The organism is Methylomonas lenta, from assembly GCF_001644015.1.
Lineage (GTDB): Bacteria > Pseudomonadota > Gammaproteobacteria > Methylococcales > Methylomonadaceae > Methylomonas > Methylomonas lenta.
This window is the reverse complement of the sequence record NZ_LUUI01000102.1, coordinates 1-57,671: the sequence shown is the minus strand read 5'-3', so window position 1 is coordinate 57,671 and position 57,671 is coordinate 1. Positions and strand designations below refer to the sequence as shown.

Below are 57,671 nucleotides of genomic sequence, written 5' to 3'. Positions count from 1 at the left end.
ACCTGTTGCACAAAATCCGACTGGCGAAATTGCCTTGAGCTGACATTGACTGCTACATGATCAAGCTTAATCCCTTGCAGATCCCAGGCTTTAATTTGCCGACAGGCCTCTTGCAAAACCCAGGCACCAATTGGCAGGATTAATTGCGTATCCTCTGCCAGCGGAATAAATTCAGCCGGCGAAACCATGCCTTTAGTTGGATGCTGCCAGCGAATCAAAGCCTCAGCACTGATGACTTTGTGCTGCTCATTCACCTGAGGTTGATAGTGCAACAGAAATTGACGCTCTTGCAGCGCAACACGCATTTCTTTTTCCAGCGTCAGGCGGCGGTCGGCGGATTCTTGCATGGAAGGTAGATAAAAACTGATGCTGTTACGACCACTTTCCTTAGCCCGATACATAGCCGTATCGGCTTGTTGGACAATCTCTTCCGGCTGATCTATTGTTTCCGGGTATAAAGTTACGCCAATACTAGTAGAAAAATGGTGTTCGCTGCCCTGTACGATGTAGGGTTGGCTAATGGCAAACAGAATTTTCTCCGCCAACATCACAGCGTGATTGGTAGCTAGTTGTAAACTCAAAAAACGACCCGGCACCATGACTACAAATTCATCGCCACCCAGGCGACAGGCGGTATCTTCATGTCGGATGATGGATTGTAGCCTTTGCCCTACTTGTATCAGTAACTCATCCCCAACTTGATGGCCACGGGAATCATTCAGGTTTTTGAAGTGATCCAAATCCAGAAAAAACAAAGCACCAAAGTTCATCTGGCGTTTGGCGGCGGCGATTTCCTGCTGCAGTCTATCCAGCATTAACCGTCGGTTGGGCAGATTAGTTAAGGGATCGTAAAATGCTAAATTATGAATCTCTTTTTCGGCGGCTTTTTGCGCACTAATATCGGAAAAAATCGCCACGTAGTGCGTCAGTTGGTTTTGTTCGTCCCGCACGCCAGTTATGGTTAAAATCTCTGGAAAGATTTCGCCGTTTTTACGTCGATTCCAGACTTCACCTTTCCACTGATTTTTTTGGCCTAAAGCTGTATACATTTGCTGATAAAAATCCTTTTCATGATAGCCGGACGCTAGCAGACTTGGATTTTTACCTATAACGTCTCTGGCAAGATATCCGGTCATGTCACTAAAGGCTTTATTTACCCGTAAGATGCTGCCATTGGCATCGGTGATGATGATGGCCTCATGTGACTCGAAAGTGGTGGCTGCAATTCGCAGTTCATTTTCCTGCTGCCGGCGGAGGGTAACTTCCTGATTCAAAGCTTGATTGCTACGCAGTAAGTTCTGTGTGCGATCAGATACCAAGGCCTCCACTCGCGCAGTGCGGCCTGTCAATAGCATCAAACCAACAGCAGTTAAGCTGCACAACAAAAAACCACCCAGTAACAACCATTCAATCACCACGGATTGCTGTTGATGGAAAAACTTAGAGGTGGGTAAATAGTGTAATTGCCACTGGCGACCGGCAAAATCAATAATCAGGGTTTTACTTAGCTTGGAAAAGCGTAAATTTTGCTGATTGTCGGTCAGATAATTGCTGTAAACCAGCTGATCATGGTCATAAATTTCCAACGACAATTGCAGTTCTTTATCGCCTAACCAATTAAAAATGCCCTCGATATCGGTATCGATACGAAAAACACAAGCGACAAAGCCGAGGAATTGTTCCTGTCTTGCCTCGACACTATCTAAAGGTTTGTTTTTAGCATAAACAGGCGTATAGATTACCGTACCCAAATGCGGCTTATCATCCTGAGCCAGATGAATAGAACCGGTTGCCGCTGAAATGCCGTTGGCGATAGCTCGAGAAATAATCGGAGCAACTTGCGGATTGCTACTAACATCAAACCCCAAAACAGCTTCATTACCAGCTTGCGGCACAATAAAGGTGACAGGGAAATACTCGGCTTGCATGGCAGCGGGCTGCAATGTGCCGTTTGCAGTCATTTGGCGGATATTGGCGTTATATTTTTTTTGCCAAGTTTCACGTTCATCAGCCCTCACGCGGGGCGTCCATTCATGTACGCTGCTATGACTTGTATCAATCGAGTTAGCAAAACTGACAAACTCATCCTGAGTGACAGAATTTGAGCTATCAAATAAACCTTTGATAGCGGCGTTTGTAGCCAAATGTTTTTCCAAGTGCTGTTTAATCGTACTATGCAGCAAGTTTACCTGCCGCCCAAATAAATCCTCTATGTTTTGATGCTCTTGACGTTGGCTATAGTAAAAAGCCGTCACGACCAATAACAAGACAAATAACAACGGATAAAATACAAATTGGCGGCGGGGTTGCCAGATATGGCTGGGTTGGCCGATCAAAAGTAGCAGCATAGGCGTAAAAATGGCTGCACCTATCGTGTCTCCAACCCACCAAATAAACCAACTACTCGGTATGGCAGACAGGCTTATGACGCCACTAAAATATAAAGTAGCTACACCCACGCTAGGCGAAATAAGACAACTCACCGCTATTAGCGCAAAAAAACGTAATATTTTTGCATCGTCAATCAAAGGGTTGTGCCTACCCACCCAGCGATTGATGAGCTGCATACCTATCCAGGCTTGTAAACAAGCTCCCATTCCTGCCAAAACCCCTACACCCAGGGAGTCTAAAATACTGGCAAAACTGGATACATCCATAAACGCATAAAACTGAACGGCAAGCGCCCCTAGAAAAATACCAGGTAATAACGAATGACCGTAAACCAGCATTATCGCCAGGGCGACACCGGCTGCTGGCCAAATTGGGCTGACGTGACTGGGCTGGGTAGCCAGCAAGGTTCCTAGCCAGCCAGCCAGTAAATAGCCAGCCCCGGCCAGCAGATTTTTGTAAATAAGTGATTTTATATTGGCCATGGCTACATCGGTTTCATGGCGCGCCAGTTGGCAGCTGCACTTGGGCTTCAGCATCGACGACAAAGGCTTTACCAAAACCGGCAATAAACTGGCCATGAGTGGGTGTTAGGGCAAACAAATGGAAATCCGGCAATTGCCGCAATAAGCTGACAATTTCGCCAAATTCTGCCGTCATTGCATGCAATACTTTGCTAAACACTAGATCGGTTTGACTGATTTCCTGCACTCGGCAGTCAAAGCTCAAACGTTGACGGGCGAATGGGTTTGAAGCCTGCGCCTCTGGTTCGATGAACATAATCGATGCTTGTGGATGGCTGCGAAGATTTTGGCTGTGTTTTGCCAGGTCGCTGACAAAAATATAAAACTTGAAGTCATGGTAATGGTATGGCGCATAGCTGATATCTGGATTGCCAACTTGATTGCGACTGGCTAATAACAAAGTTTTCTGCTGACTAAGTAATTGATTGCAGGCATTTTGCAGATTATGTAATTCGGTGGTAGTCATGAGGGCATTTGCGATAATTGCGGATAACGAAAACAGTCTGTAGTGTGGTCATTCACCATGCCCACCGCTTGCATATAAGCATAGCAAATCGTTTTTCCGACAAATTTAAAGCCGCGCTTTTGTAAATCGCGGCTCATCTGTTCGGATTCTGCAGAAAAAGCCGGTATTTGTGAATGCTTTTGCCAGGCGTTTTGTTTGGGTATTCCGCCGATAAATTGCCAGATATAGGCATCAAAACTAGCAAAGGTCTGCTGAGTGCTCAAAAATGCCTGCGCGTTCAGTATCGCCGCCTGAATTTTTAAGCGATTGCGCACGATGCCGGAATTTGATAACAACTGTTGGACTTTGGCTGCATCGTATGCTGCTATTTTTTCAGCATCGAAATCATCAAATGCCAAACGATAGGCGTCTCTTTTGTTTAAAATAGTTCGCCAACTTAAGCCAGCCTGGGCACCTTCCAGCAGCAAAAATTCGAAAAGTTTGCGGTCATCGTGTAACGGTATGCCCCATTCAGTATCGTGATATTGAGCTTCTATCTGACTTGCTAGCGCCCATTGGCATCGAATCATCAATCTTTTTTTAGCATGTTTTTTAGATCGGCAAATGGGTTGAAGGTGGCTTGCGCAGCTTTTGATTCGTTACTCCCCCCCTTACTGCCATAACGACTTTGCTCTTCGTAACGTTGATGCTCATTGTCGTGGCAATACAGACATAATAACTCCCAGTTACTGCCATCGGGCGGGTTGTGGTCGTGATTGTGATTGGTGTGATGCACGGTTAACTCACGCAAGTTTTTAAGATCGAATTCACGAGCACAGCGTCCGCAAATCCAGGGGAACAGCTTTAGTGCCTGTTCTCGGTAACCTTTTTCGCGATCTTCTTTGTTGCGCCGGGCTTCGGCGACGATTTGATGGGCTTTGTTATGTGACATAGCTTACTCCGCTTGCGTCAACCGCCGGTCACGCTCATATGGCGCAAAATAACCGGCTGTTCGTGGATATTAAATTCGTGTTTTTCGGGTTTGATTTGCATGGCGTCAATAATAGTCTGTTTTAGCATAGGCATATCGGCGGGATATTGTCGGACGACAGCTTTTAAATCAACTGAATGTTCATTACCCAGGCAGAGTAATAGTCGGCCTTCTGCGGTCAATCGCACCCGATTGCAACTGGCACAAAAATTGGCACTATGTGGGGAAATAAAACCAACACGGCATGTGCTGCCCGCTACCTGAAAATAATCTGAAGGGCCACCGGTTTTATCCGGCACCGCTTGCAAATCAAATCGATTTTGTAAATCTTGTTTGATCAAGTCACTGGAATAATAGGTTTCACTGCGATTGTGATGATCAACCAATCCCAAAGGCATTTCTTCGATAAAGCTGATGTCTATGTCGCGATCGACCGCAAATTGCACTAAATCACATACCTCAGCATGATTGCGATTTTTTAAAATCACCGCATTGATTTTGATACGCTGAAAACCCGCTTCGCGAGCAGCATTGATGCCTTTGAGAACGTTTTCCAGATCACCGGTGCGGGTTAAAACTTTGAATTTGACCGGGTCCAAAGTATCCAAACTGATATTGATACGTTTGATGCCACTCGCTTTAAGATCGGCCGCCATTTGCGCCAGTTTAGAGCCGTTGCTGGTCATTACCAGTTCCTGCAAGTCTGGAATTTTGCCAATTTGTTGTAGCAAACCCAAAGCACCCTTTCGCACTAAAGGCTCACCGCCGGTAATGCGAATCTTACCCACGCCTAATTCGACAAAGGCCTGACAAATAAAATGGATTTCTTCCAAGCTCAAAATTTGCTTGCGCGGCAAAAACACCATATCCTCGGCCATACAATAGACGCAACGGAAATCGCAGCGATCGGTAATGGAAACGCGTAAATAATTGACTATCCGACCAAATCGATCAACGAGTCTTGTTGGTTGAGCTATTTCTGTCATAACTTAAGATTAAAAACTTGGTAGTAAAATGGTAACACAGGCCCCGGAACAGGTCGTATTAGCTGCTAAATCAGAGGTGTCAGAAAAAAATCTGACGACTATTTGCAATTTTTTCATAACAGGACTATACATAATGCATCTTAAGTTTGTACGGAAGAATAGTCATGGAACCCATTGATTTCTTTTGTTTGAGTAGCTCTAGGCTTACAGTATTACTAGCGGTCATTTTAATGTTATCCACTGCCTTGGCGATAGCTGAGCCACCGACACCCAAAGAATTTATTGAATCCGATGAATTAGTATTGACTCTTTCCGATAAATGGCTGACACCCAACCCCAACTTAAAAAAATTTAGTCGCTCCAGCAATAATCACTCGATTGACGAAACATCTGAAGAAAAGCCGGCCAATATTGATTGCGGTGTAGACTCCAGTCCGACTGATAAGTTTATACCTAACGGATTTGCCGGCGAATGTAGTTTTAATTACCACTACTAGTTGCATAATTATTCCAGACATATCCATGAGTGCTAATTTTTAGAAATTAGTCATCGCTAAGCAATATATCTAAACTACAGCCCCCCTGCATTGATACGACAGTGATTGAATTACATATTCGTAGATCTTGAAGCTATGGATAGTCTGCTGTTGATTGTCAACGATACAACCCGCCTATCAATTTGCTTTAAAATGCGGCTAAGAACATTCGACTGATAAACATTGCCTTACAACGCTGCCCCCCTTATTTATGCCTAACCTCACCGAACGCCTTCACCAATACTGGCTGTTAGCCCGTTTCGATAAACCCATTGGTATTTTGATTTTACTATGGCCGACTTTGTGGGCCTTGTGGATAGCGGGTAATGGCAAACCGGATTTATTGGTATTGACAGTGTTCGTGCTGGGCGTGGTCTTGATGCGTGCCGCAGGTTGTGTGATCAACGATTATGCCGATAAGGATTTCGATCCGCAGGTGGAACGCTGCAAATTAAGGCCGATTGCTGCGGGTAAGGTCAAACCCAAAGAAGCCCTAGCGGTGTTTGCGGTGTTGTGTCTGACGGCTTTTGGTCTGGTATTACTGATGAACTGGTACACCATAGCCCTGTCATTTGTTGGCGCGTTTTTAGCCGCCAGCTATCCATTTATGAAGCGCTTTACTCATCTACCGCAGGCTTATCTGGGCATGGCGTTTGGTTTTGCTGTGCCCATGGCGTTTGCTGCACAAACCAATACTATCCCATCTGTAGCCTGGATTTTGTATCTGGCTGTGTTGTTGTGGGCATTGGTTTACGACACCATGTATGCCATGGTGGATATCGATGACGATTTAAAAATAGGCGTTAAATCCACAGCGATTTTATTCGGCAAACGGGTGCGGGAAATTACCGCCGGCTTGCAAGTCATCATTTTGCTATTGCTGATTAGCGTGGGCATGATGCAGCAATTGAGTTGGCCCTATTACCTGGGCTTGCTGGTTGCAGCCGGCTTTTCAGTTTATCAACAAAAGTTGATTTTTCACTTCAACAAGCCGGACTGTTTCAAAGCCTTTTTAAATAACAACTGGTTTGGTTTGGTGGTTTTTGTCGGTTTGCTGCTTGCGTATAACTTGTAAAATCTGAAGGCAATTTAGCTAATTTGCATTTTGCGTGAGCAATCGACAAGATGGGGTAGACTGTTTAGGCGTCAATCGCAACTGCCCATTTATATCAAGATGAATGTAGCGATTACTATGCAAACATAACCGAACGTCACCCAGGAGGGCGCTATGAATCTTGCCAAGAAAACCCTAACCATGCTGCTGGTGCTGGCTATCAGCTATCCCTTGGCGCAAGCCGGCGAAATGACTCGCCAACAGGTCGAGCAATTATTGGCCAAAGCTGATAAACAACACCCGGCTCCCTTGCGGCGCAAGGATTTAACCGATCTGGATTTGTCCGGTCTGGATTTTCGCAACGCCGATTTATGGGGGGCGGATTTGCGCCGTTCCAATCTTAGTCAAGCCAATCTGGCAAATTTAAATCTGGATTTGACGGTAATGACCAATATCAAACTGGTGGGTGCCGATTTATCCAATTCCAGTATTTTTGGGGTGAGTTTAATGCATGCCGATGCCAGTAATGCTAATTTTAGCGGTAGCCGGGTGATTGCTGTGATGGAAGGTGCTAATTTTAGCAATGCCAATATCAGTAACGCGGATTGGGCAGCGGATATGAAAAATCAATCCATGGGCTTGATGCGTGCCAATCTAAAAGGGGCTAATTTAACCGGCGCTAATCTCAGCAATACTAAACTTGGCCGGGCCATGCTCAAGCACGCCAAGTTAATCAATGCCAACCTGCAAAACGCTGATTTATATTCGGCAGATATGGATGGCGCAGATATGACTAACGCTGATTTGAGTGGCGCTAACTTTGCCGAAACCAAATTGCACGATGTTAAGTTTAAAAACGCCAACACCCAAGGTACTCGTTTCGACGGTGCTAAACATAAACCGGCGGGATTCGTCTCTCAATAAGCGGAAGCACCTATGCACATCCCCAAGCAATTGCTGCAACGTAAATCAGTCGATGCATTAACGGCGGTGGAAAATAACCTTAGACAGACATTGACTGCCAAGGACTTAACTCTGCTGGGCATAGGTGCGATTATCGGCGCGGGTATTTTTGTTTTGACCGGGATCGTGGCGGCCAAATATGCCGGGCCGGCTATTGTGGTGTCGTTTATTTTGGCAGGTATCGCTTGTGCGCTGGCTGCCTTGTGTTATAGCGAACTGGCGGCGATGATTCCTGTATCCGGCAGTGCTTATAGTTATGCCTACGCCACCATGGGTGAGCTGATGGCCTGGATTATCGGTTGGGATTTGGTGTTGGAATATGCCTTGGCCAGTAGCACGGTGGCGATAGGTTGGGCTGGTTATTTGACGAGTTTTTTAGCTGCCTTAGGTGTGCATTTGCCGCGTTATTTAACCACGGCCTATCTGGCCGATCCGGTTGCCGGCTTTATCAATTTGCCGGCCGTGCTGATCATTTTGTTGTTAACCGGTTTATTGGTACAGGGAATTCGCCAGTCAGCAATCTTCAATTTTGTCATGGTGATGATTAAGCTGGCGGTGATTGTGGTGTTTATTTTTGTCGGTGCCGGTCATGTGGAAGCGGAAAACTGGGCTAATTTCACCCCGTTTGGCTATGGCGGCGTGTTGACTGGGGCCGGGGTGATCTTCTTTGCATATATTGGTTTCGATGCCGTATCCACTGCCGCACAGGAAGCGGTCAATCCGCAAAAAGATGTACCATTCGGCATTATCGTTTCATTGGCGGTCTGTACGGTATTGTACATTTTGGTAGCGGGTGTTTTGACCGGTATGGTTTCGTATACAGAGTTGAACGTCGCTGCGCCAATTGCCTTGGCGGTGGATCATATTGGCATGCTTTGGTTGTCGCCTATTGTAAAAATCGGCGCGCTTGCCGGCTTGACGTCTGTGATGCTGGTATTGCTGATGGGACAAAGTCGCATCTTTTTTGCTATGGCCAAGGATGGATTGTTGCCCCCTGTATTTGCGGAAGTACACCCCAAGTTTCAAACTCCGCATCTGTCTACCTTAATGGTAGGGTTTGCCGTGGCTTTGTTGGCGGGATTCATGCCGATAGAAAAACTCGGCGAATTAGTCAGTATTGGCACTTTGTTTGCTTTTGTACTGGTTTGCGGCGGCGTACTCGTGTTACGGGTGACTCACCCGGAATTGGAACGGCATTTCAAATGTCCGGCGTCGCCCTATGTGCCGGTAAGCGGAATTTTGGTCTGCTTAGGATTGATGGCGGGATTGCCTCTGGATACTTGGCTGCGTTTGTTGGTTTGGTTGTTGATTGGTTTTGGGATTTATTTTGGTTATGGCATTAAACACAGTCGCTTGAAGTTGGCTGGATAAATAAAGAAACTGGCTGAATCATGCTTTGAAAATCTTCCCACCCCTGTTTTCAAACAGGGGCGCTGAAGAGTGTGATTCGATAAGCTCAGCATTTTGGGAAACAATTTCCTTATTCCACTGTACCCTGTAAGCGAGTAATCCAGGGTTGTTTGGCTTGTGGATCGATATGAAACGCTAAAGGCGCTGTTTTATGTAACAAACCTTCTTCTCCTGAGGCATTAGGGTTGAGCTGGCGCTTCTCGACAAAATCCACCATGCGCCTTAAATTGTAAATCAGCAAGGTACGGTTATATTCGCTGCCGCGATAGATAAGGTAGCCGACATTGTCTTCAGTCAGAGCTGTGTTTCTGTCGATCAGTGCCTGCAAAGTATTCTCACCATCCTGAGCCAAACTTTTCAACACTGAATACTTATGCCGACTCATCATGATTTTAAAGTGTTGGGCCAGCGTGCCGGCTATTTGCTGTTGTTGCAGATGTTCAATGTCTTCGTCATACAATAAAAAACTTTCTGCCACCAGGTAGTGTTGGTCGCGTTCACCATCATTGGCAAACAGCGATAATTTTGCCAGCGCGGTATCTTGCAGTGCTTGCAAAAAAGCCTGCGGCGAACGGATGTGTTTATCGATAGTCACCACCCAGGGCAGGGCTCGGCCACTGGTTTCATAACGGGCTTTAACACTGCCGATGACACCGGAACGCGATAACTCCAGCTCTCTGCCGGCAGGCTTCACTAAAAAAGCATCGACGGCGGTGATCTGGGTATGGAAACCGGCGACCTGATATTGGCTAATGACATTGGCATAGCGCGGGTAATAGGGGATGCCGGTGCCGTCGTACAAAATATTGATGCGGTTTTTTCTGGCATGCTCGGCCACCAGGTCGCGCAAACGATTGGCGAAGGGCTCAACATAGACATAATCATCACTATGATGATTGGCTGCTGTCAGCAGGCAGTATAAGTCGCTGAGTTTACGGAATTCATCCAGCGAGGCTGTGACAAAATTATCTCCGCATTGAGCTCTGGCAATTTCTTCTACTGCGGTTTTGCCGGAACCGGCGCCGCCCATGCACATAAATAACTTAGGTTGATCAACCGGCGTTTTGCTGCTGAAAATATTTGCCAACGCAAGTTGTAAGGCTCGATTGATCTTACCTAATCGCTGGTAGGCGATTTGTATAGTGCGTTGTAGTCGCACTTCACCGCGAGTGGCTGCCAACATTTTAGCTTTTAAAGTCGGGTTGTCGGCTAACACAAATACGTTAGCGTTTTCGCCGGCAAACTGTCTGATCAAATCCAATAACTCAGCATGACTGGGTGGTCGCAGACTGGTTAATATGTTGATATCCAGGCAAAACAGCGGTGCCACACCATCTTCCCTAATTGGGATAGCGTCAATTTCAGTTTTTCCGGGTAAACGCAAATCTTCGGTGCCCGGTAAATAACCTATGATTTGTTCAGAAACGCTCAACGGATTATCGGAAAAATGCTGACCAGTAATAAATTGATCAACCTGAATGGTTTGCAGCGGTACTAAGCCGCCGTTGACGGTGACGATACAGGCGATACCCTCGGGCGTGGTATGCGAGAGAAACGGAATACCCTGTAAGAAGCGTTTATTTTCCGGCCATTTACCGTAGCTGTTGGCTTGATTTGCCAGATTCTTGCTGCGGGTTGGGTCCAGTGCATGGCGGAAGGCTTTGCTGATGGCGCTATGATCGCTGTTGGGGTGGTGTAAGACCACCGTATCTTCATGTGTCAGGCGGCGGAAATCGATACCTTGTTCGTATACGGCTTTAAAAGCCGGCAAATTACCCAGCGTGGTAATAAAAAAGTCCAGCGTAATGCGATTGCCGTAAGAATAGGGCCGAATGCAACGTAAGCCATCATAAAACCCCGCCAACCGTTCCGCGATGTCGGCGTGTTGAATCACAAAACCGTTATTGTCGAAAATTGCGCTATCGTGATTACTGCCATTATTTAGAACCAGGCGTTCAATGACCACACGAAATTGTTTGCGCTTTTCCTTTTCCAGCATGGTGCCGGGCCTATGATTAACGATGATTTGCTCTTTCCAATCGGCGAAAATTTCCCGGTGAATCCGGCTAAACAATTCAGTTAAATAGGTCACGCGCTTGGTTTGATCGTGGGAGACGGTGGCTTCCAGCTCCTGCAATAACTTTGATAATAATCGGCTGCCTTGGGCAATGGCTAAGGCTGTGCGTAGACGTTTCAATTGCCGATAAGCAGGCATGCTGCGATGGGGATTTTTATTAATGTCCATCCTTCCCTCCTCTTGCTGGCGCGGCTCTAAGGTGGCCGGCTCCACATCGTTATAATAATTGTTAGGTTGGCCTTCTCCGTGGCAAAAAAAGTATCAGTATGTGCGGGAGATGATGATTCCCGGTTAATATCTTTAAGTGCAGCAGATTAACGCGCTTGAGACTTTTTTCAAAGCGAAAGCCTTGTCCAATGATACAAGCGCTTATCAGAGCTGATGCGCAGAGAATATGCCATTCTTTGCTTGCAGGTGCTTGATTGGGTCTGTATCGTTGCTGAATTGTTTATTTAACCGTTGCCTGTATATGTCTGAAACTTCTATTAACAAACTGATTCTGGTCGACGGTTCCTCGTTTTTATTTCGTGCCTTTCATGCTGTTCCGCCTTTAACGAATGCCCAAGGCGAGCCAACTAATGCCATTTATGGCGTCTCCAATATGCTGCGTAAGCTGATCAACGATTACAACACACCGTATGTCGCTGTGGTGTTCGATGCGCCCGGCAAGACATTTCGCCATGAATTATATGATCAATACAAAGCGCACAGGCCGCCAATGCCGGACGATTTGCGGGTGCAGATTCAACCTTTGCATGAACTGATCAAGGCTTTGGGTTTGCCGTTGATTATCGAGCATGGCGTCGAAGCCGACGATGTGTTGGGCAGTCTGGCGCAGAACGCAGCCCTGCAAGGCTTTGAGGTGGTCATTTCTACCGGCGATAAAGACATGGCGCAATTGGTGACTAAACAAATTACGCTGGAAAATACCATGACCAATACCCGCATGGATATAGCGGGTGTACAGGAAAAATTTGGGGTTAAACCCGCTCAGATCATCGATTATCTGGCCCTGATGGGGGATAGTGTGGATAACATTCCTGGCGTACCCAAGGTGGGGCCGAAAACGGCTGCCAAATGGTTGCAGCAGTACGACAGTCTGGATAACCTGGTTGCTCATGCAGACGAAATCAAAGGCAAAATTGGTGAAAATTTACGGGATGCCTTGGGCCAATTACCGTTGTCACAGGAGCTGACGACTATTCGTTGTGATGTGGCTTTGCATTACAGTCTGGACGATTTGAAGCGCCGTGATCCAGATATGGATGCGTTGAAACAACAGCTGGGTACACTGGGATTTAGTAGTTGGTTAAAGACGCTGAATGGGGAAAACGCCAGCCCATCCCCCCAGTCTACTACGCCTAAGGTATTTCAAAATCCCCAAAGAGAGCAAGAGTCTGCTTCGGCTTTGGCTAGGGATTATCAAACCATCCTCAATCAGACCGATTTTGAACATTGGCTGACCAAACTGAAACAGGCCGAACTGTTTGCCTTTGATACTGAAACCACTAGCCTTAATTACAGCGAGGCTGAAATCGTCGGTGTCTCGTTTGCGGTACAAGCCGGGCAGGCCGCATATTTGCCGCTGGCGCACGATTATCCAGATGCGCCGCCACAACTGGATAGACAGCAGGTGCTGGAAGCCTTAAAGCCGCTACTGGAAGACGCCGGAAAACCCAAGCTAGGCCAAAATCTAAAATATGACGCCCATGTTCTGAAAAATCATGGCATTAGCTTGCGCGGCATCCAGCACGATACCATGCTGGAATCCTATGTACTGAACAGCACAGCCACTAAACACAACATGGATGATCTGGCTAAACATTATCTGGGGGTGGAAACGATTCATTTTGAAGATGTGGCTGGTAAGGGTGCCAAGCAGATCGGCTTTCAGGAAGTACCTATTGAACAGGCCGCAGAATATGCCGCTGAGGATGCCGATATTACCCTGCGTCTGCATCAAACACTGGCACCGCAATTACAGCAAAATCCGCAACAATGGGCTTTATATAACGAGATTGAAATCCCATTGATCGATGTGTTGACGCGGATTGAAGAAAACGGCGTTCTGATCGATAGCGGTATGCTGGACATGCAAAGTCTGGAATTGGCCAATCGTATAACCGGCATAGAGTTGCAAGCGCATGATTTAGCCGGTTCGACTTTTAATTTGGGCTCGCCCAAACAGATCCAGGAAATTTTATACGATAGGTTGAAATTGCCGGTGTTGAAAAAAACCCCGAAAGGCCAGCCGTCTACCGATGAGTCGGTGCTACAAGAATTAGCGCTAGATTATGCCTTACCCAAACTGTTGTTAGAGTTTCGCGGCATGAGCAAATTGAAGTCAACCTATACCGACAAACTACCGCAGCAAATTAATCCTAAAACCGGCCGAGTGCATACTTCGTATCATCAAGCCGTGGCCGCAACCGGGCGTTTGTCGTCGTCTGATCCTAATTTGCAGAATATTCCAATTCGGAGTGAAGAAGGTCGCAAAATTCGTCAAGCCTTTATCGCCCCGCCTGGCTATAAAATCGTCGCGGCCGATTATTCACAAATTGAACTTCGCATCATGGCGCATTTGTCGGGCGATGCCGGTTTACTGGCAGCATTTTCGCAAGGTGTGGATGTGCATAGTGCCACGGCAGCCGAAGTGTTTGATGTGGCAATCGAGCAGGTTACCAACGATTTAAGGCGTTCCGCCAAGGCCATTAATTTCGGTTTGATTTACGGCATGTCAGCCTTTGGTTTAGCTCAGCAACTGGGCTTGTCCCGCAATCAGGCTCAAGCGTATATTGATCTATACTTTAGTCGTTATCCTGGTGTCAAACAGTATATGGATACGATTCGCGAACAGGCCAAACAGCAGGGTTTTGTAGAAACCTTATTTGGCCGACGTTTATATTTACCGGATATCAATGCGCGTAACGCTGCGGTAAGGCAATATGCTGAGCGTACCGCAATTAACGCCCCTATGCAGGGTACAGCTGCCGATATTATCAAGCTGGCGATGCTGGCTTGCGATCAATGGATAGCTAATAGCGGGGCGGATGTAAAAATGATTATGCAAGTGCACGATGAGTTGGTGTTCGAAGTGGCGGAGTCGCAGTTAGCTGACAACATAGAAACCATACGCGACCTTATGTCCACTACTGCCGAATTACACGTGCCGCTATTGGTGGAAGTGGGTAGCGGTGAAAATTGGGATCAGGCGCATTAAGCGAGGAATGACATTTTGACTAGCATAGACGAGGATCAATTACTGGCTTTTGTCGACAAAATGCCGGCTTTTCGTAGCAGCGTGCAACATTTGCTGCTGTTAGCGGCCGATATTAATGCAGATAGCCGTAAAATCGTACAGGTGGTCGAAACCGATCCACTAATGACGGTAAAAATCCTCAAAGTGATCAATTCGCCGTTTTATGGTCTGGCGCAAAAAATCAGTTCAGTTCAGCGTGCGGTTGTGCATCTGGGCATCAATACTATTAAAAATATGGCTTTGTCAGTTGCTGCCATTGGGATGTTGCCTACGCAAAACCAGGCTGGCTTTGATACGCATGCTTTTTTACTGCATTCTTTAACCACTGCGGCGATTTGTAAAATGCTGGCTGAACGCCTGAAAGTGCCTTTGCTGCAAAGTAGCGATTATTTTGTTGCCGGCTTATTACATGATTTTGGCAAAATTGTGTTTGCAGAATTTGTACCCACCACTTATAAACAGGTTTTGCATATTGCTAGCGAACAGGCACTGCCCCTAAGCCAAGTGGAAACCAACATAATGGGCATCGATCACAGTCAGGCCGGCAAATTACTGGCTCAACACTGGGGTTTGTCAGACGATTTAATCGAAGCCATCAACCATCACCATAGTGAATATTTGCATACGCCATTAAGTGATTGTTTATTCGCAGCTAATCAAATTAGCAAGAAACTGGCGTTCGGCTTTGCCGGCAACCCGATAGTAGAGGCATTTTCGCCGGGTACTTTAAAATGTTTTGGCATGGATATGGATGAGCTGATAATTGATTTAGGTGATCTAAATGTCATCAAAACCGAAGCTCTGGCGTTTATTGATTAGGAAGCGGCAGCAATGAAATTCAAATTTTGGGGCGTCAGAGGCTCTATTCCAACTCCCGGTCCAAAAACCGTCAAATACGGTGGAAATACCACCAGCATTGAAGTTAGAACAGCGAGTAACGAGCTGCTGATTCTGGACGCTGGTACCGGTATCTTCGCGCTGGCGCAAACGCTGCTTAGCCAATCGCCGTTAGAAGCCCATATTCTGATTACCCATACTCATTGGGATCACATTCAGGGTTTGCCGTTTTTTTTGCCTTTGTTGATGGCTAATAATCACATCCATATTTATGGTGGCCTGGATCCGGTCACTCAGCAAGGTATAGAGCGCGCGTTGGCGGTGCAATTGCAATATAGTTATTTTCCGATTAGCCCGGTCCAGCTCAAAGCAAAAGTACATTACCATACCCTTTTGCCAGGTGAGGCCGTAGAGATAGGCGGCGTTAAAGTGACGCCAATTGTACTAAATCATCCGGTATTGAATTTTGGTTATCGGCTGGAAGACACGGATGGCAGCGCACTGTTTTTTACCGGCGATTACGAAATGCCGCAAAATCCATATCAGCCGGATGACATGGATTACGCCTCCAATCAACAGTTTATCGATGACAAATTGCAGGAAGTTTTAGCGGTTATGCAGGGTGTCGATGCCTTGATTGTGGATTCTTCATATACGGATGCCGAGTATGAAAAAAAAGTAGGCTGGGGACACAGTACTTATACTGCGGCTCTAAGCTTAGCTATGCAGGCGAAAGCGAAAAGACTGTTTTTTACCCATCACGAACCAACCCGCAGCGATAGCGAGCTGGACGAGATTTACCTCGCGCTAATGAACCATGCGGCTGAAGTGGATTTTGAAGTCTATATGGCTCAGGAAGGTCTTGAAATTCAATTGGGTTCTTCGGATACTACAGGTTTGAATTCAAACCACTCATCCAGCATCTGATGCACGTCATCGATACCTGTTTTGTTGAGTGCTGAAAATAGCTGAATGGTTACCACGATAGTAACTTTGCTTAAATCTCTCTGCACTTTTAACAGGGTGTTTTTGGCGGCGCCGAATTTGAGCTTGTCTGCTTTGGTCAGCAAAATGTGCAAAGGCAGATTGGTATGTTCACACCACTCAACCATTTGCCAGTCGAACTCGGTCAGTGGGTGACGAATGTCCATCACCAGTACGATGCCGCATAAGGCCTGTCGATTTTTTAGATAACTTTCCATCATTTTCTGCCAGTCGCGTTTAAGTGCCAGCGGCACTTTGGCGTAGCCAAAACCGGGTAAATCCACTAGTTTGCGTTGGGCATCAATTTCAAAAAAGTTCAGCAGCTGTGTTCGACCCGGGGTTTTACTGACCCTAGCCAAGGCATTTTGTTGCACCAAAGTATTGATAGCACTAGACTTGCCGGCATTCGAACGCCCGGCAAACGCAATTTCCATGCCTTGGTCGGGCGGAGCGTCCTGCAAACGGGGGGCGCTGTTGATGAATTTGGCTTGATGGTACGCTGGATTCATCGCTATCTCGCTTTAAAGGTTATAAATGGGTTAGAATCCGAACCATTATACCGGTTGGCAGCAGATTACTGCCTGCTTTACGTTGATTAACCTTCCTGAACAGGGGCCAATAATGATAAAAAAACTGCTGACTGTTTCCATTTCCTTAGTACTTGCTACTAGCGCAGGGCATGTTTTCGCGCAAGGTAAAACCAGTGCCGGCAAAGAAAAAGCTGCAACCTGTGCGGGTTGTCATGGTGAAGATGGCAATAGCATGATGCCAAGTTTCCCTAAACTTGCAGGTCAGCATCAGGGGTATCTGGTCAAACAATTAAAGGCTTTTAAAGCGAATGAACGGATTTCACCCATGATGGCACCATTAGCCATCGGGCTGGATGAAAAAAGTATGGAGGAGATAGCCGACTATTATTCAGCACAAAAAATTTCTGCCAATCCAGCTCCGGTTTTGCCTGCAGCTGATGATGACGATGACGCCCCGGCTAAAACCGATGAAAAGAAAAAAGCCGAACTGGATAATTTAATTGAACAAGGCAGTGATTTATATCGTAATGGTAATCTCAGTCGCGAGGTTTCGGCTTGTGTAGCTTGCCACGGACCTTATGCCGAGGGTAACAAACCAGCCTCTTACCCGTCTTTGCATTCGCAACATGCAGATTATTTGATCAAAACCCTGACTGATTTTAAAAAGGGTGAACGTAGCAATGTTGCCGATAACATGATGCACATGATTGCTACCAAAATGACCAATGAAGATATTAAAGCCGTTTCTTACTATATATCGACTCTGAAATAATCAGCTAACGACTCATCAATCCGGCAGGTTGTGGCCTGCCGGAGACTCTAAAGTACTGCCCTGCAACAGGGTTTGCCTACCTCTATGCCGCAATCAACTATTCGCATTCTGTTTCGTTTTTTAGGATCCATGAACCTGGCGATTACCCTGCTGGTGGCTATTGCCATTGCAGCAGTGATTGGCACCGTAATTCAGCAAAATCAGCCGTATCCCGATTATGTTTTGAAGTTTGGCCCATTTTGGTTCGAGGTGTTTAAAAGCCTGGAATTATTCAATGTCTATACTTCTGTCTGGTTTCTGACTATTTTAGGCTTTTTAGTATTGTCGACCAGTGTGTGCGTCTACCGCAATCTGCCTAAAATCATGCGTGATGTGAGTGACTACCGGGAAAATAGTCAGCGGCATTCCTTGCAGAAACTTGCGCATCGGCAGAAATATCAGAGTAAGCAAACTTTGCAAGCGACTCTACCTATCCTGTTGTGGGTTCTTAAAGATCATCGATATAGTTTCAGGCAGCGACAGGATAATGCTGGATTGATCATTGCTGCTAAAAAAGGCAGCGGGGGACGATTGGGTTACATCTTTAGTCATGTTGCCATTATCGTGATTTGTATTGGCGGTTTGATCGATGGCAATTTGCCACTGAAAGTCGCTGAATGGCGAGGTAAGATTGCGGTAGAAACCCGGCGCATTCCTGCTAATCAAATTTCTGCAATCAGCACTTTATCAGCGGATAACGCTTCATTCCGGGCTAATGTCGATATTCCTGAAGGCGACCAAGCCGATTTTGCATTTATAGATTACAAAGACGGCTATCTGCTGCAAAAACTGCCTTTTACGATTAAAGTTGAGGATTTTCGTATCGAGCATTATGCCAGCGGGCAGCCAAAATCTTTTGAAAGCGATCTGGAAATTAACGATGCAGAATTGGCACAAGCTGTTAAGCAGACTATTTCTGTTAATCATCCTTTAAGCTATAAAGGTTTCACTATCTACCAAAATAGTTTTGGCGATGGCGGTTCAAAGTTAAATTTAAAAGCCTGGCCGCTACTGAGTGCGATGGACAGTTCTAAGCAGCTGCAAGCCAAGGTGAAACAATTCACGGAAGTCAGCGGCATGCAGCTGGAGATTTCTGATTTCAGACCATTTAATGTCAAGCCTGACCCTAGTGGTGAAAAGAAATTCATCAACCAAGGTCCCAGCTTTCAGTACAAATTGCGTCGCCCGGATGGTACTGCCAACGAATATCTGACGTACATGCAGCCAATTCAGCAAGAAGGTCGCTGGTTTTTTCTGAGTGGGATGCGCAGCATGGTCTCAGAAGAATTCAATTACTGGTTTATGCCGGCGGATAGCGAAAATCGTCTGGCACGGTTTATGGCGTTTTATCAAAGTCTGCGCGATCCTGAAATACTGGCAGCTATTGCGCTGCAGACAGCCAGTTCCACCGATGGGGCAAAACAATCAGCAGCTAAAGATAAGCAAGCCGTCGCCAAATTCATGCTAGTTCTGGCGCAACAATTTGTGGAAGGCGGTTACGACAAAATCACGGCCAACATCGAGCAGACGGTAGCAGAAAATCAGCGGCAGGAGGTTTTGCAGGTTTATGCTAATGTTTTACAGCGTTTGTTAAAAAATGTTTATCTAAGCGTGTTGCAGGATGAAGGCTTGGACCCGAAACAAGCGCTGACAGCGTTTGATGCTCAATTTTTCGTAGACGCTGTGGAAGCGGTCAATTTAGCGCATGAGTATGCTACGCCTGTGTTTTTGGAATTAGAAGGATTTCAGCATATTGAAGCCACTGGCTTGCAAATTACCCGCTCACCTGGCAAATGGCTGGTTTTTCCAGGCTGTCTATTGTTGGTGTTGGGTGTGTTTTGTATGTTTTATTTGCCGCAACGTCGCTTATGGCTATTGCTCGAGGCTGGCGATGCCGGCACGGCTATTTTATTGGTGGGCAGCGCCTTACGTAATCAGTATGATTTCGATAAGGAGTTTGAACTTATCAAACAGCAACTGGCCCAAAATTTCAGCACTGTTCAGTGAAATGACTATGGATAACACCCTACAACCCCTTTACCAGCAAACTTCCTATTTTCAGTTAAGAACCGGTTTCGATTGGCTGTGGTCTATGTTGGTTTTAGCTGGCGCTACGTATGTATTTGCCCAGTATCATGCGCTGATGGACGGTTATGAAGTGGCAATTTTGTTGGCTAGTGCAACTTTGTTGATTTGGTTGGGCTGGAGTTGGTCGACATTAAAAAGCTTCAGTCTGTCGGTAGCCGCATTCAGTCTATTAGCCATTTCCATTTATGGCAGCGATTTGGCTGCGGCTGAATCAAAGTTTTTGTTGAAATATCTATTCGCTAGCCAGTCGGCCATTATGTGGATGAGCGCACTCTATGTGATGGCAACGTTGACATATTTTGCGCATTTGCTTTCCGGAGGCGATTTTATCGGCAAAGTAGCGTCGAGTTTAACCTGGTGCGCAACGGCCATGGGGTTGGTCGGTCTAATGGTTAGGTGGCGTGAGTCCTATTTAATGGGTTCTGATATTGGCCATATTCCAGTCAGCAATCTGTACGAAGTGTTCATTCTGTTTTCCATCATTACCGCTTTATTGTATCTGCATTACGAACAGCACTATAAAACCCGCAGCTTGGGCGCGTTTGTGCTGCTGGTGATAAGTGCCGCAGTGGGTTTTTTATTGTGGTATACCTTTGATCGACATGCCGATGGCATTCAACCGCTGGTGCCGGCTTTAAACAGTTATTGGATGAAAATACATGTGCCGGCTAATTTTGTTGGTTACGGTGCTTTTTCGCTGGCAGCTATGATAGGTTTGGTCTTTGTTTTAAAAAGCCAAGCCCATGCTGCCAATCCTGATGGCTTGTTACAGTCCCGCTTACCCGATTTGGCTTTGCTGGATGATTTGATATACAAAGCTATTGCCTTGGGATTTGCTTTTTTTACGCTGGCGACTATTCTAGGCGCCTTGTGGGCAGCGGAAGCCTGGGGGGGCTACTGGTCTTGGGACCCTAAAGAAACTTGGGCATTAATTGTCTGGCTTAATTATGCCGCCTGGCTGCATATGCGTCTCACCAAAGGCTGGAGCGGCAAGCCCATGGCTTGGTGGGCGATTATCGGCTTTTTTGTCACCTTGTTTGCGTTTCTGGGCGTGAATATGTTTTTATCTGGTTTACATTCTTACGGAGAACTTTGATGTTGAAAAAAATCGCATTGTTAGCGTTGTTTTGTTTTGCAGGTTTGGTGCAAGCAGAAGGCGGCTATGAAACGCTATCGCCTGCTCAACCGGTACAAAATCCGGAAAAAATCGAAGTTATCGAGTTTTTTTGGTATGGCTGTCCGCATTGCTATAGTTTGGAACCCTCCATGGCAGCCTGGTTGAAAACCAAACCAGCCAATGTCGAATTCATCCGACAACCGGCCGTATTCAGTGATTTATGGGGTAAGCACGCCAAAGCATTTTTTACTGCAGAAGCCTTGGGCATCGTTGAGAAAGTTCATGCTGATTTATTCGACGCCATCCAAAATAAAAACCAAAAATTGACCTCAGAAGATGATCTAGCTAAATTTTTTGTTGCACATGGTGTTAAAGAAGAAGATTTTCGTGCCACCTACAATTCATTTATGGTCGACGCTAAAATGCGCCAAGCTGAAACCATGGCCGCGCGCTATGGCATCACCGGTGTGCCGGCGTTGATCGTGAATGGTAAATACAGAGTGACTGCCACCAGCGCCAAGTCGCAAGAAAACATGATTAACATCACCAACCAACTGATTCAGCAAGAGTCACAAGCCAAATAGTTTTGAATTTTATGCCGGTAATTATTTTTACCAATGTGTTGCCGGCAAATGATGGCCTATAGACTATAATTCGCCCTTCTTAAAAAATGACTTTTGTTTGGGGTCTCAATACTTTATGAGTTTTTTCAAAAAAAAAGATGATAATCTGGATATTTGGAAGGATAAATATTTCAAATTACTGGATACTCAGGAACAATTTGAAAAAGATCAGAAAGCAAACGAAGTCTTGCTTTGCAAAACCATTGTGCGTTTTGCGCTGGCGGTCAAAGGCTTTAATCAGGCGCTTGACCCCCATCTGGAACGTATCCGCGATTTATTAAAAACCGGACTTCAGCGTCAAGAGCTAAAAAAGGAACTGGATATTTTTTCCAAAGCCTTGATGGTGATGGAAGATGAAGCAAATAGTAATCACCTTGATGCGTCCTTGTTATTTGATTTTTTGGAAAAACAATACCCAAGTCATTTAGCTGAACTGGAAGCAGTGCATCAGCAGTATGTTAACCGTGAGATTAATAATCATCAGCGTTTATTTTTGACGTTGGCAGAGATTCTTGAAGAAAAGCATCAAGGTCAACATGATTTTTCCGCTGAGCTGGCGCTGTCCGATAGTAAACTTATCAGTCAGCAATTGATCCGGCTGTTAGAAAATGCCGACCTGCCTGATGTATTTAGCGAAGAAGGTAAACAGCTTAAAAGTCGCCTGCAAGGCGGACTATCGCTGGTGCCTGGGTTTGAAGATGCAGTTACTTTGTTGTTGTCAATTAAAAAACACATGCTGGTTGAGCAGCAGGAAATGGCAGATTTTTTGGCCTCATTGACTGATGATTTGGCTAATTTGGGCTTGAAAGCTTCAGGCGTGAACATGGCCAACGAAGATGCGCAGAATAAACGCACCAGTTTGGATAGTGACCTGACTGCACAAATGGCCGATTTACAAAGAAAATCGGCAACCGCTACGCAAGTAGAGCCCTTAAAGCAACTTATCGGCATCCGTCTACATAAAATTACCCAGCAAATTCAATCGTATAACTTAAAAGAACAATTAGAAAGAGAAAAAAATCAGCGTGAATTGCGGGAGTTGGTGCAACAAATCAGGGATATGGAATCGGAAACCTTAGAGTTGCAATCTCGGCTGGATCTGGCGCAGCAGCGGGCTACCCGAGATGCTTTAACCAATTTACCGAATCGTCTGGCTTTTGATGATCGATTGACCGATGAATTAGCCCGTGCCCGACGTTATGGCTCATTCCTGACGCTCGCGGTATGGGACATTGATTTTTTTAAATACATCAATGACACATACGGGCATAAGTCTGGTGACAAAGCCCTGGTGATAATCTCAAAACTGTTATCGGAACATTGCCGGGCAGCAGATTTTGTAGCTCGATTTGGTGGTGAAGAGTTTGTCATGGTGCTACCGGAAACTGACGGTAAGGCGGCGCTGAATGTAGTGGATAAATTACGCGAGGTGATTGAGAGTAGTGGTTTTGTTGCCAATGGCAAGCGAGTAACGATTACGATGTCCTGTGGTTTGACTCAATATCTTGACGGCGATACCAGTGAAACGCTGTTTGTGCGTGCAGATGGTGCCCTTTATCAGGCTAAGCAGGCCGGCCGCAACCAATGCACCTTGGTTTAATAAGTGGGCTGAGTTATGAATAAATTATTATCCGCACAGCCTGAGCAGGAAAAACTGCTTTACAAGCTGGTTATTCAGTTTTTGATTTTTTGTCAAGGCAGTAATGCATTATTGGAGCCGCATTTACTACAAGTCGGCAAGCGTTTGAAAGCAGGTTCTAGCATGGGTGAGCTAACCCCTGAACTGCAAGCAATGTCCAAAACCTTGCTACATATATCCAAGCAAGCGGCACAAAATCCTAGCCAAACAAACATAGCTCTGAATTATGACCACATGCTGCAATGCATAGATGGGTTATTGGAAAAAGCCGATGTGCCCAGAAGCTTCCAGCAAAAAAAAGTAGCTTTGCAGCAAAGAATCAAAACCAATACTGACGAGCAATCTTTTAATATGGTGATTGATACTGCGGTGACGCTGCTCTTGGATATCAGAGACCAAGCGCTTTCTGAGCAAAATAGCATTGATGAGTTTTTGCTGGATATGTCCAGTCAATTGGGTCAGATCGAACAGCATGCAGAGCACGTGGGTGAATCGACGCGATTGTCGATGGGGCATCGGCAACAGCTGAATGCAGAAATCAATCTGCAGGTCGATAATATCAAAGACAGCACGCATCAGGTCCAGGAGCTGGCTACCTTAAAATCCATGACGAGTGATCATCTGGATCGTTTGATGCAGCAACTGATCGAACATAAAACATCGGAAGATGAGCGGCAAAAGCAGGCCGAACAGCAAATTGCCTTAATGACAGAAAAGCTGCAAGCCCTGGAAACCGAAACCGAATCTTTGCGTACCAAGCTAAAAATTGAAAATGATCGCGCACTACGTGATGTTTTGACGGGTTTACCCAATCGTTTGGCCTACAAAGACAGAATGGAATTGGAAGCCAAGCGGTGGAATCGTTATCGTAAACCGCTTACATTGGTAATTTGGGATATTGATCACTTTAAACGCATCAACGACAAATACGGCCATAAAGCAGGCGATAAAACGCTGGCCTTGGTTGGGCAGTTATTGCAGAAAAATATCAGAGAGACGGATTTCGTCGCGCGCTACGGCGGAGAGGAGTTTGTGATGTTGATGCCAAATACCCAAGCATCACAGGCGTTAAAGATGGCAGACAACATCAGAAATTTGATCGAAAGCTCTGGTTTTAACTATAACGCTGTTGCTATTAACCTGACCTTGAGCTGCGGCATCTGTGAGTTTGCTGGAGATGATTTGCACGACGATGTATTTATTCGTGCCGATAGCGCACTTTATCAGGCCAAGCAGTCCGGTCGCAATCGTTGTGGAATTTATAATCCGGGCTGAATGTAAACGCATTCAGCCCGAGTAATTTTAGTGTAGTTCTAAAAAAGCAGGTTTTCCCGGCCAACGTGGTTGGTTAGGTGACAAACAGCGATCGAAAATAGTGATTGCCTCGTCGCAACTGATGGTTTCTTGCTGGCTATCCAGAATGAAATGAGCCAGATTCAGGATACAAGCCCAGTTTTTATGATTACTGACAAACTGATAAGCTTGAGCGAGCAATTCCACCAACTTATTATCTCGATGAAGTTTTGATGTGATAAAAAATTCGAGATATTGTTGCGCTTTTTCCAGGTCGCTATGACCACCGTAGTGACGCAAAGCACTCAAATTGATCAATTCCAAATTGAATACTTCTCCATCCCGAATGGATACGTATTTGGCTTCTGCCAATGGCCCGACTAACAGATTGACCACGTCGGCTTCATAAGCGCGTTGGCTGCTGTGTTGGCATTCATCCGATAGTAGGGATATGCTTTCAATTACAGCGATGGGCAAGTTTTGAATTAGATTGCCATCAATCACCTTCGCAAAAAAATCTTGCTCTTTAAGTGTCGGTCGTTTTACCTGAATTTCGAAAAATACTGGCGGAAGCTGTTTTTGCTGATTTCGAATATGAATAGCCGCAGCATGACCAGCTTCATGAAATGCAGTTCGCCAATGCAGTTCGTGCGGATGCACGTAAGCAGGAGCAGTTATTTGGTAGTTTCTTTCCATAATCGACCTCGGTCCAAAAAAGATGCGGCATTAAGCCGCATTGAGGAAGGATATTAAAACTCTAGCCCTTTTAGGAGAGGGAGCGCATACAAGAGTTGCACATAGTCTAATAAAGTAATTGGGTTTTGAAAATGTGACAAATTGCCGCGCAGCAAGCTGTTAGAGTAAACGTCTGGCAACGGCTAACGCCTAGACAGCTTATTAGGATGATATTCATGCGTTTGTTTGGGAAGTGGAATTATTCCAAAAAGGTAGGGATAAGATCATTAAGCATAAAAGCCAAAGCAAAAGTTGTTGATTAAATAAGGTATAAGTTAAGGCAAAGGGCAGGCCTTGAGATATTCCCGGGTGGGCAAGGATAAAATCGCCGCCATCTAAAAAGGCTTTGGTTTCACCCAGAACCATGGCAATGACGGCAAAACTAAGAAAATAAGCAATCAAACGATCTCGTCGACTGTGCAGGTTAAAGCCAATGAGTTGATCGAATCTAAATAGTTGACTGTTGAACTTAGCTTGGGAAATCCATTGGCAGATAACCAGGCCGAGAATGCCAATTGCCGGCAGAGTAAATTGTTCAAGGGGAAAACTCAGATATCGGCCATTCATGGCTAGGCCATAGGTTTTATAAAGTGCCAAACCGATAAAGAATAAATAGCCAAGTCTAAGTTGTCTGGCTAATCGAGCCTGTCCTGGTTGCTCGCTCAGGATGTCGCTATAGCGTTTGACTAGCAAGAACCCGAGCAATGCATTGGCTATGACTATAAAAGCCGTGTAGCTGCGCTGTAGGTTGCTATAGCTGGTATACCAAAGGAAGTCAGCCAAGTTGATCAGGCAAACACTAAAAATCTGCGTCAGAGCCATAAACACCAGTAGCCTGGTTATAGAGAAAAGCTGTAGTTTTTTGAAATAGACTCCCAAAATCAGCAGCCACAATCCGCTTGCCAGCGTAAAATGCAGCTTCCAGTCCTGATTTTCACTGACCAGCCCGGTCAAGGGGAACACAGGCTTTCTGTCTGCTGATAGTAGACCCCAATTGGCACCGACTACGCCTTCCAAATTACTCTTCCAGGGCTGATTAAAGGCTTCTACGATGTTGTAGTCAAAGCCATGCCGATTTGCGACCTGTATCATGCCGCGTATAAATTTAGCTTCGTTGACAATGCTTGGAACTGCCATGCCGCGTTGACGCCCAGCGCTCGGCCAGCCGGATTCACCAATCAGGATGGGTTTGCCGGGGGCAATCCCACGAGCTTCGTCTTCCACCTGCTTGACGATTTTTTCTAAGTGTTCTGGGGCATGTGCAACTGAAATGGGCTCATCTTCCCAGTACGGTAAAATGTGTATGGTGATGAAGTCCACTTCATTGATTAATTTGGGGTTTTTCATATACATCGACCAGACATCGGCATATGAAACCGGTTGTTTAACTGCGCGTTTAACCTCTCGGATGTAGCCAATTAGGCGATCAACATCCATATCGCCACGTAGTAATACCTCGTTACCAACAATCACGCGCTTCACTACATCCGGGTTGGCATTCGCGGATTTAATTAAAGCTGCCATTTCTTTTTTATTGTCCATGTAACCATAACCCAGCCAACCACCTTGTATCATGCTCAAACCGTATTTTCGGGCAAGCTCGGGAGTGGGTTCCATGCCGCCTAAACTGGCATAAGTGCGTATGCTATGGGTTTTATCCGCCAATAAACGTAAATCTTCGTCTATATGTTCCTTTAGAGGGAATACTTCCTCTAAAGGACTAAAGCCCTCGCGGAAGGGCGCAAAGGATAGGCTCATTAATTTACCAGAAGGGACGTCAATCCCAGCGTCTTTCGGCTGGTTAAGAATCCAAGCAAAACTACCGTGAACTAAAAGGATTAATAAGGAACAAAGCAATAATCGAGCTAATGGCATAAATTCGTTTTTAGATTGTTTGACAAATGTTTCTGGATTTAAGCATGGTTTGGTGATTATAACGATATTCCGTAGAGTCAGTCCTTAACCGGGTAAATCAGTTTTAATTAAGGTGGCATTCGAAATATTTTCTGTACTTTAGCGGTGGATTCTAGGTACAGTATCTGGATTTCCTGATATTGGGTCTGTGTTTTTCATATCCGATAGAGTCGTCGTCAATTTTTATGAGGCTTTCTATGCATAAAAAAGTTCTTCCCATACTTTGTGGGGTCATGCTTCTTCCTATGTCAACTTTGGCTACAGCTGTTGCCAAATTGCCTGCTTCCCAAGATGTCAAAATGGGTGCAGCAGAGGAAGTTTGCTCTGACTTTGTAGACCCTAAATGGCGCGATGCTCAAGTCATTGATGGTGTGGAGATTCAGGAATCAAGGATGTGTAACCCTGACAATCCTGCCGACATTGCTGCATTCGTCAAAGGCACTAACAATATATCCATGGATACGCTGATGAAAACTCAGCTGGCTGCGGATGCGATTACCGTTGGAAATGATATGGACGGTGACGGTGATCCCGACCATTACATTATCAAGTTAGAAATTGCCGAATTAAACGGTCACTCGCCGGATTCGCAATTACCCACCACTACCTTCGACATTGCGCCCGGCATACAGCCGACTTTCTGGGTCTATGCCCCAAAAACGCGTGATATGTCGACATTAAGCTTGTATGAACCTGTCGCTAATTCCTTGCTACGCGCCCCGTCGCCGGTGATTCGAGTGGAGCAAGACGATATCATTTGGTTGGTGCTGGAAAACAGTCACTATTTGCCGCACTCCATTCATTTGCATGGCCTTGATCATCCTTATATGGATCACGGCGGCGAAGGGAATGACGGCGTCGGCCAAACCGGCCAGATGGATGTCATGCCCGGTAGCAGTAAAACCTATGTAATCAAACCACGCCAACCTGGCACCATGTATTATCACTGCCATGTTCAACCGCACGTGCATATCCCTATGGGACTGCAAGGCATTATCGTGGTTGAGGAAAATCGCCCCAACAACTGGGTGCAGGTGTTTAATGTCGGCGCAGGTCAGGTCAGACACCCTTCGGAAGCAGTGAAAGAGAAATATGCTTACGAGTATGACATGCACTATCAGTCTGTCGACAAAGAACTGCATGAAATGGCGCGCTCGGCAAATGATCCTCGTATTATCAGCAGGCGCTTGAATGTTGAATATGACATTACCGATTCCCCTGCGGATTATTTCTTATTGAATGGCCGATCTTTTCCCTACACCTTGAGGGAGTCTTTGATCATTATGGAAGAAAACAAAAAAGCCAAGGTGCGTATCCTGAATGGTCACGAAGAAGCTTTTGGTATGCATATTCATGGTCATAAGCCCATGATTACCCATTACGATGGCGTGGATAACGGGCCTTCCTCCTATATCAAACGCGATGTTCATAGTATGGTGCCGGCACAGCGTATCGACCTGGAGTTAAACGGTACCGATGATGGTTTGAACAGTTTTGGTCAGGGCATCTGGATGTTTCACGATCACGTAGAAAAGTCGTTTACTACCAACGGTATCGGTGAAGGTGGCGACATCAGTTTGCTGGTCTACAAAGACTATCTGGATGAGAAAGGCATACCTAAAGTGCATGGCATGAGTTTGGCACCTTACTTCACCAAAGAATTCTGGCAAGGCAAATACCCGGCTTGGCAAGATTATGACGCCTGGAAAAGCTTAGGATTGCCGGAAATTAGTGCCGCTAAACAAGAAGCCTTTGTACCGGCACCCACAGCTGTTAATCCTGCTACAGGTGATGCAAGCCAAGTCGCCGCCGCTAAGCCTTCGTTTATCGGTCAGCTATTTTACGGTTTAAGCTTGGGACTACTCGGCTATTTAGCGTTTGTTAAGCGAAAAAATATTATGGCCTTGTTTGGCAAATAGTTAAACGTCGAATTGATCACGTAAAAAACCCGCGCTGACTGCAAGGTTAGCGCGGGTTTTTGTTTTTATACCGGGCAGGATATTAAAGATTGGTTAATCCTGAATCTCCAGTGGCAAATCAAATTTGCCGGAAGGTAAATCCAGTTTTTGTTCATCAGTTTCAGTGACAGTGATCAAACTAGCTAAGCCTGTAATATTTACTCCACACCTTTATGGTCACTAAGCTGCTTTAATTATTTTTCGAACATGCGCTTATTTTAGAAGTCATTCTATGCTGAGTAAGGAAATGCCAGGCAGTCAAATGGCGACTTTGAGTGATAGAATGACAGAATATTATCGTTGCCCTTAAGGCCTTGGCGGAGTTATGTCCGAGTTGACAAAAATTCTAAATTTAAGAGGAAATCATGCGTAAACGGAAACTGTTGCCGGCATTGGCTGGCGTTACAATCGTTAGCGCCATTATTTTGTATGTGGCCTTCTACTTTGTATTTCTCGATTTTTTCGTAGATTTATGGTGGTTTAGGTCGTTGGAATTTGAAGCCTATTTTTGGTTAAGACTGTTGTACCGGTTTGTGTTCTCCGGTGCTGTGACGCTTTTTTTCTTTGCCATTTTTCAATTTCATTTCTGGATAGCCTCGCGTTATTTGGGTTTGAACCCTCCCGATGAAGTCTTATTAGACGACAAAAAACGTCGCCGATTTCAGCGTTTTGCCGAAGTGTTTATGTCGGGCTCCACCAAAGTCTATACCCCCATCTCTATCATTTTGGCGATTGTTATTGCTGTGCCGTTTTATCAGCAATGGGAAGATGCGTTGTTATTTTTCTTTGGCAGCGATGCGGGTATTAGCGACCCGGTTTTTGATAGGGATATCAGTTTTTATCTGTTTTCCTATCCGATTTTCATGCTGATTCAGCAAGAACTGTTATTCACCGCGAGCTTGGTGTTTCTAGCCACTGGGTTACTGTATTGGTTAGAACACATCTTCATACCCAATCAAGATAAACAGTTTCCGTTCGGGGCAAAAATTCATTTGACGGTAATGTTTGCTTTTGTTGTGTTATTTGTGGAGTGGGGCTTTATATTGGACCGCTTCACGCTGTTGTATAACAACTCGAGAGAGCCTGTTTTTTTCGGGCCAGGTTTTGTTGATTTACGCTACCAATTGCCATTGATTTGGCTATCGATTTTGACGTTTTTCATGATTGCGGCCTCTGCCGTGTTTTATGTGTTTTCAGAAACTCATCGCAGCAAAACGCCAATCATCATTTCTGTATTGAGTTTTATGGCTGTTTTAGGCCTGCAAAACTGGAATTTCATACCAACTGTGATTGAAGATCTTGTTGTCAATCCCAATCCGACTCGTACCGAAGGGCCTTTCATGGGCTATAACATCGACGCGACATTGGCAGCCTATGATTTAAACAATATTAAAAACATAGACTTTCCGATTAATCTCGATCCCACTAAGGATATTGAAAATTGGTCCAATATCAAACATTTCGAAAATATCCCGGTATGGGATCGTGAGCTATTAATTGATAGTTACCAACAATTACAAGCTATCAGACCCTATTATCAATTCATGCTGGTGGATGAGGATAGGTATTTCATCCACAATCATATTCAGCAAGTAAATCTAGCGGCGCGTGAGATCAATATAAAAAAATTGCCGAAAGAAGCGCAAAACTGGGAGAACACCCATTTGCGGTATACCCATGGATACGGTGCGGTTGTCTCTCCGGCTGCTCAGGATGCAGATATTCCGATAGTTTGGTATTTACGGGATTTGAATATGAGTTCCGATGTGGGTTTTTCGGTTAAACATCCCGATATTTATTACGGACAGGAAAAATATAGCTATGCCATCGTGCCGAATAATTTAGTCGTAAAGGATATTTCCGGCTCGAACGGAAATGATTCGCCTGGTTACCAAGGCAATTCCGGCATACCGATACCGTCTTATTTTAGAAAGCTGCTATTTTCTTTTTACTTTAAAGATGAAAAAATATTTTTCTCACCCAATATTTCGACGGAAAGTAAAGTGCAGATCCGTCGTAATATAAACGAAAGAATCTCTATTCTGACACCGTTTTTACACCTGGATAAAGACCCCTATCTGGTGATAGAGAAAGACCGGTTATACTGGATTCAGGATGCTTACACTTTGTCAAAACTGTATCCGGTCTCGCAACCTGCTGCCGATGACTTTTTGGATGGTAAGAATGAGTTCAATTACATCCGGAACTCGGTCAAAATTGTAGTGGATGCCTACGATGGTAATGTTGACTATTACATCGCTGACCCTAAAGACCCCATCATCAATGCATATAGCCGGGCTTATCCGGGTTTGTTCAAGCATTTGAATGAAATGCCTGAAAGCTTGTTGAGTCATTTGCGTTACCCACGTGACTTGTACTACATGCAAATGAAAATTTACGCCAAATATCATCAAAACAGCCCGGCGTTGTTTTATGAGCAGGCGGAAACCTGGCAATATGCCAAAGTTGATGGAGCGCCGATTTTGCCGTATTTCATCACTATGGATTTTGGTCGCTGCAATAACCAGGAAGAGTTTGCGATGATTAATCCCATGACCCCCGTGAATAGGGACAATTTAAGTATGGTCGGGATAGCCAGCACGCTGGATGACAGTCAATGTAACAATGGCTATAAGCCAAATATCAGTATTTATAAATTCCCTAAAGCAGTGCAGGTCAATGGTCCATCGCAGGTAATGGCCTTGATCGATCAAAACCCTGAAATTGCCGGACAATTTACCTTATGGAATCAACTTGGATCTGAAGTAAAGAAAGGTCGCATGGTGATTTTACCAATGGGTAACTCGATTTTGTATGTACAGCCTATCTACATGTTGGCGACCAAAACTAAAATGCCGGAACTGGCTCGAGTAATTGTGTCAATTGGTAATCAGGTAGTGATGGATAAAACCTTATGGGCAGCATTTGAGCGATTGAAGGCTAAATTTGTCAAGACTGCCAGTGGCTCATCTTCGGGTACCAGTGGGGCTAAACCATAAGCAAGCTTTGGGGCGTATTTCTGTCCCAGGATTTACCTACTAACACGGAATTTATAGTTGACCTTAGGATTTGGTTTGGAATAACTTCTCGAATTGGAGTCCCCATGCGAAACATCGTCGTTCCGGCAGAGATTGCCGGAACCCAGAAGTCATGGATGACTGATGGCCTTCCGCATCCAACTGACTTGGATGCCGGCAACCGCTGCTGGCATGGCGTGCTTGGATAGCGGGATATTTATGAGCAAATCCTTAGTTTCAGCGCCTTCAATATTCATTTTCTGTGCCTTAGCCTGTGAGGCCAGGCCGTTAATAGCAGCGTGGCATCTAAAAAAGCTGCCTCAAGCGGGAATGGCTTATACGATTTATGCCAACGCTGAACGAGTACTGGTAATTAGCGGTGTAGGCAAGATTGCCATGGCTGGCGCAGTGGGTTATGTCTTGGCATTATTTCCCAAGCAGCCGTCACCACCAATACTGATTAATTTTGGTATTGCTGGGCACGATTACGAAGGATTAGGCACTTTATGTTTAGGGCATAAGATCATCGATAGCCAGTCTGAGCGGGTTTTTTATCCGCAATTACCGTTTACTATTCCCTGTATTACTCATGTTGTGGCAACGCATGCCAAGCCGCATGTCGATTATGCAGGGGCTTGTTTGTATGACATGGAGGCTGCCGGATTTTATGAAATGGCGGTTAAATTCAGTTCAAATGAGTTGATTCAGGTACTGAAAATAGTCTCCGATAATGCACAATCATCTATAGCAGATATTAATGAAGTAGTGGTTGGTGGCTGGATTGATCAACAGCTAGGCATCATTGATACTTTACTCGTGCAACTTACAAGGATGAGACAAACTATGCTTTTTCCGTTATCGAACACGCATCAGCAATTGCTTGAGGCGTTTCGCTTTAGCGTTACAGGCTCAATCAAGCTAAAAAATTTGTTACAACGTTGGCAGCTGTTGCGGGGTAATGAGGTATTGGCATGGAAGGAAGCTAAGCCAAGAAGTAGCAAGGAGTTGATCAGCTGGCTGGAAAAGGAAATAGATAGAATCGATTTCTATCTTTAGGCTTGGATATGAGAGGAACTAGAAGCAAGAAAGCGGGGAGCTGCTGCAGCACCCCGCAAGCATAGGAATTACATAAATGTTTGCAGTGTTACAAGTGCTTTTTTAGCGTCTGCTAAATGTGCTTTAGCATCTTGCAAATCAGCAGTTTTGGCTGATGCTTCAGCTTTTTTCAAATGCGCTCTAACTTTTGCAGTTTCTCTAGAAACTTTGTCGTTAGCATTTAATTCTTTAGTAAAATCACGTGCTTTTCTGATAAGAGCTACAACTTCATCACCTTCGGCGCCATTGTTGATGGCATTTTCAGCTGCATCTATGCGTTTGTTGATTTCAACAATCACGTCCGCAGGGTTGTGAGAAACTCTACCTGGATCAGATTCTGCAACTGCGGCAGTTGAGAAAGTACCCATGGCGATAGTTAAAGAGAAGGCAATAGCAGCGCTTTTTAAAATATTCATATATGAAACCTCACAGTTGTTTTTATAAGAAACATCTAGCAGTTAAACCTAATTAACGAGCTAGATGCTGGCTGGGATAATACCATAGTTGGCGTAGTTGGATAGTACCTTTATGATAAATATACTGGCTATTTTTATGGATTTAATTATTCCACACTGACTAAAATTTTGTCTAACCAGGCGATCGGTAAAAGACGTTTTAACCAGACAAATACATGGGTAGGAACGGTCACTGGATATCGCGATTTGGGACAGTTGGATTCTAATGCATGGATCACTTTTTCTGCCACAGCCTTTGCCGGTAATGTAAAGGGCGCAGCCGGCCCAGGTTTTTGCAGACGTGCTTCCATCGCCTGATATGTTTTTTGATGTACGCTTAGGCTAGGGTCAATGTTTTTTTGGTACAAGGCAAACGCGTTAGCGCGAAAACGACTCTCGATTGGACCGGGTTCGATCAAAATAACCTGAATTCCCGAGCCGCGTAATTCCAGGCGTAGAGTATCCGCCAAGCCTTCTAAAGCAAACTTGCTGGCATTATAAGCGCCCCTAAATTTCATCGCTACCAGTCCTAATACCGAGCTGTTGTAAATAATCCGGCCCTGGCCTTGTTGACGCATCAATGGGATCAACAGGTTAGTGAGTTCGTGGGTGCCAAAAAAGTTGGTTTCAAATTGATTCCTCAGTACTTCGCGGCTGATATCTTCGACAGCGCCAGGTTGACCAAAAGCACCATTATTGAAAACCGCATCGACTTTACCAGCAGTCAGTTCAATCAGCTGTATGACGGCTTGCTGAATGCTATTTGAATCTGCCAAGTCCAACTGCAAGCATTCAAAACCCTCGGCCAGCAACCGGCTAACGTCATGATCTTTTCGAGCTGAGCAAATTACCCGATGTCCACGCGCTCGCAAGCAGGTAGCAGTGGCATACCCTATGCCGGAGGAACAACCGGTTATAAAAATATTTTTTGGCGTGGTTTTCATTCTTTCAGTTCAGATTCATTGAAATAGTAGCTTGCTCCAGAGCTGCAATTAATCAGCAGCACTAACTGATCTTTTGTGCTTTTAGCGTTGAGTTCGTCCGCTTCTACTCGCTGACATTTGCCCGTAGCCAGAGCTTTTTGGGCGCCTATACGGCGAAGTTTTTCAATCTCCGGTAGGCGATCCTCAAACTGACTTACAAATTTTGGTAGTTTGTCAGGATCGTAAGGTGGGATTGCATAAGCAGAAAATTGAGTAGGGTTCTTTTTGATCATGGCTTGCGTCAATTCACTTTCTGCACGCGACAATTGTTTGCGCTGGGCGATGGCTTCCATGCGAGCCTGCTCTTCTGCTTGTTGCTGCGCTTGCTGCTGATTTTTTTCTTCAGCCGCATGAGCTTGGGCCGCCTCTTGTTCATTCAAATCCACTTTGCCACCCGTTTTGGTATTGATCTGCACTGCCTTATGCTGTTCAGTGCAAGGAGAGGATTGATAGTCAGTGTGTCCGTCAGCATCTGTGCATTTATAAACACCTGCCCAACTATTGGAAGATAAGCATATAGCGAGTAGCAATATTCGATTTTTCATGAAATTCCTGAACTTCTAAAGCGATAAGTTAACTATTACTCAGCTTGTTGTGAGTGTAAATAGGTTTTTGTTCAAAATCCGGCTTAAGTGTTGCAAGCTTTAAGTTTTATTGCCTGCAGCAGTTGATGTTAGAATTCAAGTTTTATTTGTGTAATAGAGAGTCATGCAGTAAATGGGTGTCAGCAGCTGGGAAAAGTTGCTGACTGCCTCGCATTACTCTAATTTACGATTGCAAGCAGCGCTCACAATACCATCATGACCACGGATTATAAAACGACTCTTAACCTACCCAAAACCGAGTTTGCGATGAAAGCCAATCTGGCGCAACGCGAACCCGAGATGCTGAAGAAGTGGAACGAAACTCAGCTGTACCAACAAATTCGCGAACATTGCGTAGGTCGGCCTAAGTTTGTGTTGCATGACGGCCCTCCCTACGCCAACGGTGCCATTCATATTGGTCATGCGGTAAATAAAGTATTAAAAGATATTATCGTCAAATCTAAAACCCTGGCGGGATTCGATGCTCCTTATGTGCCGGGCTGGGATTGCCACGGCTTACCCATTGAGTTGATGGTAGAAAAAAAAGTCGGCAAGGCCGGGGTTAAAGTCACGCCAGCCGAGTTTCGTAAAGAATGCCGCGCTTACGCCAAAAAGCAGGTGGGGATTCAGAAAGAAGAATTTATTCGACTGGGTGTTTTGGGTGATTGGGATAATCCGTATTTAACTATGGACTTTGCCTTTGAAGCCGACATCGTTAGAGCGCTCGGCAAAATCGCGGCTAAAGGTCATCTCAGCAAAGGTGCCAAGCCTGTGCATTGGTGCACCGATTGTGGCTCCGCGCTAGCGGAAGCGGAAGTGGAATACGAGGATAAACATTCACCGGCTATCGATGTGCGTTTTCAGGTCATTGATGAGCATGCCTTTATGGCCTGCAGCCACCATGCGCTCGAGCACGAAGGTCATGGCCCGTTATCGGTGGTGATCTGGACTACCACGCCCTGGACTTTACCTGCCAACCAAGCTGTGGCGCTGAATCCTGAGTTGGAATATGCCGTAGTCCAATGCGAAATCGACGGCCAAGCCGAGCGTCTGGTCTTGGCAGAAGCACTTTTGAAAGATGCGGTGCTGCGCTATGGCATTGGCGAACACCACATCATCGGTTATTGCAAAGGCAGTGCCCTGGAAGGGCAGTTATTGCAACACCCGTTTTATGACAGACAAGTACCCATTATTCTAGGTGACCATGTCACGACTGATGCCGGAACCGGTGCGGTCCACACAGCACCCGGTCACGGCCAGGAAGACTATGTGGTCGGTATGAAATACAACTTGCCTGTAGATAATCCGGTGGGCAGTAATGGGGTGTTTTTGCCTAGTACCGAACTATTTGCCGGCTTGCATGTGTTTAGCGCTAACGAAAAAGTGCTGGATGTACTACGTGAGCATGGCAAGTTGGTTCATCATCATGCTTTATTGCATAGCTACCCACATTGCTGGCGCCACAAAACCCCGATCATTTTTCGCGCCACCCCGCAATGGTTTATCGCCATGGATAAAAATGGCTTGCGTGATACTGCTTTAAATGAAGTTAAACGCGTGCAGTGGATTCCGGATTGGGGCCAAGCCCGCATCGAAGCCATGATCAACAATCGCCCGGACTGGTGTATTTCCAGACAACGTACCTGGGGTGTGCCGATTGCCTTTTTCGCCCATAAAGAAACCGGCGAACTACATCCTAGAACCGCAGAGCTTGTTGAGCAAGTGGCTCAACGTATTGAACAGCAAGGGATAGATGCCTGGTTTGAGCTGGATGCCGCTGAGTTAATCGGAGTCGATGCCGAACAGTACGAAAAAATTAACGACACGCTGGATGTTTGGTTCGACTCTGGCGTCACCCATGCGGCGGTTCTGGAGCGACGCGGACAATTGCGTTTTCCGGCTGATCTGTATCTGGAAGGCTCTGATCAACACCGTGGCTGGTTTCAGTCCTCGTTATTGAGTTCCGTCGCTATGAATGACGTGGCGCCCTATAAGGAAGTATTGACCCACGGCTTTACTGTCGATGCCGAGGGTAAAAAAATGTCCAAATCCAAAGGCAATGTTGTATTGCCGCAAACCGTGATGAAATCGCTGGGTGCGGATGTTCTGCGCTTATGGGTGGCCGGCACGGACTATCGTGGTGAAATGTCGGTATCCGATGAGATTTTAAAACGCACCTCTGATGCCTATCGAAGAATGCGTAATACGGCCCGCTTTCTGCTGTCGAATCTGGATGGCTTCGATCCTGCCCAACATAAAGTAGACAATGTCGATTTGTTGGCGCTGGATCGTTGGGTGGTGGATAAAGCTTGGCAACTACAAACCGAGATCAAAGCAGCCTACAACGATTATCAGTTTCAGGTAATTTATCAAAAAGTCCTGAATTTCTGCAGTATCGATTTGGGCGGTTTTTATTTAGACATCATCAAGGATAGACAATACACCGCCAAAGAGGATTGTCTGGCTCGTCGCTCGGCGCAGACTGCGATGTATCACGTTATCGAAGCCCTGACACGCTGGATGGCACCGATTATCAGCTATACGGCCGAAGAAATCTGGCAGGTATTGCCAGGACAGCACAGTGAATCCGTATTCCTGGAAACCTGGTACGAGGGTTTGTTTCCATTGGATGCCAAGGCTGACATTACCCGAGAAACCTGGGAAAAAGTCATGGCCGTGCGTACCGTGGTCAGTAAAGAGTTAGAGGCACTGCGTAAAGCCGGCGCTATTGGCGCTTCATTGAATGCCGAAGTCGAGTTGTATTGCGATCAAACCTATGCCGTAGAACTCAACAAACTGGCCAGTGAACTGCACTTTGTGTTCATTACCTCCAATGCGGGCGTAGCCAGTATGCAATTTTGCCCGGACGATGCGATCACTACCGAATTGGAAGGCGTGAAACTAAAAGTATCGGTATCCGAACATCAAAAATGCGTGCGCTGCTGGCATCAACGCTATGACATTGGTGAGCATGCCGAGCATCCGGAGTTATGTGGCCGCTGTGTGGAAAACATAGTCGGTGCCGGCGAGATACGTCACTATGCTTAAGTGGTTATGGCTTTCGTTGCTGGTTTTGATTTTGGATCAGGCCAGTAAATTGTCGATTCATGCCAGTATGCAGTTGTATGAATCGATTGCCTTGCTGCCCGGCTTTAATCTGACTTATGTGCATAATACCGGCGCTGCCTTCAGTTTTTTGAGTCAGGCCGGTGGCTGGCAGCGCTGGTTATTTGCCGGCTTAGCCGTCGTGATGAGCAGCATCATCGCTATCTGGTTATTGCGCTTGCAAAAGCACGAAACCATGATGGCAGCGGCTCTATCCCTGGTATTAGGCGGCGCGATCGGTAATTTGATCGACCGCGTCGCTTATGGCTATGTGATTGATTTTCTGGATGTGTATTACCAAGACTGGCACTGGCCGGCTTTCAACATTGCCGATTCGGCGATTTGCATAGGCGTGGGCTTGATGCTACTAGAAAGTTTTGGTGTTGGGCGCAAGCCGGCCGACGTCATGGAATAGAGCTGCAATTTCCCTGGTTAGTATTCAGCTACTGCGTTGCTTGTTTTTAGCTATTCCAATGCCAAGCAGTATCAGTAAAGCACTCCACAGAAGTCCAGGCATCAAGCTAAAATGACGCTGATAAAAAGTAGTTTGTGGCTGAGTCTGATAGGGAACATGGTAAGCGCCTGTCCAACTTTCATCCATGGGTGATAATGCTAAAACATCACCGTTGGCCAATGACACGGTTGAAACACCGGTATTGGTTACCCGTAACACGGGGCGCCTAAATTCAATGCCGCGAGCCAATGTCATATATAAATGTTGATAAGGTTCTTGCCAGTCGCCATACCAGGAATCATTCGTTACATTGACAATAAATTGTGCACCTAGATCGGCTAGTGCTTTGGAAAATTCAGGAAACAAGCTTTCGTAACAGACTTGTGGCCCCATCGCATAACCGTTAAATTTCAGCAGCATTGTTGGTCCGGGTCCGCGAGCAAAATGACCCACCATAGGAAGTAGTGATCTCAGCCAAGGAAAGGTTGCTTCACCAGGAATATATTCACCTAAAGCGAGCAAAATTGTTTTGCTGTAATGAGGCTCGGTGATTGTGCCTTGCTTATCTACCGCAAATAAGGAATTTGTAATCAATCCGGTTGGTTGGTCTTTAGCATAAGCCCCAGTCAGCATGGCTACTTGATGTGTACGCAAAAAATCTTGCAGCGTATGTGCATAAACAGTCTGGTTATATTCTCCGCCCAGTAGTGAAGGGAAGGCTGTTTCCGACCACATGACAAAATCTATATTGGGGTTGTTGGCCAGACCTGCTTCGGTGACGCGTAAGTACTTATCTAAAATTTCACCACGAAAACCCTTGCCATGTTCCATGGCTTGTTTTTCAAGATTGCCTATATTTGCCTGCACCAGCAAAGCATTCAACGCTGCATCAGGTTCCGGCAATCTGTTCTTTAGCCAGAGACCACTAGCATTTAGGCCCAAAAAAACAACAATAATCATTACAAAACCTAACTGGCCAGTCGTTTTTTTTCGTGCTTGCCAGGCAAATAAAACCAGCAGATTGGTCAGTATCGTCAGCATGCTCAAACCGATAAAGCCAATCACTTCAGCCCATTGGTAAATCGGTATGGCTGCGCCATACCAGGAATAACCAAAATTCCATTTGAACAACATCGGCAGATACAGTTCGACTAAGGCTGTGAATACAGCCATTAACGCGTAAGACAGCCAAGTTGTGCCAATTGTGAACTTGCGACTCCAGAACCATAACATCCCGGCAACGGGTACAAATAAGTGCCCTAATAACGCAAACAAAATCATACCTATGCCGGATACAAACCAGTTTACTTTTGCGAACTCATGCAAGGTATAGGTTACCCAGTTGAAGCCAATCAAAGTATAAATAAAGCTGGTTAGTACACCACTTAATACAACGGTTTTTAATTTGTCTTGCTGTTGCCAAAACAACCACAACGGCACAAAACAAAACAGCGATGCCCAAGGCGGAAAAGGAATATAGCTAGTGCCAATGAAAATGCCGGACAAAACCGGTAGCAGCCATAGGCTATTTGATGCTGGCAGCAGTGTGCGCATAACCTGAAATCTCGCCTTATAATTCAAAAGACAGCATTGTACCTGATTGAATAATGCTGCCGTCTAACAGGCTAAAGGTCATTCATCATGGAATAAATCCATGATCATTTTTTTTTCATCTTCATCTAAAATATCGACTGTCAAGGCGGGTTGAGGATGACGGATATGTCTGGATGAATACGCATTTCTGCTAAAGGTTCGTCGTTCTTGGGCGCGACGATCAGAAGAACGGCGATCAGAATTTCTACGATCTTGTTTGGGCCACAACACAAATTGCTCCATCATCATAGCAATCCATTCCGGTGAATTAAATTCAAACGGATTTGATCGCCTTTCTTTATGGCGACGTGCATGGTTTCGGCGATAGTTTGACTTCGAATTCATGGCAAATTAGCTGAAATCATTCTCGATGTAGGTTAAGCAGAGCGGTGTCTAACCGTTCTTGCCATTATTTATCAATGAATTAAGATTATAATTTACCAGTTTTATTTTATATGTAAAATGTTTAATAAATATTTAATAATTCTTTAATATAGATCGACCGGATCTATATCCAGCGACCAACGCACTTTTTTAGCTTCCTTCAATTTTACGACTTGCGGTAACACTAAATCTAATAAGTGATGCAGGTCTTTGCGGTGAGCGCTTTGCAGCAGTAATTGAAAGCGAAATTGTCCGGCCCTGCGTGCCATAGGTGCAGATACAGGCCCTAAGACTAAGGTTTTATCGTTTTTATTTTGTTGTAATAACTGGCAAACAGCCTGTAGAAACGCTTGTGGAGCCTGAGCATCACTGGCATGAGTACGCAGCAACGCCTGATGGCTGTAAGGGGGTAATCCAGCAAGTTTGCGTTCCTGCAGAGCGCTTTCGGCAAATGCTCGATAGCCCTTATCGATCAGAGTGGTCAACAATGGATGTTGTGGTTGTCGAGTTTGTAAAACCACCCGTCCACGATTGTTGGCTCGGCCAGCTCGGCCGGCTACTTGCACGATCATCTGCGCCAATTTTTCACCTGCGTGAAAATCAACGCTAAACAAGCCACTATCGACATCCAGTATCGCCACTAAAGTGACATCAGGAAAATGATGGCCTTTGGCCAGCATTTGTGTGCCCAGAATAATGTCCGCATGACCACTGTTGATTTGTTCCAGGTAAGCTTCTAAAGCGCCTTTGCGCTGAGTGGTGTCTCTATCCAATCGGATCAGATTCTTGCCTGGAAATAGCACAGTTAGAGTCTGTTCAATGCGTTCGGTGCCCAGCCCCAAAGGTTGTAGCTCACCCGTTTTGCAAGCTGGACATTGTTTAGGCAAGGACTGTTCAGCACCGCAATGGTGACAACGCAAACGCCGTTCGCTGGCATGGATTACCATATTGGCATCGCAGCGGCCACAGCGCGACACCCAACCGCAACCATGACATATTTGCACTGGAGCATAGCCTCTACGATTTAAAAATAACAATGCCTGCTGTCCACGCGCAAGAGTCGTTTGAATCTCTGTAATCAATGGTTCAGATAAACCATCCTGCAGTGGTTTGTTGCGTATATCCAAAATTTGAAATACCGGCTCAATGGCATTACCAGCCCGGCTTGATAGTTCTAATAATTGATAGCGTTGACGTGTAACATTGAACAAACTTTCCAGTGAGGGCGTTGCTGAACCTAATAAGACAGGAATATTCAGCATCTTGGCTCTAGCAATGGCGACATCGCGCGCAGAAAAACGAAAACCTTCCTGTTGCTTGAAGGAACTATCATGTTCTTCATCCAGAATGATCAAACCTGGCCTTTGCATGGGGGTAAATAAGGCCGAACGGGTGCCAAGCATGATGCTTGCACTGCCTTGTTGTAAACTCAGCCAGGCATGCAGCCGCTGACTATCATTGAACTTGGAATGAAAGCATACCATCGGCACATTAAAGCGTTGGCGAAAGCGTTGCTCCAGTTGCGGCGTCAGGGTGATTTCCGGTAGCAACACCAATACTTGCAGGTTGTATTGCAAGGCTTCGGAGATAACTTGCATATACACTTCGGTTTTACCGCTACCTGTCACACCTTGCAACAAGCTGACTGAAAATCTATGCAGACTGGAAATTACACTATCAATGGCGTGTAGTTGTTCTGGATTAGCGACTAACCCAACTGGTTTTTCCAGCCTGTCTGTGTCGACAGTTTGCCGAGGCTGTTCTATTAACAGGCCTTTTTCCAGCAAACTTTTTAGTGCAGCTTTATGCTCAGCTATGTCAGCCAGCTCAAACGTTTGCTGGCTATTTTGAAATACGGCTAATAGAGCTTGTTGCTTGGGTGCACGCTTGAGTTGCGCCGGCTCAGTGTTTCGCCCCAGCTTGGTCAAGCCGTAGCAGTTTTCGCGTTGCAGCACAGCGGGCTTACCCTGGCGCAGCGCTACCGGAAACGCCGTCGCGATGACCTCGCCGATAGCATGGTGATAATAACGACTAGCCCAATGCAATAATTGTAAATCTTTAGTTGAAAGTAGTGGTTCAGTATCCAGTACTTGTGCCACGTGTTTCAGCCGATTTAGATCGACACTGCTATCGCTGGCTTTCATAACACGCATCACTACACCAACTTTATGGGATTTACCAAACGGCACAGTAACCCGCATCCCGGGCTGGATGCTATTTAACGGGTAATGCTCAGGTGGCCAATAATCAAATAAACGCTCCAGCGGTACCGGGATGGCAATTTGCCAAATCAGCTTTGCGGAGGTGTCGCATTTAGCCAAGCTTGGTGAGGTTTTTATGATGAGTTTGCCCTAAGTGGTTATCGCTATAAAGAAATTTTAGTTACCCACAAAATCTGTGGATAACTCTGTGGATTACGTAAGAATAGTGTCGCTTAGTAGCGGATTTTATTACAGATTTGTTACATTGGATAATTTTGATGCAACAGTATTAAATATATAATATCAATGGCTTACGGTAAAAAATTAAGCTATGTAAAATCATTCTGCCGAAAATAAAGGTTAAAAAATCCTGTGGTACTGTTGTTGTGCATATCAGGTTAAAGTCAACTTCGAATCGATACCTTTAATTCAGCATAAGTTCATGCTTTCAGATTAATCTGTCATACATCGGTTTGCTCGCAGTGTGCTTTTAGCCAAATTGTTGCCAAGCTGAAAACAGCCAGCATTAAAAAGGCAATCAGTGTCCAGGCCGGAATTGTCAAACCCAAAAAAATGCCTTCGATTTGAGCACATTCCCCGGTACCGGTCAGCATTAGCTTGATGGTATCGGCTAGTGGAAAATGTTGAAACACGTACTCCAGTCCCGGGCTGCATTCCGGTACCTGATCAGGCGGTAAATGTTGCAGCCAGACATGACGTGTGGAAATGCTGGCGCCAATCAAAGCAGAAATCGCCCCGATCACCGCATAGACTTTATGAGCCCGGTTATGTATTCCGGCAAATAAAAAAATGATACCGGTGGACAGGATGGCAAGCCGTTGCGAAATACACAAAGGGCACGGCTCTAATTCTTCTACAAACTGCATAAAAGCACCCATGGCAAGTAATGCACAACAACCGGTAAAACCCAAAAAAAACCATAATCGCGGATTAAATTTTACAATATTCATCTTTCACATCTTTTTTAAATGCTCTAATTTCCCGTGAGGGGCCTAAAATAACCAGAATATCTCCCGAATTAAGTTGCCTATCCACTTCTTCAGCAACAAAATGCATTTGGTCGCTTAGTTGCTTATTGATAATACCGACCAAAATCAGATTGTAATGGCTGTTTAACTCTAATTGGCTAGCAAAAATACCCTGTAAAAAACTATTTTCCGGGACTTCCACTTCAGCCAAATGCAAGTCATTTCTACCAAATACGGTCTGGTCAAAAAGATCTGTGATATCGGGTCTTTTCAGCATATCGTGAATCTTGTGTCCGCAAATCTGATAGGGATCGATGATCTTATTTGCTCCAGCCGCCAACAGTTTTTCCGAGGCATCCGGGCTTTCTATTATGGCAATAATTTGCAGATCTTTATCCAGCGCCCGCGCAGACATGGTCAGAAATACATTTTCGGAATCGTTGTCAAAGCAACACAGCAAGGTGTTGATGTCGTCGCCAATTCCGATGCTTCTTAAGCATTCATCACTTTTAAAATCAAGTAAAGTAGCATTTATGTCATTGTCTAAAGCCTGCTCAATATGTTCAGGTTTATGGTCAAACACTTTAATATCGTGAGCTTCTCTATCAATCCTACTAATAGCTTCAAAAGAAACTCTGTTATAACCAAAGATAGCAACCTTTTTCATAGTTAAGTTTTTGCTCGTAAACGCTGCTTCTCAATTTCATTTCGAAAATGATCAATACTATATTTTCGTCCCAAAATTACCAACATATCACCTTGTCGCAATATAAAATGTTGCTCTGGATTAAAATAAAAATGCTGCTGTTTAACTCGGTATTTATTCTTATGTTTTAAATGTAAAGCATTGGCACTAATGACACCTAGCAAGGTCAGTTTACGTTGCAGCAAATCCAGTTGCTCTATTTTCTGAGTATCCAATGGCGATTTTTCTGTAACTAATATGGTTTCCATGCCAATATCGCTTCGATTTTGTAAAACACCTAAAATAGCCTCAAATGCAACCGGCTGCCCCAAAAACTCTGCGGCTAACAATCCCGCTACCTCAAAAGGTAATATTACATTATTAGCACCAGCCTGATACATTTTGCTTAGATTTTCATGGCGGTTCACTCTTGAAATAATGTGAATATCTTTACTCAAATGTCTGCTGGTTAGTGTGATATATACATTCACCACATCATCACCTGTTATGCAAAGTATGGTGCTGGCACCTTGATTGATGCCTGCACTGAGCAAAACATCATTGCGGGTAGCGTCATTTTGTATGGCTAGATATTTTAACTTTCTGGCCAGACTAATGTTATGCTCATTTTTATCGATGATAATAAACTTTTGCTTGTCTTTAGCTAGATGGCTGGCAATCTCTTGGCCCACCCGACCAAATCCGCAAATAATAATAAAATTACGATAACGTTCTAAATCAGAAGTTATTTTATTCTCGCGTAACTCCGGCATTTTTTCATTGAATGCTGAGATTAATATTGAAGTAAAAAATGCCACAATGCCGACGCTGACAAAAATTAGAATCATCGCTACTATGCGGCCACCCAGAGTATGTGGAGTAATATCACCGTAACCAACAGCCGCTGCAGTCACAATAGCCCAATAAAAGGCTTCAAATAAGTTGTGAATATCACTGTCGTTTTCAGGGAATTCAAAAATATATACTGATACACTGGCAATCAGCAGAAAGAATCCAGTGAATATTAATAGGGTCAGTAATTCAAAACGTTTGGTGACGAGTATGTCTGAATAGAGTCTAATGCTATTTGAATAGCGAAACAATTTGAATATTCTAAATATCAAGAATATTCGCAAAATACGTAGTGGTCTATAGCTCGGTAGTATGGCCAGTAAGTCAATAATGGCATAAGGTGTAAATATATATTCCGCTTTGTTTAAAATTGACTTTATTAATGTCTTTGTTAAATTAAATTTTATATTTAAATAAAGAGCTTTTTCGTAATCCTTTATGATGATTTCATGTGTGTTTGAATAAATCCAAAGCCGCAATAAGTATTCTATAATGAATATAGATATAATGCATATTTCAACATAGCCACCCATAACACTAAACTGTTGACCAGTATCATAAAATAGGAAGTAGATACTTAAAAATATTAGACTTATCATTAGGAAATCAAAATATGATTTCAATTTGCTGTCTTGATTTTCTAATAGATTCCAGAAAAATAGCTTACTATTTTTATAGCGCTTGGATGATTTTAAGAAATAAGCTAAATAAACAATAATCCGACTTAGCATAAGGTTCTTTTGAACTCAATGACTTTATTAAGTGGGCTTAAATTGATTTCGTCAACGCCACAATAAGGGCTGGCTTGAAAAATATAGCAGACCACATCCGCTACATCCTTGGCTTGCAAAGCCTGTTCTGGTTGCTTGCCAGGAGTAAAGCTCAGGCTATCAAAAAAGGCGCTGTCGACCATGCCTGGATTGATCAAAGAAACTCGCACGCCGCTTTTACCGCATTCGTCCCTAAGTGCTTGAGAAAAACCTCGTAAGGCAAATTTACTCGCACAATAAATACTGCCATTCCGTGTGCCTTTTAATGCCGCTTCTGAGCCGATGTAAATCAAGTTACTATGCGGCTTTTGCTTGAGTTTGGGCAGCAATGCTCGGGTCAAAAATGCCTGGCCAGTAAAATTAACGCTCATTAATTGCTCGATCTGTTGAAATGAAAATTGCTCCAAACTGCCGAACTGACCGTACCCGGCTGCAAAGACCACTGCATCCAGCTGCGGAAAATCGTTTTGTAGACCTTTGGCAAACGGGCTTATTTCTGTGAGTTTAGCTAAATCCAATTCTGCAGCTAAGAATTGCGGGTGTTCCACCGAAAAGCGTTGGCGATCACGCGATAGCCCAATCACAAAGTGTCCCTGTTGCAATAACTGCCTAGCCACCGCACGGCCGATACCGGAGCTGGCGCCTGTGACCAGTACTGTGCGTTTTATAGCTTGCATGGAAAGAATCGGGTTTCAGGTATGTATTGCAATAACATTTCCGTACAATCCGCCATCATCGTTTGTTCAAGTTCTGAGCGATAAGACAGCATGCCGGATGTGCTTTGTAACGGGCTGGCGAATAAGCGTTCATCCGGATACAACTTGTGCATTTTTTTGAAAAAATGTTCAGGTAATCTGAATACACCAAGACTGACGGAATGTAATGCCTCGGCATCAATCACGCTAAAGACCTGTTCAAACAATTCGCGATAGTGCTGCCGATAATTGTGCTGATAAATCAATGGGTCAAACCGCAGGCCGATGGGCCAATCTTGGCGCTGTAACTTGACGGCTGCTTCGATACGTTTGGCGACCGATGGCGCTTTGGCTTCCACTTTATCGGCTACCGAATCGGGTGACAAACTAAATGCTACCACGCATTGCGGCAATACGGGGCGTGCTAACAATCCTCTGATCTGAGTGCTTTTGCTGCGTAACTCCAGCCATGCGTTGGGCAATTCGGCAAACAGCGGCAAAAAAGATTCGGCAAAACCGGTAACGGGTTCAAAAGCCAGGCTGTCGCAATCGTAACCGGAAAAAAAATAAATGGCTTCGTTGGGTGTTTCTTGACAAATATCACGAATTTGCTGCTGAAAATCTTCGTAATTCACAAATAACACATAATTGGCCGACTGATACATGCCTTGCAAAAAGCAATAACGACAATCGTACAGGCAGTTGAGCATATGAGAAAAATAGTAATTACGTTGTCCGCCAATGCCGTAGCCGGCAGGTGCCGGCAGGACAAACTTTTGATGTTTGTGGGCCAAAATCAACGCTGGCTGTTGTTTTTGCAAGCGAAAATTCTGTGCTTTGGGATTGAATACTTCGCCGTATCGCTCACAGTCTATGACTCTGGCGGCAGGAAAACGCTGCCGAATCGCAGCCACGCGCGGATGCTGAGCAACTGCTGATTCGATATACAGGGTGTCTATCATGCAAATAGGATTTGAGTGTTTTCCAGAGCCATCATTATAAATGACGATAGGTCACGCCGCTCGTTGCTGATAGAATCAGATGTTTTGAAGTAGACGATTACAATGCGTTTAATCCGGGGATTAGATCATATTGAGGCCTTGCATGATGGTTGCGTGCTAACCATAGGTAATTTTGATGGCCTACATCTTGGGCACCAGCGCGTAATCGAACGCTTGGCCGAACATGGCAAACGCTTGGGGTTGCCTAGCGTGGTAATGGTATTTGAGCCGCAACCTTTAGAGTATTTTCTCGGCGATCATGCGCCCTCAAGACTAACCCGCTTACGGGAAAAAGTAATTCAATTTGCCAAATTACCAATCGATGAATTATTGGTATTGCCCTTCAGTAGTGCGCTTGCGGATTATGATGCAGAACAGTTCATACGCGATATTTTGATCGACAAACTCCACATCAAACATTTGGTGATTGGTGATGACTTTCATTTTGGAAAGGCCAGACGTGGTAATTTTGCCTTGTTGCAGCACCGTGGACAGGAAAATGGTTTTGCCGTTGAGTCCACTGATTCATTTGAACTACAAGGTTTGCGTATCAGCAGTACTTTGATCCGCGATGCGCTGGGCGAAGGTAATCTGTTGCTAGCCAGAACCTTGTTGGGACGGGATTATTCGGTGTGTGGTCGAGTGGCTCATGGCGACAAGCGTGGTCGGGAACTGGGTTTCCCGACCGCAAATTTACAAATGTTTCGTAAAAACACGCCGCTGGTAGGTGTATTTGCCGTCACTATGACCGGCCTGGAAAATGGAGAGTTGCACGGCGTAGCCAATCTGGGTAATCGCCCCACTTTCGACGGTGGCGCCAAAGCTGTGCTGGAAACGCATTTATTCGATTTTAATCAAGATATTTACGGTCGCTATGTCGAGGTGCATTTTAAAGCCAAGTTACGCGACGAGATTCGCTTCAATTCTCTAGCTGCGTTACAGGCACAAATCAACCGTGATGTTGTAGCAGCTCATGATTTTTTTGCAAAAATGAGTTATGTCTGAAATTAAAGACAGTATCCCTTCCCCTTGTGTTCGTAATTGTTGTTTGGACGAGCAGGATATTTGTCTGGGCTGTTTCCGCTCGATAGAAGAGATTTGTGCCTGGTCTAAAGCCAACTCTCAATTACGCCAGCAATTCCTGCTCAACGCCGAGCAAAGGCAAAGGCTGTATCTGCTTCAGTTCGTCAACATTGCACACTAATCTATAGCAAGAGCGAATCTTTCATTTCTGCGCTCGACAAACGAAGTCGGATATTGCGCTATGATTATAGTGACCAAGGGTAGGAGGGCAGATGGCGAGAGAATTGATGCTATTAAGACATGCCAAATCAGATTGGCCGGAAGGGGTTGCCGATTTTAACCGGCCCTTAAAAAAGCGCGGAAGAAAAGCCGCCTTACGTATGGGCGAATGGTTGTTAAAGCAACAACTACACCCCGACTGGATTGTTTCATCACCTGCAGTCCGTGCTCAAGAGACAGCGGATCTTCTCTGCAAAGGCCTGGGTCTGAGCAAGCAGCAGATGCTTCATCTTGATGACAGAATTTATGAAGCCGATATTGATGCGCTTAAACAGGTGCTTGCGGACTGCCCTGCTGCCAGTCAACGTATTCTATTGATTGGTCATAATCCGTCGCTAGACGATTTGCTGCTTTATCTAGTCGACGAGCTTAAGCCTGACTCGGATGGTAAACTATTTGCGACTGCAAGCTTAGCAAGAATAGAGTTGCCTGATAATTGGGATATGATAGAGCCGCTTAGCGGGCGGCTGAAAATGCGCATAAGAGCTAAATACTTATTATTGGACAGTTAATTTTGCACTGTCATTCCGCCTCAAATGTCTGCCTGATTAGTAAGTATCTTCAGCTATACCCAAAAAGTCCGTCATGCTCGCCGGGAAGCGGGCATCCAGTGCCATGCATGGCAAGCTTGCTAATCAGGAAAGTCTTTAACTGCATTGCTTGAGTTGAGAGGTTGATAGTCTAGCTATCGTTTGATTCCTTTAAGACGGCTGACTCAATAATGCGTTTGCTTAGCTCTTCGTCCTGCTGCACGGCATCAATCATCGCATCAATAACCAAACGTAGTTTTAAGGCATTATATCGGGAGTAGTTTTTTAACTTATCGTAGGTTTTTTGATTAATGGAAATCTTTTTTCTGTCGTCTTTTGAACCCATGTTTTGTTCCTCTCAGGTTGACTAGTTGCATCATCAGGCCGGCTAATCTATCAGTTTTTGTCGTTTTTTGTCACCTTGTTATCGATGCAGTCGACAAAAAATAAAAACAAAATTAAACCGAACAATAGATAGATAATCTGCGCTTTATAGATATGTATTAGTCGTTATGTAGTTAAACGATCTTTAGAAATTGATGCTGTCATTTGCAATAATCGGCAGACAGGATATAGCCGACAATACACTTGTAACGTGTTTATGATTTGCTGGGCGATTCCAGTTCTGTCGTCAGATTCCAGGCGGAAAAAGGAAATGGCAGTTGCTCGGTGTTGAAGGTCAAAAACAGCAACAAGTGATAATGATAGGTCGATAAGTTGCGGCCGAATTCAAGAATATTGGGGTTGGTGATTCCTGTAAATAACACAGAGCCGACTTGCAATAATATTACCAACCATAACAACAATTTGACTATGCTGTCGATGGCTGCATATATCAGCATGAAAATAATGCGCTTCCAGGTGCTGATTTTTTTTAGATTTTCGTTGATTTGTTCCTGCATGATCAACCCCTGTTCATTACGTCGCGCAAATCAAGCGCTGCTGCGTTGGCACGGGCAATATAGTTGGCCATGGCCAATGAATAATTAGCAAATAAGCCAAAGCCGTCACCATTTAAAACCACCGGGCTTAGCGTAGGCGTCAAGGCGTTTTCCAGAGACTGAATCATGTTATCCAGTGTGTTCATGGCGCGTTTGTCCAGCAGAATGTCGGAAAAATCGTGTTTGATGGCTCGCAAAATATGTAGCAAAGCCCAGCAAGCACCACGCGCTTCATAGAAGACGTTATCGATTTCCATCCACGGAGTTCTACCAATGGTAGGCATGTTGATATCAACTGCATTGGAAGGATCGCCGTGAGTTGCACCAGAGAATTTATCCGTGCTGGCGGCCAAACGAGTCGATAAGCCGCCCAACCGCTTAATTACGATTTCGGTGTATTGCCATAAGTTGTCAGCACGCGAGTGGAATTGCGCAGCTCTGGAGGTGGCGGTCGGGTTTTGCAGACGAATCATATAATTGTGCAGCGCATCGATACCTTTGACGTATTCAGCTTCGGTCGACGGTAGTGCCCAGGAATTATGCTCGTAATAAAAATAAGGTTCGGCCATTGCCAGATCCGGATCTTCCGCTGATTGTGATTGATCGCGGGCAAAGTGATTACGGAGCGCTGTAGTGGCATCCCGCAACATAACCAGCGCACCGTATTCCCAGTTTTGGATGTTGTCGCAAAATAAGCCTGGAGGTGCGACATCATTGGTAAGATAACCGCCGGTCTTGAACAAAATAACATCGGCAATATGTGCCAGCGTATTGGCGTAAACAAAGCCAATCGGCATTTCATCGGTATGTGTGACATTCATACGCTCAATAGCTTCGTCTTGAACGTTGAATTGTTCCGGTTCACGGCTCCACCACTCACCCAGCAGCAACATAACAACTGCAATAACAGCTATCATTGCGCCAAAACCCCAGAGTATGCCTTTCGACTTTGCGTCTTCGTAAGCTTGTGGATTATCTGACATGTGTTGCTTATCCTGATCTGGCTAAAAATAGTGAGCAATAACAGCTTTTAATGCGCTTATGTTAGCACGGTTTGTCTTGATGACCAGCTGTTTCAGTGTAGTTGATTGTTAGCTTGAGCCAAGGCTGGGGGTGCTATTTGAGGCGGCATCTGAATAAAAAATCCTTTGCTTTTTAGGCTGGCGATGACTTTGCTGGCATCTTCTTTGGCCAATTTGCGCTCGGGGGTTAATTGTAGTTCCATCACAAACGCCAGTTGACCAAAATTTTTAAATAATTCGTCCGGCATGCTGGAGAAGTCGTCTTTTTGACTTAAGTACAGATAAAGATCAGCTTTTTTCAGGCTTTTATAAATAAAGCAATTCATTGCAATAACTCCAGATGACAAACGCTGCCAATTTTAACGGTTTTTGGATAAAATTTTCAGATCACTATATTACTGGTTAAACTAGTTTCCATGCAAAACACCGCACCACTGCCTGATAATTTCTTCCGAATGGCTTGTTATTTTGAGGCTGCACTGACATTTCTGGCCATTTTGTTAGGCTGGCTGATGGACGTAAACCCCTTTGCCTATCTGGGTTTTGACGAACAAGCACTTGTCTACGGCATACTATTGACCTTACCCTTGGTGTTGATTTTTTTTGCTATGCAAGAATTGCCTTTCGCAGGACTGCAGAAAATCAGGGCACTATTGCTGGAAACCTTGGGCGCCCGATTATATCGCTGTCATTGGACGGATTTGCTGATATTGGCGGCGATCGCCGGGTTTTCTGAAGAAGTGTTGTTTCGAGGCACTTTGCAACCTTGGCTGGAAAATGTAACCGGAATGACGGCGGGTTTGTTGATTAGCAATGTCTTGTTTGCCCTGGTACATGCCGTCACCCCGCTTTATGCGGTTTTAGCCTTGCTGATGGGATTATATCTGGGCATGAGTCTGGATTACGGCGCCGAGCGTAATCTGCTGACACCGATTGTGATACACGGGTTTTATGATTTCATCGCGTTCGTTGTTATTCTGCGCAATTACCGTAATAGCTTGTAAGAAGAAAAGCATGCCTACATCCTCTGAAAGAACTAACGCATTAACTCTGCACTGGCTGGTTTGCGGAGCGATGCTCTTGCTGTTACTGGGCTACAACATGATCTGTTATGTTTGGGCGGCTGATATTCGTATCAACCTGCCAGAGTCTCAGCGAGTCATGATTAGAAGCCTGTTATATGTGATTGCCATAGCACTGTTTCCGCTGACTAACTTGATGCGACATATCCTGCTGCGATTGAATCAAACCATGCCTGGAGAAAAAACGGCTGAGCAACGCTATTTGGTAACGGTGATAGTGACTCAATCCATGATTGAAGTCGTCAGCTTGTTTGGTTTGTTAATGTTTATTCTGGGTGATGATATCAATACACTTTATATATTTACCCTGATGGGGGCGGTAGGAATTTACCTGCATAAACCCAAACAAAGCGAATTTCAAAGCGTCGTTTATGCCTTAACGCATAAAAACGACTAGCCCGGTGTGATTTTCAGTCATATCCGTTTTTGTCGCCTTTGGGCTTAAGCTGTACAATGTGCTGCTATTTAGAATTAGCTCAGGTGTAGTATGAAAATCATTCAGGAAGCGCTAACGTTTGACGATGTATTATTGGTGCCGGCACATTCGGCAGTGTTGCCGCGTGAAGTAGCGCTAAAAACCCAGCTGACCAAAAAAATCACCCTGAATATCCCCTTGATATCTGCAGCCATGGATACCGTCACCGAAGCCCGTTTAGCGATTGCAATTGCTCAAGAAGGCGGCATCGGCATCATTCATAAAAATATGACGATCGAGCAACAAGCTCGGGAAGTGTTACGGGTTAAAAAATACGAAAGCGGCGTTATCAAAGACCCTATTACGGTGAACTCGAATGCCACCGTGCGAGAAGTCATGGAATTAACCCGTGCTAAAAACATTTCCGGTGTGCCGGTGGTTGATGGCGAAGAACTGGTAGGTATTGTCACCAGTCGTGATTTACGGTTTGAAACCCGACTAGACGAATCCATACGCTCTATCATGACGCCTAAAGAACGCCTGGTTACGGTTAACGAATCGGCCAGCCACATCGAAGCTATCGAGTTATTACACAAATACCGGATAGAAAAAGTCCTGATGGTGAATAATGACTTTCACTTACGCGGCCTGATTACCGTTAAGGATATCCAAAAAGCCAAAGACAACCCATATGCCTGCAAGGACGAACAAGAACGCCTTCGCGTGGGCGCTGCGGTTGGCACCGGTGCTGACACAGAAGAACGCGTTGCAGCCTTGGTCAACGCCAGTGTAGACGTGATTATCGTCGACACTGCCCACGGTCACTCTCAAGGTGTATTGGACAAAATTCGCTGGGTGAAACAAAACTTTCCTCAGGTACAGGTGATAGGTGGCAACATTGCCACGGCCGCCGCCGCAAAAGCCTTGTTGGAAGCCGGTGCCGATGGGGTAAAAGTCGGGATAGGGCCAGGCTCGATTTGCACCACCCGTATTGTGGCCGGTGTCGGTGTGCCGCAAATTACTGCAATTAGTAATGTCGCTGCCGCTTTAAAAGGGACAGGCGTACCGTTGATAGCCGATGGCGGCATCCGTTATTCCGGAGATTTGGCCAAAGCCCTGGCAGCAGGTGCGCATACTGTGATGTTGGGCGGCTTGTTTGCAGGCACCGAAGAAGCACCTGGCGAAGTTGAACTATTCCAAGGCCGCTCTTATAAATCTTATCGCGGCATGGGCTCTTTGGGTGCAATGTCGCAGCAACAAGGTTCCAGCGATCGCTACTTTCAGGAAACCACCGAAAACGTGGAAAAACTGGTACCGGAAGGTATAGAAGGCCGGGTGCCGTATAAAGGCAGCGTATTGGCGATTATTCACCAATTACTCGGCGGCGTGCGTTCCAGCATGGGCTACACCGGTAATGCCACCATCGAAAAAATGCATGAAAATGCCCAGTTTGTCCGCGTTACCAGTGCCGGCATGCGGGAAAGTCATGTTCACGATGTGACCATTACCAAAGAAGCGCCGAATTACCACATGAATTAAACAAATCCTATACGGTGGGTTACGCTTAGCTTTTATGCTCTTTGGGTAAACCCACCCTACTTTTATTTTGAAGGCCTTCGCGTGACACAAACCACCAACATCCATTCCGATAAAATCCTGATCCTTGATTTTGGCTCGCAATACACACAACTCATCGCCCGCCGCATCCGCGAAATCGGTGTTTATTGTGAAATCTACGCCTGCGACTGCACCAGCGACGAAATCAAAAGTTTTGCCCCCAAAGGCATCATTCTGTCTGGTGGTCCGGAAACTGTGACCAGCAGCGATACACCACGCGCACCTGAAATCGTATTTCAGCTCGGTATTCCGGTATTGGGTATTTGTTACGGCATGCAGACCATGACCGAGCAATTGGGCGGCAAGGTGGAATCATCCGATCACAGGGAATTCGGCTATGCGCAAGTCCGCGCTCGCGGCCATTCCAAACTCTTGCTGGATATCGAAGATCACGCCTCGACCGAAGGTTTTGGCTTATTGGATGTCTGGATGAGCCACGGTGACCGAGTGGTGGAATTACCCGCCGGTTTTAAACTCATCGCCAGTTCTAGCGGTGCGCCGATTGCCGGCATCGCCGACGAAGACAAAGGCTTTTACGCACTGCAGTTTCATCCGGAAGTTACCCACACCAAACAGGGCGGACGCATACTCAGCCGGTTTGTGCTGGAAATATGTGAATGTCAGGCGCTATGGAATGCCAGTAATATCATAGAAGACAGCATCAATGCGGTACGCGAAAAAGTTGGTAGCGATCAAGTCATACTGGGCTTGTCCGGTGGTGTCGATTCATCAGTCGTGGCGGCATTGCTGCATAAAGCGATCGGCGAACAATTAACCTGTGTGTTTGTCGATACCGGCTTGCTGCGTCTGCATGAAGGCGATCAAGTGATGGCGATGTTTGCATTACACATGGGGATAAAAGTCATCCGCGTCAATGCCGAACAACGCTATCTGGATGCTTTGGCCGGTGTGACGGATCCGGAAGCCAAGCGCAAAATCATCGGCAATTTATTTGTAGAGATTTTCGATGAGCAAGCCGGCAAACTCACCGATGCCAAATGGCTGGCGCAAGGTACTATTTATCCAGACGTCATCGAATCGGCCGGCGCCAAAAGTGGCAAAGCGCATTTGATTAAATCGCATCACAACGTCGGCGGCCTGCCAGAGAATATGACCTTGAAACTGGTCGAACCCTTGCGTGAACTATTCAAAGACGAAGTGCGCAAACTCGGCCTGGAATTGGGCTTGCCCGCCGACATGATTCATCGTCACCCCTTCCCAGGTCCCGGCTTGGGTGTGCGGATTTTAGGCGAAGTGAAAAAGGAATATGCCGATTTACTGCGTCAGGCCGATGCCATATTTATCGAAGAGCTGTATTGCAATGATTTGTACGATAAAGTCAGCCAGGCTTTCGCAGTATTCCTGCCGGTCAAATCGGTCGGCGTGATGGGCGACGGCCGCCGTTACGATTACGTCATCGCTATCCGCGCAGTGGAAACTATAGACTTCATGACCGCACGCTGGGCACATTTACCTTATGAATTTTTGGATTTGATTTCAAGACGGATCATTAACGAAGTGAACGGCATTTCGCGGGTGACTTACGATATTTCGGGTAAACCGCCGGCTACGATTGAGTGGGAATAAGAGCAGGCGAAAGGCAAAAGAGGAAAGGCGAAAGGCGAAAGGCGAAATCGTTCCCACGCTCGGCGTGGTCACTCAGTGGTCAGGCGCTCCAGAGCACTTATCATGCCCGCTGGAGAGGTGCTGGATGCATACCCATACTGGACGTGAGAACGATAAATTACTGATCTTCCGTAAGAAATTTTAGCATCGGTAATACTCCTATCCGTTTGTCATCTCAAAATGGATGTTATTCCGTTTAGATACACAATCTTTCCATAAAAATATTTTCTCTAAAATCATTAGGCTGTATAGGCTATACGGACAGATCGCAACTTGTTAGATTTAGTATGAACGAAGAGAAACCAAAAATAATTCGTAGCGCAATGATCGTCGCAACAAAAGATGGGCTTGATTCTATTCCAGAAATGTTTGGCAATACTTATTTAAGTAAATTCTCAAAGGGAGATCCAGATTACTGGAGTAAATTACATGGAATGCTTTATGGAGGTGGTCGGCTACGTAAGTTCGCATCATGCTTTGAGGACATAGTTGAGAAATTTTCCTTTGCGGGGATAGCTCGTGATCAAATCAGTGAGCATGAAACTAGAAAAGATTATCAGAAAATTTATATAGTTAAGTATCACCTTTATAGTTATATTTTTTTAATTAAGTCATTCCTGGATGCATGCGCTGTATTTATTAATGAGACTTATGGTCTAAACGTGAAAGGGAGCAACATCGCTTTTGATAAAAAGAAATTCATAAGCGCTTTAGATGTGGTCAATCCAGCTCTTACAAAGCAGCTTGCTGAGCGTAGCGAATGGACTAACTTAGTGGTCCAATATCGAACTAATCTAATTCATAAACATGGATTATACGTTGGACCAATTCCGACAGTACCTAACTCGATGACAGACCCGCAGGAAGTAGATCGCTACATTCTTGAACAGCCGCACTATATGCCAAATGATCCTGACTTTGTTATAGACAAAATCTATGATGGCCAAGAAGGTGAGTTTGTCATGGTCACTGTTTTGGTTGATGAATGGATCGATGAAGCCTATAGATTTTTAAATTTGGTGCTAAGCAGTTTTACTACTTCTTTTGAACTCGATGATCCCAATGAAAGCTAGATTTCATCGTTCCCACGCAGCGCGTCACTGCCATTAAG

At 45.2% G+C, this 57,671-nt stretch carries 51 protein-coding genes (1 of these 51 running past the window's edge); 26 read left to right on the top strand and 25 right to left on the bottom strand.

Annotation, left to right across the window (positions count from 1 at the left end; genetic code table 11):
- The 5 genes in view from A1359_RS10935 to moaA are tightly spaced (at most 17 nt apart) and all read right to left on the bottom strand, a layout consistent with a single transcriptional unit that may run on beyond the window.
- Nucleotides 1-2,873: the 5' portion of an EAL domain-containing protein gene (locus A1359_RS10935; RefSeq protein ID WP_066982465.1), read on the bottom strand. It extends 424 nt beyond the left edge of the window; the window shows 2,873 of its 3,297 coding nt (coding positions 1-2,873); its start codon is at nt 2,871-2,873; its stop codon lies off the left edge, out of view.
- 13 nt (nt 2,874-2,886) lie between these two features.
- Nucleotides 2,887-3,378 carry a HugZ family pyridoxamine 5'-phosphate oxidase gene (locus A1359_RS10930; protein WP_066982329.1) on the bottom strand — a complete coding sequence of 164 codons (492 nt, stop codon included), beginning with the start codon at nt 3,376-3,378 and terminating at the stop codon, nt 2,887-2,889.
- Entirely contained in the window at nt 3,375-3,947 is a 573-nt protein-coding gene (locus tag A1359_RS10925) for a DNA-3-methyladenine glycosylase I (RefSeq protein ID WP_066982326.1), read from the bottom strand. Before A1359_RS10925 ends, A1359_RS10930 begins: the two co-directional genes overlap by 4 nt.
- Nucleotides 3,947-4,309 (bottom strand): YajD family HNH nuclease, encoded by a 363-nt coding sequence (locus tag A1359_RS10920; RefSeq protein WP_066982323.1) that lies wholly within the window; start codon nt 4,307-4,309, stop codon nt 3,947-3,949. The genes A1359_RS10925 and A1359_RS10920 overlap by 1 nt, the downstream gene beginning before the upstream one ends.
- A gap of 17 nt (nt 4,310-4,326) precedes the next feature.
- Nucleotides 4,327-5,334 (bottom strand): GTP 3',8-cyclase MoaA, encoded by a 1,008-nt coding sequence (moaA, locus tag A1359_RS10915; protein ID WP_066982320.1) that lies wholly within the window; start codon nt 5,332-5,334, stop codon nt 4,327-4,329.
- Nucleotides 5,335-5,498: 164 nt separating this feature from the next.
- Here moaA and A1359_RS10910 point away from each other — a divergent pair, with 164 nt between their 5' ends.
- The 4 genes from A1359_RS10910 to A1359_RS10895 all read left to right on the top strand — a co-directional run bounded on the left by A1359_RS10910 (nt 5,499) and on the right by A1359_RS10895 (nt 9,258).
- Nucleotides 5,499-5,831 (top strand): hypothetical protein, encoded by a 333-nt coding sequence (locus A1359_RS10910; protein WP_066982317.1) that lies wholly within the window; start codon nt 5,499-5,501, stop codon nt 5,829-5,831.
- A 250-nt stretch (nt 5,832-6,081) separates the two neighbouring features.
- Nucleotides 6,082-6,945, top strand: coding sequence for a 4-hydroxybenzoate octaprenyltransferase (ubiA, locus tag A1359_RS10905; protein ID WP_066982315.1), 864 nt, complete (start codon nt 6,082-6,084; stop codon nt 6,943-6,945).
- A gap of 153 nt (nt 6,946-7,098) precedes the next feature.
- Nucleotides 7,099-7,848 (top strand): pentapeptide repeat-containing protein, encoded by a 750-nt coding sequence (locus A1359_RS10900; RefSeq protein ID WP_066982312.1) that lies wholly within the window; start codon nt 7,099-7,101, stop codon nt 7,846-7,848.
- Nucleotides 7,849-7,860: 12 nt separating this feature from the next.
- The gene (locus A1359_RS10895) at nt 7,861-9,258 is read left to right on the top strand and encodes an amino acid permease (RefSeq protein WP_066982309.1); all 1,398 of its coding nucleotides are present in this window, start codon (nt 7,861-7,863) and stop codon (nt 9,256-9,258) included.
- A 109-nt stretch (nt 9,259-9,367) separates the two neighbouring features.
- Here the strand turns inward: A1359_RS10895 and A1359_RS10890 are convergent, their stop codons facing one another.
- Nucleotides 9,368-11,542, bottom strand: coding sequence for a zeta toxin family protein (locus A1359_RS10890; protein ID WP_066982305.1), 2,175 nt, complete (start codon nt 11,540-11,542; stop codon nt 9,368-9,370).
- A gap of 301 nt (nt 11,543-11,843) precedes the next feature.
- Here A1359_RS10890 and polA point away from each other — a divergent pair, with 301 nt between their 5' ends.
- The 3 genes from polA to A1359_RS10875 are packed head-to-tail and all read left to right on the top strand — an operon-like array spanning nt 11,844 to nt 16,397.
- Nucleotides 11,844-14,594, top strand: coding sequence for a DNA polymerase I (gene polA, locus A1359_RS10885; protein WP_066982304.1), 2,751 nt, complete (start codon nt 11,844-11,846; stop codon nt 14,592-14,594).
- A gap of 15 nt (nt 14,595-14,609) precedes the next feature.
- Nucleotides 14,610-15,452, top strand: coding sequence for an HDOD domain-containing protein (locus A1359_RS10880; protein ID WP_066982302.1), 843 nt, complete (start codon nt 14,610-14,612; stop codon nt 15,450-15,452).
- A gap of 12 nt (nt 15,453-15,464) precedes the next feature.
- Entirely contained in the window at nt 15,465-16,397 is a 933-nt protein-coding gene (locus tag A1359_RS10875; RefSeq protein WP_066982299.1) for an MBL fold metallo-hydrolase, read from the top strand.
- Here A1359_RS10875 and yihA read toward each other — a convergent pair.
- On the bottom strand, nt 16,340-16,963 hold the full coding sequence (gene yihA, locus A1359_RS10870; protein ID WP_066982296.1) for a ribosome biogenesis GTP-binding protein YihA/YsxC: 624 nt from the start codon (nt 16,961-16,963) through the stop codon (nt 16,340-16,342). The two genes, A1359_RS10875 and yihA, sit on opposite strands and share 58 nt — an antisense overlap.
- Nucleotides 16,964-17,075: 112 nt before the next feature.
- Here yihA and A1359_RS10865 point away from each other — a divergent pair, with 112 nt between their 5' ends.
- From A1359_RS10865 to A1359_RS10840, 6 genes are all read left to right on the top strand, one after another.
- Nucleotides 17,076-17,756 carry a c-type cytochrome gene (locus A1359_RS10865; RefSeq protein WP_066982293.1) on the top strand — a complete coding sequence of 227 codons (681 nt, stop codon included), beginning with the start codon at nt 17,076-17,078 and terminating at the stop codon, nt 17,754-17,756.
- Between the two features lie 84 nt (nt 17,757-17,840).
- Nucleotides 17,841-19,802 (top strand): cytochrome c biogenesis protein ResB, encoded by a 1,962-nt coding sequence (locus A1359_RS10860; protein WP_066982290.1) that lies wholly within the window; start codon nt 17,841-17,843, stop codon nt 19,800-19,802.
- Between the two features lie 7 nt (nt 19,803-19,809).
- Entirely contained in the window at nt 19,810-20,979 is a 1,170-nt protein-coding gene (gene ccsB, locus A1359_RS10855; RefSeq protein WP_066982462.1) for a c-type cytochrome biogenesis protein CcsB, read from the top strand.
- Nucleotides 20,979-21,584 carry a thiol:disulfide interchange protein DsbA/DsbL gene (locus A1359_RS10850; protein ID WP_066982287.1) on the top strand — a complete coding sequence of 202 codons (606 nt, stop codon included), beginning with the start codon at nt 20,979-20,981 and terminating at the stop codon, nt 21,582-21,584. Before ccsB ends, A1359_RS10850 begins: the two co-directional genes overlap by 1 nt.
- A gap of 115 nt (nt 21,585-21,699) precedes the next feature.
- The gene (locus A1359_RS10845; protein ID WP_066982285.1) at nt 21,700-23,223 is read left to right on the top strand and encodes a GGDEF domain-containing protein; all 1,524 of its coding nucleotides are present in this window, start codon (nt 21,700-21,702) and stop codon (nt 23,221-23,223) included.
- Between the two features lie 15 nt (nt 23,224-23,238).
- On the top strand, nt 23,239-24,537 hold the full coding sequence (locus A1359_RS10840; RefSeq protein ID WP_066982282.1) for a GGDEF domain-containing protein: 1,299 nt from the start codon (nt 23,239-23,241) through the stop codon (nt 24,535-24,537).
- Nucleotides 24,538-24,564: 27 nt separating this feature from the next.
- Here A1359_RS10840 and A1359_RS10835 read toward each other — a convergent pair whose 3' ends face one another.
- Both A1359_RS10835 and A1359_RS10830 read right to left on the bottom strand, forming a co-directional pair.
- Complete coding sequence (locus A1359_RS10835; RefSeq protein WP_066982279.1) at nt 24,565-25,251, bottom strand: hypothetical protein; 687 nt, start codon at nt 25,249-25,251, stop codon at nt 24,565-24,567.
- Between the two features lie 213 nt (nt 25,252-25,464).
- The gene (locus tag A1359_RS10830) at nt 25,465-27,048 is read right to left on the bottom strand and encodes a glycoside hydrolase family 17 protein (protein WP_332310082.1); all 1,584 of its coding nucleotides are present in this window, start codon (nt 27,046-27,048) and stop codon (nt 25,465-25,467) included.
- Between the two features lie 353 nt (nt 27,049-27,401).
- On the opposite strand from A1359_RS10830, the gene A1359_RS10825 reads away from it, so the two are divergent.
- Complete coding sequence (locus A1359_RS10825; protein WP_066982272.1) at nt 27,402-29,123, top strand: multicopper oxidase domain-containing protein; 1,722 nt, start codon at nt 27,402-27,404, stop codon at nt 29,121-29,123.
- A 404-nt stretch (nt 29,124-29,527) separates the two neighbouring features.
- Nucleotides 29,528-32,161 carry a UPF0182 family protein gene (locus tag A1359_RS10820; RefSeq protein WP_066982270.1) on the top strand — a complete coding sequence of 878 codons (2,634 nt, stop codon included), beginning with the start codon at nt 29,528-29,530 and terminating at the stop codon, nt 32,159-32,161.
- A gap of 149 nt (nt 32,162-32,310) precedes the next feature.
- Here the strand turns inward: A1359_RS10820 and A1359_RS23460 are convergent, their stop codons facing one another.
- Nucleotides 32,311-32,436 (bottom strand): hypothetical protein, encoded by a 126-nt coding sequence (locus tag A1359_RS23460; RefSeq protein ID WP_269747907.1) that lies wholly within the window; start codon nt 32,434-32,436, stop codon nt 32,311-32,313.
- 73 nt (nt 32,437-32,509) lie between these two features.
- Here A1359_RS23460 and A1359_RS10815 point away from each other — a divergent pair, with 73 nt between their 5' ends.
- On the top strand, nt 32,510-33,235 hold the full coding sequence (locus tag A1359_RS10815; protein WP_157200530.1) for a nucleoside phosphorylase-I family protein: 726 nt from the start codon (nt 32,510-32,512) through the stop codon (nt 33,233-33,235).
- Between the two features lie 68 nt (nt 33,236-33,303).
- Here A1359_RS10815 and A1359_RS10810 read toward each other — a convergent pair whose 3' ends face one another.
- From A1359_RS10810 to A1359_RS10800, 3 genes are all read right to left on the bottom strand, one after another.
- On the bottom strand, nt 33,304-33,690 hold the full coding sequence (locus A1359_RS10810; protein WP_066982266.1) for a hypothetical protein: 387 nt from the start codon (nt 33,688-33,690) through the stop codon (nt 33,304-33,306).
- Between the two features lie 146 nt (nt 33,691-33,836).
- Complete coding sequence (locus tag A1359_RS10805) at nt 33,837-34,673, bottom strand: SDR family oxidoreductase (protein ID WP_066982263.1); 837 nt, start codon at nt 34,671-34,673, stop codon at nt 33,837-33,839.
- The gene (locus A1359_RS10800) at nt 34,670-35,257 is read right to left on the bottom strand and encodes a DUF4124 domain-containing protein (RefSeq protein WP_066982260.1); all 588 of its coding nucleotides are present in this window, start codon (nt 35,255-35,257) and stop codon (nt 34,670-34,672) included. Before A1359_RS10800 ends, A1359_RS10805 begins: the two co-directional genes overlap by 4 nt.
- Before the next feature lie 255 nt (nt 35,258-35,512).
- Here A1359_RS10800 and ileS point away from each other — a divergent pair, with 255 nt between their 5' ends.
- Both ileS and lspA read left to right on the top strand, forming a co-directional pair.
- Nucleotides 35,513-38,344: an isoleucine--tRNA ligase gene (gene ileS / locus A1359_RS10795; protein WP_066982258.1), complete on the top strand. Its 2,832-nt coding sequence runs from the start codon at nt 35,513-35,515 to the stop codon at nt 38,342-38,344.
- Nucleotides 38,337-38,816 (top strand): signal peptidase II, encoded by a 480-nt coding sequence (lspA, locus tag A1359_RS10790; RefSeq protein ID WP_066982255.1) that lies wholly within the window; start codon nt 38,337-38,339, stop codon nt 38,814-38,816. Before ileS ends, lspA begins: the two co-directional genes overlap by 8 nt.
- Nucleotides 38,817-38,840: 24 nt before the next feature.
- Here the strand turns inward: lspA and lnt are convergent, their stop codons facing one another.
- From lnt to A1359_RS10750, 8 genes are all read right to left on the bottom strand, one after another.
- Nucleotides 38,841-40,409 carry an apolipoprotein N-acyltransferase gene (gene lnt, locus A1359_RS10785; protein WP_066982253.1) on the bottom strand — a complete coding sequence of 523 codons (1,569 nt, stop codon included), beginning with the start codon at nt 40,407-40,409 and terminating at the stop codon, nt 38,841-38,843.
- Between the two features lie 78 nt (nt 40,410-40,487).
- Nucleotides 40,488-40,793: a hypothetical protein gene (locus A1359_RS10780; RefSeq protein ID WP_066982251.1), complete on the bottom strand. Its 306-nt coding sequence runs from the start codon at nt 40,791-40,793 to the stop codon at nt 40,488-40,490.
- Between the two features lie 143 nt (nt 40,794-40,936).
- Complete coding sequence (locus A1359_RS10775; protein WP_066982249.1) at nt 40,937-43,153, bottom strand: primosomal protein N'; 2,217 nt, start codon at nt 43,151-43,153, stop codon at nt 40,937-40,939.
- Between the two features lie 341 nt (nt 43,154-43,494).
- A complete protein-coding gene (locus A1359_RS10770; protein WP_066982247.1) occupies nt 43,495-44,004 on the bottom strand; it encodes a disulfide bond formation protein B in 510 nt (169 codons plus the stop codon).
- On the bottom strand, nt 43,985-44,689 hold the full coding sequence (locus A1359_RS10765; protein WP_066982245.1) for a potassium channel family protein: 705 nt from the start codon (nt 44,687-44,689) through the stop codon (nt 43,985-43,987). Before A1359_RS10765 ends, A1359_RS10770 begins: the two co-directional genes overlap by 20 nt.
- A 2-nt stretch (nt 44,690-44,691) precedes the next feature.
- A complete protein-coding gene (locus A1359_RS10760; RefSeq protein ID WP_066982243.1) occupies nt 44,692-46,290 on the bottom strand; it encodes an NAD-binding protein in 1,599 nt (532 codons plus the stop codon).
- The gene (locus tag A1359_RS10755; RefSeq protein WP_066982241.1) at nt 46,284-47,006 is read right to left on the bottom strand and encodes an SDR family oxidoreductase; all 723 of its coding nucleotides are present in this window, start codon (nt 47,004-47,006) and stop codon (nt 46,284-46,286) included. The genes A1359_RS10760 and A1359_RS10755 overlap by 7 nt, the downstream gene beginning before the upstream one ends.
- Nucleotides 46,994-47,986 (bottom strand): spore photoproduct lyase family protein, encoded by a 993-nt coding sequence (locus A1359_RS10750; RefSeq protein ID WP_066982240.1) that lies wholly within the window; start codon nt 47,984-47,986, stop codon nt 46,994-46,996. The genes A1359_RS10755 and A1359_RS10750 overlap by 13 nt, the downstream gene beginning before the upstream one ends.
- 102 nt (nt 47,987-48,088) lie before the next feature.
- Between A1359_RS10750 and ribF the strand changes: the two genes are divergently transcribed.
- The 3 genes from ribF (at nt 48,089) to A1359_RS10740 (ending at nt 49,839) form a co-directional block, all read left to right on the top strand.
- Nucleotides 48,089-49,030, top strand: coding sequence for a bifunctional riboflavin kinase/FAD synthetase (gene ribF, locus A1359_RS10745; RefSeq protein ID WP_066982237.1), 942 nt, complete (start codon nt 48,089-48,091; stop codon nt 49,028-49,030).
- Nucleotides 49,023-49,229: a DUF1289 domain-containing protein gene (locus A1359_RS21905; RefSeq protein ID WP_083960600.1), complete on the top strand. Its 207-nt coding sequence runs from the start codon at nt 49,023-49,025 to the stop codon at nt 49,227-49,229. Before ribF ends, A1359_RS21905 begins: the two co-directional genes overlap by 8 nt.
- A 91-nt stretch (nt 49,230-49,320) precedes the next feature.
- Nucleotides 49,321-49,839, top strand: coding sequence for a SixA phosphatase family protein (locus A1359_RS10740; protein ID WP_066982234.1), 519 nt, complete (start codon nt 49,321-49,323; stop codon nt 49,837-49,839).
- 169 nt (nt 49,840-50,008) lie between these two features.
- Here A1359_RS10740 and A1359_RS10735 read toward each other — a convergent pair whose 3' ends face one another.
- The 4 genes from A1359_RS10735 to A1359_RS10720 form a co-directional block, all read right to left on the bottom strand.
- Nucleotides 50,009-50,203 (bottom strand): hypothetical protein, encoded by a 195-nt coding sequence (locus tag A1359_RS10735; protein WP_066982231.1) that lies wholly within the window; start codon nt 50,201-50,203, stop codon nt 50,009-50,011.
- A gap of 253 nt (nt 50,204-50,456) precedes the next feature.
- A complete protein-coding gene (locus A1359_RS10730; protein ID WP_066982228.1) occupies nt 50,457-50,759 on the bottom strand; it encodes a DUF4389 domain-containing protein in 303 nt (100 codons plus the stop codon).
- 2 nt (nt 50,760-50,761) lie between these two features.
- Nucleotides 50,762-51,781 carry a DUF2333 family protein gene (locus tag A1359_RS10725; RefSeq protein WP_066982227.1) on the bottom strand — a complete coding sequence of 340 codons (1,020 nt, stop codon included), beginning with the start codon at nt 51,779-51,781 and terminating at the stop codon, nt 50,762-50,764.
- Between the two features lie 92 nt (nt 51,782-51,873).
- Nucleotides 51,874-52,146 carry a YcgL domain-containing protein gene (locus A1359_RS10720; RefSeq protein WP_066982226.1) on the bottom strand — a complete coding sequence of 91 codons (273 nt, stop codon included), beginning with the start codon at nt 52,144-52,146 and terminating at the stop codon, nt 51,874-51,876.
- Nucleotides 52,147-52,236: 90 nt separating this feature from the next.
- Here A1359_RS10720 and A1359_RS10715 point away from each other — a divergent pair, with 90 nt between their 5' ends.
- The 5 genes from A1359_RS10715 to A1359_RS10695 all read left to right on the top strand — a co-directional run bounded on the left by A1359_RS10715 (nt 52,237) and on the right by A1359_RS10695 (nt 57,633).
- Nucleotides 52,237-52,824, top strand: coding sequence for a CPBP family intramembrane glutamic endopeptidase (locus tag A1359_RS10715; protein ID WP_066982225.1), 588 nt, complete (start codon nt 52,237-52,239; stop codon nt 52,822-52,824).
- A 10-nt stretch (nt 52,825-52,834) separates the two neighbouring features.
- A complete protein-coding gene (locus A1359_RS10710) occupies nt 52,835-53,299 on the top strand; it encodes a hypothetical protein (protein ID WP_066982223.1) in 465 nt (154 codons plus the stop codon).
- A gap of 90 nt (nt 53,300-53,389) precedes the next feature.
- Nucleotides 53,390-54,856, top strand: coding sequence for an IMP dehydrogenase (guaB, locus tag A1359_RS10705; RefSeq protein ID WP_066982218.1), 1,467 nt, complete (start codon nt 53,390-53,392; stop codon nt 54,854-54,856).
- A gap of 81 nt (nt 54,857-54,937) precedes the next feature.
- Nucleotides 54,938-56,521, top strand: a complete 1,584-nt coding sequence (gene guaA, locus A1359_RS10700; protein ID WP_066982215.1) for a glutamine-hydrolyzing GMP synthase — start codon at nt 54,938-54,940, stop codon at nt 56,519-56,521.
- Between the two features lie 326 nt (nt 56,522-56,847).
- Nucleotides 56,848-57,633, top strand: coding sequence for a Cthe_2314 family HEPN domain-containing protein (locus tag A1359_RS10695; RefSeq protein WP_066982212.1), 786 nt, complete (start codon nt 56,848-56,850; stop codon nt 57,631-57,633).
- Nucleotides 57,634-57,671 lie beyond the last annotated feature (38 nt).

What these genes read in the sequence shown, in the direction of transcription:
- A1359_RS10930 (WP_066982329.1), bottom strand. Translation starts at nt 3,378, where the DNA reads ATGACTACCACCGAATTACATAATCTGCAAAATGCCTGCAATCAATTA.
- A1359_RS10925 (WP_066982326.1), bottom strand. Translation starts at nt 3,947, where the DNA reads ATGATTCGATGCCAATGGGCGCTAGCAAGTCAGATAGAAGCTCAATAT.
- A1359_RS10920 (WP_066982323.1), bottom strand. Translation starts at nt 4,309, where the DNA reads ATGTCACATAACAAAGCCCATCAAATCGTCGCCGAAGCCCGGCGCAAC.
- moaA (WP_066982320.1), bottom strand. Translation starts at nt 5,334, where the DNA reads ATGACAGAAATAGCTCAACCAACAAGACTCGTTGATCGATTTGGTCGG.
- A1359_RS10910 (WP_066982317.1), top strand. Translation starts at nt 5,499, where the DNA reads ATGGAACCCATTGATTTCTTTTGTTTGAGTAGCTCTAGGCTTACAGTA.
- ubiA (WP_066982315.1), top strand. Translation starts at nt 6,082, where the DNA reads ATGCCTAACCTCACCGAACGCCTTCACCAATACTGGCTGTTAGCCCGT.
- A1359_RS10900 (WP_066982312.1), top strand. Translation starts at nt 7,099, where the DNA reads ATGAATCTTGCCAAGAAAACCCTAACCATGCTGCTGGTGCTGGCTATC.
- A1359_RS10895 (WP_066982309.1), top strand. Translation starts at nt 7,861, where the DNA reads ATGCACATCCCCAAGCAATTGCTGCAACGTAAATCAGTCGATGCATTA.
- A1359_RS10890 (WP_066982305.1), bottom strand. Translation starts at nt 11,542, where the DNA reads ATGGACATTAATAAAAATCCCCATCGCAGCATGCCTGCTTATCGGCAA.
- polA (WP_066982304.1), top strand. Translation starts at nt 11,844, where the DNA reads ATGTCTGAAACTTCTATTAACAAACTGATTCTGGTCGACGGTTCCTCG.
- A1359_RS10875 (WP_066982299.1), top strand. Translation starts at nt 15,465, where the DNA reads ATGAAATTCAAATTTTGGGGCGTCAGAGGCTCTATTCCAACTCCCGGT.
- yihA (WP_066982296.1), bottom strand. Translation starts at nt 16,963, where the DNA reads ATGAATCCAGCGTACCATCAAGCCAAATTCATCAACAGCGCCCCCCGT.
- A1359_RS10865 (WP_066982293.1), top strand. Translation starts at nt 17,076, where the DNA reads ATGATAAAAAAACTGCTGACTGTTTCCATTTCCTTAGTACTTGCTACT.
- A1359_RS10860 (WP_066982290.1), top strand. Translation starts at nt 17,841, where the DNA reads ATGCCGCAATCAACTATTCGCATTCTGTTTCGTTTTTTAGGATCCATG.
- ccsB (WP_066982462.1), top strand. Translation starts at nt 19,810, where the DNA reads ATGGATAACACCCTACAACCCCTTTACCAGCAAACTTCCTATTTTCAG.
- A1359_RS10850 (WP_066982287.1), top strand. Translation starts at nt 20,979, where the DNA reads ATGTTGAAAAAAATCGCATTGTTAGCGTTGTTTTGTTTTGCAGGTTTG.
- A1359_RS10845 (WP_066982285.1), top strand. Translation starts at nt 21,700, where the DNA reads ATGAGTTTTTTCAAAAAAAAAGATGATAATCTGGATATTTGGAAGGAT.
- A1359_RS10840 (WP_066982282.1), top strand. Translation starts at nt 23,239, where the DNA reads ATGAATAAATTATTATCCGCACAGCCTGAGCAGGAAAAACTGCTTTAC.
- A1359_RS10835 (WP_066982279.1), bottom strand. Translation starts at nt 25,251, where the DNA reads ATGGAAAGAAACTACCAAATAACTGCTCCTGCTTACGTGCATCCGCAC.
- A1359_RS10830 (WP_332310082.1), bottom strand. Translation starts at nt 27,048, where the DNA reads ATGAGCCTATCCTTTGCGCCCTTCCGCGAGGGCTTTAGTCCTTTAGAG.
- A1359_RS10825 (WP_066982272.1), top strand. Translation starts at nt 27,402, where the DNA reads ATGCATAAAAAAGTTCTTCCCATACTTTGTGGGGTCATGCTTCTTCCT.
- A1359_RS10820 (WP_066982270.1), top strand. Translation starts at nt 29,528, where the DNA reads ATGCGTAAACGGAAACTGTTGCCGGCATTGGCTGGCGTTACAATCGTT.
- A1359_RS23460 (WP_269747907.1), bottom strand. Translation starts at nt 32,436, where the DNA reads ATGAATATTGAAGGCGCTGAAACTAAGGATTTGCTCATAAATATCCCG.
- A1359_RS10815 (WP_157200530.1), top strand. Translation starts at nt 32,510, where the DNA reads ATGGCTTATACGATTTATGCCAACGCTGAACGAGTACTGGTAATTAGC.
- A1359_RS10810 (WP_066982266.1), bottom strand. Translation starts at nt 33,690, where the DNA reads ATGAATATTTTAAAAAGCGCTGCTATTGCCTTCTCTTTAACTATCGCC.
- A1359_RS10805 (WP_066982263.1), bottom strand. Translation starts at nt 34,673, where the DNA reads ATGAAAACCACGCCAAAAAATATTTTTATAACCGGTTGTTCCTCCGGC.
- A1359_RS10800 (WP_066982260.1), bottom strand. Translation starts at nt 35,257, where the DNA reads ATGAAAAATCGAATATTGCTACTCGCTATATGCTTATCTTCCAATAGT.
- ileS (WP_066982258.1), top strand. Translation starts at nt 35,513, where the DNA reads ATGACCACGGATTATAAAACGACTCTTAACCTACCCAAAACCGAGTTT.
- lspA (WP_066982255.1), top strand. Translation starts at nt 38,337, where the DNA reads ATGCTTAAGTGGTTATGGCTTTCGTTGCTGGTTTTGATTTTGGATCAG.
- lnt (WP_066982253.1), bottom strand. Translation starts at nt 40,409, where the DNA reads ATGCGCACACTGCTGCCAGCATCAAATAGCCTATGGCTGCTACCGGTT.
- A1359_RS10780 (WP_066982251.1), bottom strand. Translation starts at nt 40,793, where the DNA reads ATGAATTCGAAGTCAAACTATCGCCGAAACCATGCACGTCGCCATAAA.
- A1359_RS10770 (WP_066982247.1), bottom strand. Translation starts at nt 44,004, where the DNA reads ATGAATATTGTAAAATTTAATCCGCGATTATGGTTTTTTTTGGGTTTT.
- A1359_RS10765 (WP_066982245.1), bottom strand. Translation starts at nt 44,689, where the DNA reads ATGAAAAAGGTTGCTATCTTTGGTTATAACAGAGTTTCTTTTGAAGCT.
- A1359_RS10760 (WP_066982243.1), bottom strand. Translation starts at nt 46,290, where the DNA reads ATGCTAAGTCGGATTATTGTTTATTTAGCTTATTTCTTAAAATCATCC.
- A1359_RS10755 (WP_066982241.1), bottom strand. Translation starts at nt 47,006, where the DNA reads ATGCAAGCTATAAAACGCACAGTACTGGTCACAGGCGCCAGCTCCGGT.
- A1359_RS10750 (WP_066982240.1), bottom strand. Translation starts at nt 47,986, where the DNA reads ATGATAGACACCCTGTATATCGAATCAGCAGTTGCTCAGCATCCGCGC.
- ribF (WP_066982237.1), top strand. Translation starts at nt 48,089, where the DNA reads ATGCGTTTAATCCGGGGATTAGATCATATTGAGGCCTTGCATGATGGT.
- A1359_RS21905 (WP_083960600.1), top strand. Translation starts at nt 49,023, where the DNA reads ATGTCTGAAATTAAAGACAGTATCCCTTCCCCTTGTGTTCGTAATTGT.
- A1359_RS10740 (WP_066982234.1), top strand. Translation starts at nt 49,321, where the DNA reads ATGGCGAGAGAATTGATGCTATTAAGACATGCCAAATCAGATTGGCCG.
- A1359_RS10735 (WP_066982231.1), bottom strand. Translation starts at nt 50,203, where the DNA reads ATGGGTTCAAAAGACGACAGAAAAAAGATTTCCATTAATCAAAAAACC.
- A1359_RS10730 (WP_066982228.1), bottom strand. Translation starts at nt 50,759, where the DNA reads ATGCAGGAACAAATCAACGAAAATCTAAAAAAAATCAGCACCTGGAAG.
- A1359_RS10725 (WP_066982227.1), bottom strand. Translation starts at nt 51,781, where the DNA reads ATGTCAGATAATCCACAAGCTTACGAAGACGCAAAGTCGAAAGGCATA.
- A1359_RS10720 (WP_066982226.1), bottom strand. Translation starts at nt 52,146, where the DNA reads ATGAATTGCTTTATTTATAAAAGCCTGAAAAAAGCTGATCTTTATCTG.
- A1359_RS10715 (WP_066982225.1), top strand. Translation starts at nt 52,237, where the DNA reads ATGCAAAACACCGCACCACTGCCTGATAATTTCTTCCGAATGGCTTGT.
- A1359_RS10710 (WP_066982223.1), top strand. Translation starts at nt 52,835, where the DNA reads ATGCCTACATCCTCTGAAAGAACTAACGCATTAACTCTGCACTGGCTG.
- guaB (WP_066982218.1), top strand. Translation starts at nt 53,390, where the DNA reads ATGAAAATCATTCAGGAAGCGCTAACGTTTGACGATGTATTATTGGTG.
- A1359_RS10695 (WP_066982212.1), top strand. Translation starts at nt 56,848, where the DNA reads ATGAACGAAGAGAAACCAAAAATAATTCGTAGCGCAATGATCGTCGCA.